55 protein-coding genes (1 of these 55 running past the window's edge) are annotated in these 56351 nt (G+C 68.7%); 36 read left to right on the forward strand and 19 right to left on the reverse strand.

All coding sequences use genetic code 11. From position 1 onward, the window contains the following. From T336_RS0112420 to T336_RS0112430, 3 genes are all read right to left on the reverse strand, one after another. Positions 1–359: transposase (locus T336_RS0112420; RefSeq protein WP_026432780.1), on the reverse strand; the 359-nt coding region annotated here is incomplete at its 3' end. 783 nt (positions 360–1142) lie between these two features. After that, positions 1143–1811: a GNAT family N-acetyltransferase gene (locus tag T336_RS0112425; RefSeq protein WP_019701794.1), complete on the reverse strand. Its 669-nt coding sequence runs from the start codon at positions 1809–1811 to the stop codon at positions 1143–1145. A 160-nt stretch (positions 1812–1971) separates the two neighbouring features. Beyond that, on the reverse strand, positions 1972–2454 hold the full coding sequence (locus tag T336_RS0112430; protein ID WP_013596422.1) for an Lrp/AsnC family transcriptional regulator: 483 nt from the start codon (positions 2452–2454) through the stop codon (positions 1972–1974). Positions 2455–2619: 165 nt separating this feature from the next. Here T336_RS0112430 and T336_RS0112435 point away from each other — a divergent pair, with 165 nt between their 5' ends. From T336_RS0112435 to T336_RS26660, 6 genes are all read left to right on the forward strand, one after another. Then, positions 2620–3576: an esterase/lipase family protein gene (locus T336_RS0112435; protein WP_026432781.1), complete on the forward strand. Its 957-nt coding sequence runs from the start codon at positions 2620–2622 to the stop codon at positions 3574–3576. A 3-nt stretch (positions 3577–3579) separates the two neighbouring features. Next, positions 3580–4578, forward strand: a complete 999-nt coding sequence (locus T336_RS0112440) for a lipase chaperone family protein (RefSeq protein ID WP_026432782.1) — start codon at positions 3580–3582, stop codon at positions 4576–4578. Between the two features lie 170 nt (positions 4579–4748). Further along, entirely contained in the window at positions 4749–5885 is a 1137-nt protein-coding gene (gene hppD / locus T336_RS0112445; RefSeq protein WP_026432783.1) for a 4-hydroxyphenylpyruvate dioxygenase, read from the forward strand. Positions 5886–5992: 107 nt separating this feature from the next. Continuing rightward, on the forward strand, positions 5993–6961 hold the full coding sequence (locus T336_RS0112450; protein ID WP_026432784.1) for a Bug family tripartite tricarboxylate transporter substrate binding protein: 969 nt from the start codon (positions 5993–5995) through the stop codon (positions 6959–6961). A gap of 58 nt (positions 6962–7019) precedes the next feature. Next, positions 7020–7859, forward strand: a complete 840-nt coding sequence (gene phhA, locus T336_RS0112455) for a phenylalanine 4-monooxygenase (RefSeq protein WP_026432785.1) — start codon at positions 7020–7022, stop codon at positions 7857–7859. Positions 7860–7999: 140 nt separating this feature from the next. After that, the gene (locus T336_RS26660) at positions 8000–8386 is read left to right on the forward strand and encodes a hypothetical protein (RefSeq protein ID WP_156957851.1); all 387 of its coding nucleotides are present in this window, start codon (positions 8000–8002) and stop codon (positions 8384–8386) included. Positions 8387–8414: 28 nt separating this feature from the next. On the opposite strand, the gene T336_RS0112465 is transcribed toward T336_RS26660, so the two are convergent. Then, positions 8415–9335, reverse strand: coding sequence for an esterase/lipase family protein (locus T336_RS0112465; protein ID WP_026432787.1), 921 nt, complete (start codon positions 9333–9335; stop codon positions 8415–8417). Positions 9336–9560: 225 nt separating this feature from the next. Between T336_RS0112465 and T336_RS0112470 the strand changes: the two genes are divergently transcribed. From T336_RS0112470 to rbsD, 7 genes are all read left to right on the forward strand, one after another. Next, positions 9561–11249, forward strand: a complete 1689-nt coding sequence (locus T336_RS0112470; RefSeq protein WP_026432788.1) for an AMP-binding protein — start codon at positions 9561–9563, stop codon at positions 11247–11249. Positions 11250–11499: 250 nt separating this feature from the next. Further along, positions 11500–12456 (forward strand): sugar ABC transporter substrate-binding protein, encoded by a 957-nt coding sequence (locus T336_RS0112475; RefSeq protein WP_026432789.1) that lies wholly within the window; start codon positions 11500–11502, stop codon positions 12454–12456. A 186-nt stretch (positions 12457–12642) separates the two neighbouring features. After that, entirely contained in the window at positions 12643–14208 is a 1566-nt protein-coding gene (locus tag T336_RS0112480; RefSeq protein ID WP_244883933.1) for a sugar ABC transporter ATP-binding protein, read from the forward strand. Further along, positions 14205–15194, forward strand: coding sequence for an ABC transporter permease (locus tag T336_RS0112485; protein WP_019701594.1), 990 nt, complete (start codon positions 14205–14207; stop codon positions 15192–15194). The genes T336_RS0112480 and T336_RS0112485 overlap by 4 nt, the downstream gene beginning before the upstream one ends. A gap of 17 nt (positions 15195–15211) precedes the next feature. Beyond that, positions 15212–16273 (forward strand): LacI family DNA-binding transcriptional regulator, encoded by a 1062-nt coding sequence (locus T336_RS0112490; RefSeq protein ID WP_026432791.1) that lies wholly within the window; start codon positions 15212–15214, stop codon positions 16271–16273. Continuing rightward, entirely contained in the window at positions 16270–17250 is a 981-nt protein-coding gene (rbsK, locus tag T336_RS0112495; protein WP_026432792.1) for a ribokinase, read from the forward strand. The genes T336_RS0112490 and rbsK overlap by 4 nt, the downstream gene beginning before the upstream one ends. After that, positions 17247–17639, forward strand: coding sequence for a D-ribose pyranase (rbsD, locus tag T336_RS0112500; RefSeq protein ID WP_026432793.1), 393 nt, complete (start codon positions 17247–17249; stop codon positions 17637–17639). The genes rbsK and rbsD overlap by 4 nt, the downstream gene beginning before the upstream one ends. A gap of 10 nt (positions 17640–17649) precedes the next feature. On the opposite strand, the gene T336_RS25125 is transcribed toward rbsD, so the two are convergent. Continuing rightward, positions 17650–18177: a DUF6622 family protein gene (locus T336_RS25125; protein ID WP_035225916.1), complete on the reverse strand. Its 528-nt coding sequence runs from the start codon at positions 18175–18177 to the stop codon at positions 17650–17652. Between the two features lie 166 nt (positions 18178–18343). On the opposite strand from T336_RS25125, the gene T336_RS0112510 reads away from it, so the two are divergent. Next, positions 18344–19297, forward strand: coding sequence for an MBL fold metallo-hydrolase (locus tag T336_RS0112510; protein ID WP_026432795.1), 954 nt, complete (start codon positions 18344–18346; stop codon positions 19295–19297). 61 nt (positions 19298–19358) lie between these two features. On the opposite strand, the gene T336_RS0112515 is transcribed toward T336_RS0112510, so the two are convergent. Next, positions 19359–21341, reverse strand: a complete 1983-nt coding sequence (locus tag T336_RS0112515) for a lytic transglycosylase domain-containing protein (RefSeq protein WP_026432796.1) — start codon at positions 21339–21341, stop codon at positions 19359–19361. A gap of 14 nt (positions 21342–21355) precedes the next feature. Here T336_RS0112515 and T336_RS0112520 point away from each other — a divergent pair, with 14 nt between their 5' ends. After that, positions 21356–21931, forward strand: a complete 576-nt coding sequence (locus tag T336_RS0112520; RefSeq protein WP_019701600.1) for a 5-formyltetrahydrofolate cyclo-ligase — start codon at positions 21356–21358, stop codon at positions 21929–21931. Between the two features lie 177 nt (positions 21932–22108). On the opposite strand, the gene T336_RS0112525 is transcribed toward T336_RS0112520, so the two are convergent. After that, the gene (locus T336_RS0112525; protein ID WP_244883928.1) at positions 22109–23893 is read right to left on the reverse strand and encodes a sensor domain-containing diguanylate cyclase; all 1785 of its coding nucleotides are present in this window, start codon (positions 23891–23893) and stop codon (positions 22109–22111) included. A 155-nt stretch (positions 23894–24048) separates the two neighbouring features. Here T336_RS0112525 and T336_RS0112530 point away from each other — a divergent pair, with 155 nt between their 5' ends. Then, entirely contained in the window at positions 24049–24735 is a 687-nt protein-coding gene (locus T336_RS0112530; protein WP_019701602.1) for a glutathione S-transferase family protein, read from the forward strand. A 42-nt stretch (positions 24736–24777) separates the two neighbouring features. Here the strand turns inward: T336_RS0112530 and T336_RS0112535 are convergent, their stop codons facing one another. Further along, positions 24778–25239, reverse strand: coding sequence for a hypothetical protein (locus T336_RS0112535; protein WP_026432798.1), 462 nt, complete (start codon positions 25237–25239; stop codon positions 24778–24780). A gap of 61 nt (positions 25240–25300) precedes the next feature. Between T336_RS0112535 and T336_RS0112540 the strand changes: the two genes are divergently transcribed. Next, entirely contained in the window at positions 25301–26560 is a 1260-nt protein-coding gene (locus T336_RS0112540; RefSeq protein ID WP_026432799.1) for a multifunctional CCA addition/repair protein, read from the forward strand. A 27-nt stretch (positions 26561–26587) separates the two neighbouring features. Here the strand turns inward: T336_RS0112540 and trxC are convergent, their stop codons facing one another. Then, positions 26588–27043, reverse strand: coding sequence for a thioredoxin TrxC (gene trxC / locus T336_RS0112545; protein ID WP_019701605.1), 456 nt, complete (start codon positions 27041–27043; stop codon positions 26588–26590). 123 nt (positions 27044–27166) lie between these two features. Between trxC and otsB the strand changes: the two genes are divergently transcribed. From otsB to T336_RS0112565, 4 genes are read left to right on the forward strand one after another with little or no spacing between them, the layout of a single operon-like run. Next, positions 27167–27904, forward strand: coding sequence for a trehalose-phosphatase (gene otsB, locus T336_RS0112550; protein ID WP_026432800.1), 738 nt, complete (start codon positions 27167–27169; stop codon positions 27902–27904). Further along, positions 27901–29841 carry a glycoside hydrolase family 15 protein gene (locus tag T336_RS0112555; protein WP_026432801.1) on the forward strand — a complete coding sequence of 647 codons (1941 nt, stop codon included), beginning with the start codon at positions 27901–27903 and terminating at the stop codon, positions 29839–29841. The genes otsB and T336_RS0112555 overlap by 4 nt, the downstream gene beginning before the upstream one ends. 36 nt (positions 29842–29877) lie before the next feature. After that, positions 29878–31257 (forward strand): alpha,alpha-trehalose-phosphate synthase (UDP-forming), encoded by a 1380-nt coding sequence (gene otsA, locus T336_RS0112560; protein ID WP_026432802.1) that lies wholly within the window; start codon positions 29878–29880, stop codon positions 31255–31257. Positions 31258–31281: 24 nt separating this feature from the next. After that, positions 31282–31542, forward strand: a complete 261-nt coding sequence (locus T336_RS0112565; RefSeq protein WP_026432803.1) for a helix-turn-helix domain-containing protein — start codon at positions 31282–31284, stop codon at positions 31540–31542. 8 nt (positions 31543–31550) lie between these two features. On the opposite strand, the gene T336_RS0112570 is transcribed toward T336_RS0112565, so the two are convergent. Continuing rightward, the gene (locus tag T336_RS0112570) at positions 31551–32486 is read right to left on the reverse strand and encodes an ROK family protein (RefSeq protein WP_026432804.1); all 936 of its coding nucleotides are present in this window, start codon (positions 32484–32486) and stop codon (positions 31551–31553) included. A gap of 934 nt (positions 32487–33420) precedes the next feature. Here T336_RS0112570 and T336_RS27380 point away from each other — a divergent pair. The 8 genes from T336_RS27380 (at position 33421) to T336_RS25765 (ending at position 41684) form a co-directional block, all read left to right on the forward strand. Next, on the forward strand, positions 33421–33660 hold the full coding sequence (locus T336_RS27380) for a cupin domain-containing protein (RefSeq protein ID WP_019701611.1): 240 nt from the start codon (positions 33421–33423) through the stop codon (positions 33658–33660). Positions 33661–33685: 25 nt separating this feature from the next. After that, a complete protein-coding gene (locus T336_RS0112580; protein WP_020424863.1) occupies positions 33686–34657 on the forward strand; it encodes a 3-oxoacyl-[acyl-carrier-protein] synthase III C-terminal domain-containing protein in 972 nt (323 codons plus the stop codon). Further along, positions 34654–36360, forward strand: coding sequence for a non-ribosomal peptide synthetase (locus T336_RS0112585; protein WP_026432806.1), 1707 nt, complete (start codon positions 34654–34656; stop codon positions 36358–36360). The genes T336_RS0112580 and T336_RS0112585 overlap by 4 nt, the downstream gene beginning before the upstream one ends. Then, complete coding sequence (locus T336_RS0112590; RefSeq protein ID WP_019701614.1) at positions 36357–36803, forward strand: VOC family protein; 447 nt, start codon at positions 36357–36359, stop codon at positions 36801–36803. Before T336_RS0112585 ends, T336_RS0112590 begins: the two co-directional genes overlap by 4 nt. Before the next feature lie 16 nt (positions 36804–36819). Beyond that, the gene (locus T336_RS0112595) at positions 36820–37278 is read left to right on the forward strand and encodes a GNAT family N-acetyltransferase (RefSeq protein ID WP_019701615.1); all 459 of its coding nucleotides are present in this window, start codon (positions 36820–36822) and stop codon (positions 37276–37278) included. 163 nt (positions 37279–37441) lie between these two features. Beyond that, a complete protein-coding gene (locus T336_RS0112600) occupies positions 37442–38815 on the forward strand; it encodes a lysine N(6)-hydroxylase/L-ornithine N(5)-oxygenase family protein (RefSeq protein ID WP_026432807.1) in 1374 nt (457 codons plus the stop codon). Next, the gene (locus T336_RS25760; RefSeq protein WP_051647178.1) at positions 38812–40221 is read left to right on the forward strand and encodes a diaminobutyrate--2-oxoglutarate transaminase family protein; all 1410 of its coding nucleotides are present in this window, start codon (positions 38812–38814) and stop codon (positions 40219–40221) included. Before T336_RS0112600 ends, T336_RS25760 begins: the two co-directional genes overlap by 4 nt. Continuing rightward, positions 40218–41684: a pyridoxal phosphate-dependent decarboxylase family protein gene (locus T336_RS25765; protein WP_084151421.1), complete on the forward strand. Its 1467-nt coding sequence runs from the start codon at positions 40218–40220 to the stop codon at positions 41682–41684. The genes T336_RS25760 and T336_RS25765 overlap by 4 nt, the downstream gene beginning before the upstream one ends. On the opposite strand, the gene T336_RS0112610 is transcribed toward T336_RS25765, so the two are convergent. The 6 genes from T336_RS0112610 to T336_RS0112635 form a co-directional block, all read right to left on the reverse strand. After that, positions 41672–42583 (reverse strand): amino acid ABC transporter substrate-binding protein, encoded by a 912-nt coding sequence (locus T336_RS0112610; protein ID WP_026432808.1) that lies wholly within the window; start codon positions 42581–42583, stop codon positions 41672–41674. The genes T336_RS25765 and T336_RS0112610 overlap by 13 nt on opposite strands. Positions 42584–42701: 118 nt before the next feature. Next, entirely contained in the window at positions 42702–42896 is a 195-nt protein-coding gene (locus tag T336_RS0112615; protein ID WP_013596459.1) for a DUF2905 domain-containing protein, read from the reverse strand. 539 nt (positions 42897–43435) lie between these two features. After that, a complete protein-coding gene (locus T336_RS0112620) occupies positions 43436–44359 on the reverse strand; it encodes an ABC transporter permease (RefSeq protein ID WP_209435963.1) in 924 nt (307 codons plus the stop codon). Next, positions 44356–45369 (reverse strand): ABC transporter ATP-binding protein, encoded by a 1014-nt coding sequence (locus tag T336_RS0112625; RefSeq protein ID WP_202799526.1) that lies wholly within the window; start codon positions 45367–45369, stop codon positions 44356–44358. Before T336_RS0112625 ends, T336_RS0112620 begins: the two co-directional genes overlap by 4 nt. An 80-nt stretch (positions 45370–45449) precedes the next feature. Then, the gene (locus T336_RS0112630; RefSeq protein WP_051647182.1) at positions 45450–46505 is read right to left on the reverse strand and encodes an ABC transporter substrate-binding protein; all 1056 of its coding nucleotides are present in this window, start codon (positions 46503–46505) and stop codon (positions 45450–45452) included. 63 nt (positions 46506–46568) lie between these two features. Next, the gene (locus T336_RS0112635; protein WP_026432812.1) at positions 46569–47489 is read right to left on the reverse strand and encodes a TauD/TfdA dioxygenase family protein; all 921 of its coding nucleotides are present in this window, start codon (positions 47487–47489) and stop codon (positions 46569–46571) included. A gap of 282 nt (positions 47490–47771) precedes the next feature. On the opposite strand from T336_RS0112635, the gene T336_RS0112640 reads away from it, so the two are divergent. The 5 genes from T336_RS0112640 to T336_RS0112660 are packed head-to-tail and all read left to right on the forward strand — an operon-like array spanning position 47772 to position 53080. Continuing rightward, positions 47772–48728, forward strand: coding sequence for a TauD/TfdA dioxygenase family protein (locus T336_RS0112640; RefSeq protein ID WP_026432813.1), 957 nt, complete (start codon positions 47772–47774; stop codon positions 48726–48728). Positions 48729–48786: 58 nt separating this feature from the next. Next, positions 48787–50121 carry an ABC transporter substrate-binding protein gene (locus T336_RS0112645; RefSeq protein ID WP_026432814.1) on the forward strand — a complete coding sequence of 445 codons (1335 nt, stop codon included), beginning with the start codon at positions 48787–48789 and terminating at the stop codon, positions 50119–50121. 7 nt (positions 50122–50128) lie between these two features. Next, a complete protein-coding gene (locus T336_RS0112650; protein ID WP_026432815.1) occupies positions 50129–51106 on the forward strand; it encodes a carbohydrate ABC transporter permease in 978 nt (325 codons plus the stop codon). After that, a complete protein-coding gene (locus tag T336_RS0112655) occupies positions 51093–51971 on the forward strand; it encodes a carbohydrate ABC transporter permease (RefSeq protein WP_026432816.1) in 879 nt (292 codons plus the stop codon). Before T336_RS0112650 ends, T336_RS0112655 begins: the two co-directional genes overlap by 14 nt. A gap of 20 nt (positions 51972–51991) precedes the next feature. After that, positions 51992–53080 carry an ABC transporter ATP-binding protein gene (locus T336_RS0112660; RefSeq protein WP_026432817.1) on the forward strand — a complete coding sequence of 363 codons (1089 nt, stop codon included), beginning with the start codon at positions 51992–51994 and terminating at the stop codon, positions 53078–53080. 15 nt (positions 53081–53095) lie between these two features. Here the strand turns inward: T336_RS0112660 and T336_RS0112665 are convergent, their stop codons facing one another. Beyond that, positions 53096–54244 (reverse strand): class I SAM-dependent methyltransferase, encoded by a 1149-nt coding sequence (locus T336_RS0112665; RefSeq protein ID WP_035225924.1) that lies wholly within the window; start codon positions 54242–54244, stop codon positions 53096–53098. Between T336_RS0112665 and T336_RS0112670 the strand changes: the two genes are divergently transcribed. Further along, positions 54243–55028 carry an SDR family oxidoreductase gene (locus T336_RS0112670; RefSeq protein ID WP_026432819.1) on the forward strand — a complete coding sequence of 262 codons (786 nt, stop codon included), beginning with the start codon at positions 54243–54245 and terminating at the stop codon, positions 55026–55028. The two genes, T336_RS0112665 and T336_RS0112670, sit on opposite strands and share 2 nt — an antisense overlap. A 70-nt stretch (positions 55029–55098) precedes the next feature. Continuing rightward, positions 55099–55470 carry a dihydroneopterin aldolase gene (locus T336_RS0112675; protein WP_013596471.1) on the forward strand — a complete coding sequence of 124 codons (372 nt, stop codon included), beginning with the start codon at positions 55099–55101 and terminating at the stop codon, positions 55468–55470. Between the two features lie 17 nt (positions 55471–55487). On the opposite strand, the gene T336_RS0112680 is transcribed toward T336_RS0112675, so the two are convergent. Next, positions 55488–55685, reverse strand: coding sequence for a YbdD/YjiX family protein (locus T336_RS0112680; protein ID WP_026432820.1), 198 nt, complete (start codon positions 55683–55685; stop codon positions 55488–55490). 77 nt (positions 55686–55762) lie between these two features. Continuing rightward, positions 55763–56351: the 3' end of a carbon starvation CstA family protein gene (locus T336_RS0112685; protein WP_026432821.1), read on the reverse strand. Its footprint extends 1475 nt past the window's final position; only the last 589 of its 2064 coding nucleotides appear in the window; the start codon falls outside the window, past its right edge; the stop codon is at positions 55763–55765.

Raw genomic sequence — 56351 nt, forward strand, 5'->3', positions numbered from 1 at the left:
GCACGCGGTCCGCTCTCGCAGCTCGACTGCAATGTCCGCCCATCCATCACCATGGCACTGGGTTGTCCCTGGCGCCCTTGCGCCACGCGGATGATGGAGCGCAGGTCCGACACCATCGCCTCGAAGCAGCCCGCTTCCAGCCAGCGTCGGGTTTGCTGGTAGACCGCCTCCCAAGGAGGTAGATCGTTGGGCAGCATCCGCCAAGGCGCGCCCGCGCGCACCAGCCAGCGCAGCGCGTTGAAGACTTCGCGCAGATCGTGCTCGCGCTGGGGCGCGCGCTGGTCCATCAGGCTCAAGTAGGGCGCAGCGAAGCTCCATTCTTCATCGCTGACATCCGTCGGGTAGGGTTTGCGAGGCATCCGCAGACTCTACTTTGACTTCCACTCCGAGGAGCAAAGTTCATAACACGCTCTAGGCAAACATAACATTATGCAACAAAATAATAAATTTCGATACAGTTGACATTTACAACGATTCAGCCAATTGGGCTGATTTACAAAGCAAATATAAAGCAGCAATTTTTCTGCATCAAAAATCAGATCAATTCCAACTTGATGACGAGGAAACATTCTTGCTCAAAAATGGAGTGACCCTTCACTATAAAAATGAAAAAATCAGTCCGCATTGAATAAGTTGTGTGGTCCATGGGGCTCTTATGATGAGGTGAGGCGTGCCATCTTGCAAATCCACAAGACATCAACCAATAATTGCAGATGATCGAATTAATTGCAGAAGATTTGGAATTCCAAATCAACACCACCGGTGTTGAAATCACCTATTCCGAGCAGGAAGGTCTTTCCATCCAGCTCACTGTCATCAAGGACAACAGACCGGCCATTGCGACGATCCTATTCCCCATCGTCGCGGAGTTCGAATGCGTAGGAATGAACTTTTATGAGTCGAAGCACGAGGATATCAAGATATTCCCATCTTCCACCGCGCAATTTGACTCGGCCTTATACAAGAATGCAGACAAGGAATCCTACGCAGGCAAATTAAAATCTACGACCCGAAAGAAAGGCTCGGGCTCGAGGAATACTACATCCCCGGCAACGACTCATTCATCAGGGTCATTGCATCGCAATACCACGTGCAAGTCGACGAAAGTCAGCGCCATCCAGCCTCTTGAGGGCCGAACCACGTCACGCCCCCGGCGGCGTCCCGCTCCGCGCAGCCTGCATGCCCGCAAGAAATGCCCGGAACTGGCGGGCCTGGCGCTTGAGCTGGTAGTCCATCTCGGCCAGGCGGTGCACCACCTTCTGCGCCATGCGCGATTGCAGGCCGGCCGGGGCAATCTCGAGGTAGGCTTCCGATTCGGAACCGTCCCGGCGCACGACGGCGCCGGCCTTGCGGGCGATGCGCAGCATCGCAGTGTTTTCGCTCAGCGCGTGGATGAACACCATGCGCACGTCCCGGTTGCGCGCATGCATCACGGCGCGCTCGAAGAGCCGGGCGCCGAAGCCGCGGCCCCGGGCCTGGGCGAGCACGGAGACGCCGAACTCGGCACAGCTGCGGTGCTCGGCCGCGTCGCCGTAGGCGAGGTGGGCGACGGCAATGAGTTCAAGCCGGCGGTTGTAGATGCCGAATACCTCGTCCCGCACGAAGTCGAGTTGCTGCACGTAGCGCAGCACCTGTTCGTCCGATGCGGCGTAGCCGAAGCGCAGGTAGCGGTCGCCGGGTTCCAGGCGGAGCAGGTGGACGGCGATGCGTCCGCGGTGCTCTGGGCCCAGCGAGCGGATGGGGACCACGACCGGCGCACCGCGCCGCACGGGCGGACGCGGGGGATGGGTGTCGGTGGCAGGCGCGGACATGCACGAATTTTAGGGTTTTCCCCTAGCACAAGACGTGCCGTGGCCTGGAAACCACGCAAACGCCAGCCTTTCGAATGTCCAGACACGGGGTAGCTCCACATGACCGGCCCTCGGCCCTCGGTTGCTACTTATTTGATAGCAAACACCTGTCGCCAATGTGTCAGACGGGTACCGCGGTGGTGCTCTTCACGCGGTCGAGCACGAAGCTGGTCTTGCAGTCCTGCACGCTGGGGTGCTTGAGCAGGGTGTCCATGATGAAGCGGCTGTAGTGGGCCATGTCGGCCACGACCACGCGCAGCAGGTAGTCCATTTCGCCGGTGAGCGCGGAGCATTCCACCACCTCGGGCCAGGTCTGCACGCTGGCGCGGAACAGGTCCATGGGGTTGCGCTTGTGGCTTTCGGTGTGCTTTTCCAGCCGGACGTTCAGGTACGCGGTCAGGCCCAGGCCCACGGCTTCCGGCCGCACCAGGGCGACGTAGCGGTCGATCACGCCGGCATCCTCCAGGCGCTTGGCGCGGCGCAGCACCGCGCTGGGCGACAGGCCCACCTGCTCGCCGATGACGTCATAGGTTTCGCGGCCGTTGTCCTGAAGGCAGCGCAGGATCGCCCGATCAAGCCGGTCCAGTGCGTGGGAAGCGCTCATGGCACAGGATTCTACGAAGCCCAGCGCGTGCAGGCACGGCCTGCCGGCACCTTCCCCGGGTTTGTCCCGGTGGAACGCGGCCATGGGCGGCGAATAATGGAATTCACAAAAAAGAACGGTCGTTCTTTTTTGTGGACATCACTACAACGACGGAGACAAGCAACCATGAACGGAACCCTTCGCGGCCTCGGCCGCTTCAGGGCGCTGGCGGCGCGCGCCGCCCTCGCCTTATCCCTGGGCTGCGCATTCACTGCGCCGGCCGTCCATGCGCAGAGCGGCTACACGCAGACGCGCTACCCCATCGTGCTGGTGCACGGCCTGTTCGGGTTCGATTCGGCCCTGGGCGTGGACTATTTCTACGGCATTCCCGACGCGCTGCGCCGGGACGGAGCGCAGGTGTTCGTGGCCCAGGTGTCGGCCACCAACAGCACCGAAGTGCGCGGCGAGCAGTTGCTCGCCCAGGTCAAGCAGGTGCTGGCGGTCACGGGCGCGGCGAAGGTGAACCTGGTCGGGCATTCCCACGGCGGCCCGACCATCCGCTACGTGGCGGGCGTGGCGCCGCAGCTCGTGGCATCGGTCACGTCGATCGGCGGGGTGAACAAGGGCTCCCGCGTGGCGGATGTGGTGCGCGGCGTGGCCCCGCCGGGCTCGGTGTCCGAAGCGGTGGCGAGCGCCGCAGCCGGGGCGCTCGCGCAGGTGATCAGCGCGGCCTCGGGCGGCTCCAGCCTGCCGCAGAAGCCGACGGCAGCGCTCGATTCGCTCACCACGGCCGGCGCGGCGGACTTCAACCGCCGCTTTCCGCAGGGGCTGGCCAGCGGATGCGGCAGCGGCGCCGACGTGGTGAACGGCGTGCGCTACTACTCCTGGACGGGCACGCAGCCGGTCACGAACGTGCTCGACCCGAGCGATGCGGGTCTGGCCCTGCTGGCGCCGGTGCACGGCGAGGCGAACGACGGGCTGGTGTCCGCCTGCTCTTCGCGGCTGGGCCGGCACCTGGGGGATTACCGCCAGAACCACCTCGATGAAATCAACCAGCTGGTGGGGCTGCGGGACCTGTTCTCTCCCGACCCGGTGACGCTCTACCGCCAGCATGCCAACCGGCTGAAGCTGCAGGGGCTCTGACCGATGGCGGCGGCACGCGGGCGGATGGCTGCGGCGCTGCTGGCCGCCGCGGCGCTGGGCTTGGCCGGATGGTGGGCGCAGCGCTCCACGGCGGACGGCGCCGACGAGGCCGGGGCGCGCCCTGCATCCGGCTTGGCGCCGGACGCCTCCGCATCCGCGCACCGGCCGTCCGGCGGGCCCGATCCGCGGTTCCTGGCGCCGCGCTCCGCGGCCGAGCTGGAGGTGCTCCAGACCGACCCGCTGCTGGGCGCGGGCCTGCGCGACACGCTGGAAACCTTGCTGCAGGAAGCCCTGGACGCCGGACCGACCACCGATGCGGCCACGCTCAAGCGCCGGCTGGAGGGCCTGGTGGACCGCCATTTCCCGGCAGCGGTGCGCGAGCGTGCCCTGGCGCTGGCCGGCCGCTACGTAGACTACCGCGCGGCGCTCGGCACGGTGGCGCCGCCCGCCGACCTGTCCGATCCGAAGGCGCTGCGTGCCTCGATGGAGGAGCGCGACCGGCTGCGCGAGCGTTTCTTCGAGCCCGGCGAAGCCACCGCACTGTTCGGGGGCGAAGCAGCGCTGGATCGCCACACGCTCGCGCGGCTGGAGATCCTGCAGGACGCCAGCCGCTCTCCGCAGGAGAAGGCCCGGGCGCTCCAGGCCGCAGAGGACGCGCTGCCTGCCGAACTGCGCGCCGCGCGGCAGGCCTATGCCACGCCGCAGGCGGTGGCGGAGCAGACGGCCGCGCTGGATGCCCGCCAGGCCGACGACGCGACGCGCCACGCGGAGCGCAGCGCCCGCTACGGTGCGGCGGCTGCCGACGCCCTGGCGCGCCTGGACGGCGAGGAGCGGCAGTGGCAGCAGCGGCTGGACCAGTACCAGCAGGCCCGGGCCACGCAGGGCGACGGCCCGGCCCTGCAGAAGCTGCGCGAGCAGCTGTTCACGCCCGAAGAGCGGCTGCGCGTGGAAGGGGCCCTGGCGCTGCGGTCCACGCGCCCCGGCGCGCCAGGCGGGGGCTGAGCGCCGGCTCTGGCGACCGTCCGGCCGGGCGCAGGCTGCGTACCGCGCCGCCATGGCGCAGTTTTCCTGCACGAAGCTGGAGCCGCCGCGATGTTTACGCCAGAAACATGAGCCTGCGTGCGCCTACAGTGGCATGACGCAGATCAACGCGCCAACCCCGGAGACAACGCATGAACAACCCACTGCCCCACCCCGCCGTCCAGGACACCGCCGCCTGGGAGAACCCGATGGGTACCGACGGCTTCGAATTCATCGAATATGCCGCTCCCGATCCGCAGGCCATGGGCCGGGTGTTCGAGGGCATGGGCTTCAAGCCCGTGGCGCGCCACCGCCACAAGAACGTGACGCTCTACCGCCAGGGCGAAATCAACTTCATCATCAATGCCGAGCCCGACAGCTTCGCGCAGCGCTTCGCGCGGCTGCACGGGCCCAGCGTCTGCGCCATCGCCTTCCGCGTGCACGATGCCAAGGCCGCCTACGAACGCGCGCTCAACCTCGGCGCCTGGGGCTACGCCGGCCAGGCCGGCCCGGGCGAGCTGAACATCCCCGCCATCAAGGGCATCGGCGACAGCCTGATCTATCTGGTGGACCGCTGGCGCGGCAAGAACGGGGCGCAGCCGGGCGACATCGGCAACATCGGCTTCTTCGATGTCGATTTCGAGCCGCTGCCCGGCGTGACGGCCGAGGAAGCCCTCAACCCCAAGGGCCACGGCCTGACCTATATCGACCACCTGACGCACAACGTGCACCGCGGCCGGATGGTCGAATGGGCGAACTTCTACGAGCGCCTGTTCAACTTCCGCGAGATCCGCTACTTCGACATCGAAGGCCAGGTGACCGGCGTGAAGAGCAAGGCCATGACCAGCCCCTGCGGCAAGATCCGCATCCCGATCAACGAAGAGGGCAAGGAAAAGGCCGGCCAGATCCAGGAATACCTGGACATGTACAACGGCGAGGGCATCCAGCACATCGCCATGGGCTCGGACGACCTCTACGCCACGGTGGACGCGTTGCGCGGCTCCGGCGTGCGCCTGCTGGACACGATCGACACCTACTACGAGCTGGTGGACAAGCGCATTCCCGGCCACGGCGAGAGCGTGGAGGAACTGCACAAGCGCAAGATCCTGATCGACGGCAAGAAGGACGCGATCCTGCTGCAGATCTTCAGCGAGAACCAGCTCGGCCCGATCTTCTTCGAGTTCATCCAGCGCAAGGGCGACGACGGCTTCGGCAACGGCAACTTCAAGGCGCTGTTCGAGAGCATCGAACTCGACCAGATGCGCCGCGGGGTGCTGCAGGGCGCCTGAAAGAACGCCTAAAACCTTCTGCAAGCCGATTGACGTAACCAACTGCATCGGCATGGCACCCGTCTCTATACTGCGCCCTCCCAATGAGCACGGAGAGAGAGACACCCATGTTGCGTCGCAGTTACCTTTTGGCCGTCCTGCTGGCGGGAGGGGCCTGGAGCGTCCAGGCCCAGAACGCCTCGGCACCGCTGACCATCGTTGTTCCGTACCCGGCCGGCGGGCCCGTGGACGCGTCCGCCCGCATCGTGGCGGAAGGCGTGCGCGGCACGCTGGGCCCGGTGGAGGTGCAGAACAAGCCGGGGGCTGGCGGCACGACGGGCGTGGCACTGGTGGCCAAGGCCCCGAAGGACGCCAATTGGCTGGTGATGGGCGCGGTGGCGACTCACGCGGTGAATCCGTGGCTGCAGAAGGCTTTCCCGTACGACCCGCTGAAGGACTTCAAGCCGATCGCGCTGGTGGCGCGCACGCCCAACGTGCTCGTCATGGACGCGGAGCATGCCAAGTCGCTGGGCATCCGCACGACCGGGGAACTGGTGCAGTACCTCAAGAAGAACCCCGACCAAGTGCGCTACGGATCGGGCGGCAACGGCAGCATCGGCCACATCGCGGCCGAGATGTTCAAGTCGCTCACCAACACGCGCGTGGCGCACGTGCCCTTCCAGGGGTCGGCGCCCGCGCTCAAGGCCCTGCAGTCGGGAGAGGTCGCGTTCGTGTTCGACAACCTCGCCTCGTCGCTGCCGCTGATCAAGGCCGGCAAGCTCAAGGCCCTGGGCGTGACCAGCCTGGGCCGGGACGACGAGCTGCCGGACGTGCGCAGCATCAACGACGAGGTGCCGGGATTCAACGTGGTGACCTGGTTCGGGCTGTTCGCCCCCACCTCCCTGCCCGATGCGGATGCCCGCCGCTATGCGGCGGCCATCACGGCGGCGATGAAGGTGCCAGCCAGCGAGCAGAAGCTCAAGAAGATGGGCATCGACGCCGAGGACCTGACGCTGGAGCCCTTCGGCCAGTTCGTGCGCGCGGAGCACGCGAAGTACGGCTTCCTCATCAAGGCCGCGAAGATCAAGATGGACTGACAGCGCGGGGCGCCCTGGCATGGGCACTCCCGTGCATTGCATAACCAGGAGACATGCCATGGGACAAGCCCCCGTCGTTTACGGCCAATCCGACCGCCCCCCGCGCGGCGACTACGCCCGCGCCGGCAGCGATTACACCTGCGCGCAGGACTATGCGGCCTACACGCCGCAGGACCACGACACCTACCGGCGCCTGTACGCCCGCCAGTCGGCGCTGCTGCCGGGCCGCGCGAGCGAGGCCTTCATCGCCGCCCTGCCCTCGCTGGGCGCGAGCGACCGCATTCCCCGCTTCGACGAGATCAACGAGCGGCTGCAGCGCGCCACGGGCTGGGAGATCGTGGGCGTTCCGGGCCTGATTCCCGAAGTGCCCTTCTTCACGCTGCTGGCGAACCGCAAGTTCCCGGTGACGGACTGGATCCGCACACCCGAGGAGTTCGACTACATCGTGGAGCCGGACATCTTCCACGACCTGTTCGGGCACGTGCCGCTGCTGTTCAACCCGGTGTTCGCGGACTACGTGCAGCGCTACGGCCAGGGAGGCCTGAAGGCGCACGGGCTGGGTGCCTGCGAGATGCTGTCGCGCCTGTACTGGTACACGATCGAGTTCGGCCTGATCCGCGAGCGCGGCGCGCTGCGCGCCTATGGGGCCGGCATCCTCAGTTCTTCCGGCGAGCTGGAATATTCGGTGAACAGCCCCGAGCCGCAACGTCTGCCGCTGCAGTTGGAGCGAACCATGCGCACGCGCTACAAGATCGACACGTACCAGCAGACATATTTCGTGATCGACAGCTTCGAGCAGCTCTTCGCGATGACGGAGCCGGATTTCGGGCCGGTGTACGAACGCCTGTGCGGGCAGCCCGAGTTCGCCGCGGACGAGCGCGAGGCCGTGGCTGCCTGAGGGCCACCGGCACCCGCCGCGCAGGGCCGGTACACGGGCCGGCTTGCGTGGCATGGCCATGCTGGATGCCCTTCGCGCGCCAGCAAGAGGTTTCGGGTGGTGCGGGGGACGCGCCCCGCGGCACGGCGAGGATGACTGCCATGACCCGTGTCTCCGGCATCACATCCAACCTGTTGCGTTCATCTCCAGGTCTTTCATCGGCGTCCCTGGAAGGCCGCATCGCACCCGTCGCGCCGCTCGTCCGGCGCTTTCCTTCACCCGCGCCAGAGCCCACCGTACCGGGCGTGGCGCGCCGCACGTCGTCGGCCGCCTCGATGGCACCTCGTGCCGCGGCCGGCCTGCTGGCGGGGCCGGAGGGGTTCGCCCGGCATGGCCGGCTGCCGCCGCAATTCAGCGCGGGGGGGCAGGCCCGGGCCTCGCGGCAGGCCACCCATGGCACGCCGCTCTGGAGCCCGCGCCCGGCGGCGGAGGCGCTGCTGGCGGCCCGCTCCGGCACGCTGCTGCACCGGCAGCCACTCGCGGCCTGAAACGCACCGCTGCGGAAACATCCGCCCGTCAGGGCTGCCCGGCAATCTCCAGGCAGGCACGCACCACATCCGGATGGAATGCCATGTGCACGTGCCCCGCGCCCGACACGAAGCGGTTGTCCGCCCCGGCCAGCGTGGCCGTGCTGGCGGGATAGACCACGTTGTCGCAGTCCGAATGGAAGCAGGTGAAGCGAGCGCGCACGGAGGGCGGCTCGGACGCATCCAGGGCCTGCAGCCATGGGTGCCCGGGCACCATCTGACGGCCGTTGTCGGACCGGCTGAGCCGGGCCGCCTCCGTGCCGCCATGCGGCGTGCCGAGCGTGATCACGCGGTGCACCCGGCCGATGCCTGATTCGCCGCAGGCGCGCAGCCAGGCCCGGACCGCGAGGCCGCCCATGCTGTGGCCGATCACGAGCGGGGGCCGTCCCGTGCCTTCGGCCACCCGCCGCACGGCCGCGTCGATGGCGGCGGCGTAGCCGTCGATCGCGCCGAAGGGCGGCTCCAGCGTCACGGCCACGAACGCATGGCCGCGTCGCCGCAGCAGCGCGAACCAGGGCATCCAGAAGCCGCGGTTGCACAGGAAGCCATGCACCAGCACGACTCCGCGCGGCGCCGCGGTGGTGCCGCCAGCCGCGGGCGGAGGAAGCCAGTCCGGCACGGCCGCATGGCGAAAGGGCTGCCACCAGCCGAACACCCAGCTCGCCCACCGGGTTTCCGCCCACCAGGCACGCAGCACGCGCCCCGCAGGAGGGGCCGGCACCGGATCGCCCCGGTTGGCATGCAGCATGACCAGGAACTGCAACCCCAGCCAGAGACGGGGCCCCACCAGCCAGAGGGCGGCGCCGGCCAGCGCCCCCGCGGGTGACCGGGGCCAGAACCAGGCCAGCCAGCCCGCGGCCAGCGCGACCTGCGCCACCACCATCCATCGCTGCCACCTTGCATTCGTCACGTCGTTCCTTTCCGGTACCGGGGTCGATCGTGCACCCGCCCAGCCCGCATCCTGTCACACAGGAGACGCACGGCCGTACGCGGGGCCCAGGCCCCGGGACTGTCCCGATGGACAGGCGCGCAGGGGTTTCCACAATCGCCTGCGGCTCCCGCCAATCGGCCCTTGCACCCCCGCAATGCCGCATCAACCGCCCGCCGCCTGGCGGAGCGAAAGGAAGACGAATCCATGGACCGGATCTGGCTGAAGAACTATCCCCCTGGCGTGCCGCATGCAGTGGATCCCGAAAGCTACCGCTCGGTGGCGCACCTGCTGGAGGAATCGCTGCGCCGCCATGCGGACCATCCCTTTTCGGTGTGCATGGAGCAATGGATGGGCTATGCCGAGCTGGACCGCCTGAGCACGCGGCTGGGCGCATGGCTGCAGGCCCAGGGACTGGCGCAGGGCGCGCGCGTGGCGATCATGCTGCCCAACGTGCCGCAGTTCGCCGTGGCCATGGCCGCGGTGCTGCGCGCCGGCTACACCTGCGTGAACGTGAACCCGCTCTACACGCCGCGCGAGCTGGAGCACCAGCTGCGCGACTCCGGCGCGGAGGCGATCGTCATCCTAGAGAATTTCGCGCGCACGCTCTCCGAGGTGGTGGAGCGCACGGCCGTGAAGCACGTGGTGCTCACCGCGCTCGGCGACCTGCTCGGACCCGTGCGCGGGCGCTGGATCAGCTTCGCGGTGCGGCACCTGGCGAGGATGGTGCCGGCCTTCGACCTGCCCCTGTCGGACGGCCGCCGCGTGACGACGCTGCCCGCGGCCCTGGCCGAGGGCGCGCGGCACACGCTCGCGCCGAGCACCGCGACGCTCGATTCCGCCGCGTTCCTGCAATACACGGGCGTCACGACGGGGCTGTCGAAGGGCGCGGTGCTCACGCACCGCAACATCGTGGCGGCCACGCTGCAGGCGGAGGCCTGGTTCACGCCGGCGCTCTCCCGCATCGGCGACGTGCGCCAGGCCAACAGCATCGCGGCTCTGCCGCTCTATCACATCTTCGCGCTCACGCTGTGCCTGCTGGCCATCCGCCAGGGCTCGCGCCTCACGCTGATCCCGAACCCGCGGGACATCCCCAAGTTCGTGGCGGTACTGAAGAAAAGGCCCTTCCACATGATGCCCGCGGTGAACACGCTCTTCAACGCGCTGCTGCAGAACACGGAGTTCCGCGCACTCGATTTCTCGCACCTGTGCGTCTCGCAGGCGGGCGGCATGGCCGCCTCGGAGAGCACCGCGCGGCAATGGCAGAAGGTGACGGGCAACACCATGATCGAAGGCTGGGGGATGAGCGAGACCTGCGCCATCGGCACCAACAATCCCGTGGACAACACGGAGTTCACCGGCACCATCGGCCTGCCGCTGCCCGGCATCGACATCGCCATCAAGGACGACGCGGGCCAGAGCCTGCCCGTGGGCCAGTCCGGCGAGATCTGCATCCGCGGCCCGAACGTGATGGCGGGCTACTACCAGCAGCCTGAGGAGAACGCCCGCGCCTTCACGGCCGACGGCTTCCTGCGTACAGGCGACATCGGCGTGATGGATGAACAGGGCTATACGCGCATCATCGATCGCAAGAAGGACATGATCCTGGTTTCCGGCTTCAACGTGTTCCCCAACGAACTGGAACAGGTCATCGCCCTGTGCCCGGGCGTGCTGGAATGTGCAGCCATCGGGGTGCCGGACGAGAAGCAGGGCGAGGCGATCAAGGTCTTCGTGGTGCGCAGCGACCCGGCGCTCACCGAGGACGCCGTGGCGCGGTACTGCCACGAACACCTGACGGGGTACAAGTGCCCGCGCCACATCGAGTTCCGGGATGCGCTGCCCAAGACCAACGTGGGCAAGATCCTGCGGCGGGAGTTGCGAGCGCCGGCCCCCTGAGGCCGGCCCGCGCCGGACGCCCCCCGTCGGAAGCCCGGCCACGGCCGGGTTTTTTGCATCCAGATGTAAACAATTCCGAGCCTGCCCCCAAGAGAAGCTTATGCAGCACCCCTCCTGAATGGATGAGCGCAAACGTTTGCGCAAACGTTTTCTTTCGCTACCATAGCACCCCCCGCAGGTCCCTCTTGCCGCGAACGGCGGAAGGCCTGGGCCCGACTATTCTCTTTCCGCCCACAACCAGGAGACTTCCATGCCCTTGAACCGCCGCACCCTCCAGACCGCCGCCGTGCTGGCCCTCGCCGGTGGCCTGTTCGCGCAGCCTGCCTTCGCGCAGGACAAGCCCAAGGTCGCGCTGGTGATGAAGTCGCTCGCCAACGAGTTCTTCCGCACCATGGAGGACGGCGCCAAGGCGCACCAGAAGGCGCATGCCTCGGAATACACGCTGGTGGCCAACGGCATCAAGAACGAGACCGACACCGCCGCGCAGATCAAGATGATCGAGCAGGCCGTGGCACAGAAGGTGAACGCCATCGTGCTCGCGCCCGCCGATTCCAAGGCCCTGGTGCCGGCCGTGAAGACCGCGGTGGACAAGGGCATCCTCGTGGTCAACATCGACAACCGCCTGGATGCCGACGCGCTCAAGGAAAAGAGCCTGAACGTGCCCTTCGTCGGCCCGGACAACCGTGCCGGCGCCAAGCTGGTGGGCGACTACCTGGCCAAGCAGCTGAAGGCCGGCGACAAGGTCGGCATCATCGAGGGCGTCTCGACCACGTTCAACGCGCAGCAGCGCACGCTGGGCTTCCAGGACGCGATGAAGGCCGCCAACATCAACGTGGTGGGCGTGCAGTCCGGCCAGTGGGAAATCGAGAAGGGCAACACCGTGGCAGCCGGCATGCTGCGGGAGCATCCGGACCTGGTGGCGCTGCTGGCCGGCAACGACAGCATGGCGCTGGGCGCCGTGGCCGCGGTGAAGGCCGCCGGCAAGGCCGGCAAGGTGCAGGTGGTGGGCTACGACAACATCAACGCCATCAAGCCCATGCTGGCCGACGGCCGCGTGCTGGCCACGGCCGACCAGTACGCCGCCAAGCAGGCGGTGTTCGGCATCGAGATGGCACTGAAGGCGCTGGCCGCCAAGACGCCGCAGGCCCAGCTGCCCGCCGAGGTCAAGACCGAAGTGGTGCTGGTGACCAAGGGCACCGGCAAGTAACGCAGCGGCGACGCGCGCGAGCCACGCGGCGCCGCAGGGCGCCGCGCCCGCCTTCCGCGCACCGCAGGGCCGACGCCGCGCGCCACCCGCGCGGCATTCCTCTTTTTTTCGGGTTCGCACACCGTGGCCGACCATTCCTCCTCCATCGCCGCCGCGCCGGCGCCCGCCTCCGTGCCCCTGCTGGAAATGCTGGGCGTGGGCAAGGACTACAGCGCCACCACCGTGCTGCACGGTGTCACGCTGTCGCTGCATGCCGGCGAAGTGCTCGCGCTGACCGGCGAGAACGGCGCGGGCAAGAGCACGCTGTCCAAGATCCTCTGCGGGCTGGAGCCCGCCACGCGCGGCAGCCTGCGCCTGGCGGGGCAGCCCTATGCGCCGTCCTCACGGCGCGACGCGGAGCACCAGGGCGTGCGCATGGTCATGCAGGAGCTGGGCCTCGTGCCGACCCTCACCGTGGCCGAGAACCTGCTGATGGGCCGGCTTCCGCACCGCATGGGCTGGCTGCGCCGGCGCGCGCTGCACGATGCCGCGCGCGCGCAGCTCGCCAAGATCGGCCTCACGGGCATCGATCCGGCCACGCCGGTGTCCCGCCTGGGCATCGGCCAGCAGCAGATGGTGGAGATCGCCCGCAACCTGCAGGACGACACGCGCATCCTGGTGCTCGACGAGCCGACGGCGATGCTGACGCCGCGCGAGACCAATTACCTGTTCGAGCAGATCGCCCGGCTCACGGCCCGCGGCGTGGCCATCATCTACGTCTCCCACCGGCTGGAGGAGCTGCGGCGCATCGCCGACCGCGTGGCCGTGCTGCGCGACGGCGCGCTGGTGGATGCCCGCCCGATGGCAGGGCTGTCCGAGGCCGACCTCGTGCAGCGCATGGTGGGACGCGCGGTGAACGACCTGGAGCACCGCCCCCGCCGCACGGCCGGGCCCGTGGTGATGCGGGTGGACGGCATCGGCCGGGGCACCGCCGTGCAGGACGTGAGCCTGGCGCTGCGGGCCGGCGAGGTGTTCGGCATCGCGGGACTCGTGGGCTCGGGCCGCACCGAACTGCTGCGCCTGCTGTTCGGCGCGGACCGCGCCGACCGCGGCAGCGTGACGCTGGCTGCAGGGAGCACGGCTTCCGGCGACGCCGCGGAGCGCACCCACGCGCGCGGGTTCCGTTCGCCGCTGGCGGCGATCGCCGCGGGCATCGGGCTCGTGAGCGAAGACCGCAAGTCGCAGGGCCTGCTGCTCAGCCAGCCGATCCGGGTGAACGCCACGTTGTCGGACCTGTCCGCCGTGTCGCGCGCGGGCTGGCTGCGCCGCGCGCACGAGAGCGCGGTGGTGCAGGGATTCATCCGCACGCTGCGGGTGCGCTGCCGCGGGCCGGAGCAGCCCGTGGGGCAGCTGTCGGGCGGCAACCAGCAGAAGGTGGTGTTCGCGCGGTGGCTGCACCGCGACGGCCGCGTGCTGCTGCTGGACGAACCCACGCGCGGCGTGGACGTAGGCGCGCGCGCCGACCTGTACGCCGAGCTCGACCGCATGGCCGCGGAAGGCCGGGCGCTGCTCATGGTGTCGTCCGACCTGCGCGAGCTGATGGCCATGGCCGACCGCATCGGCGTGATGAGCGGCGGCCGCCTGGTCGCCGTTTTCGAGCGCGGCGAGTGGACCGAGCAGTCGCTGCTGGCCGCCGCCTTCTCCGAGGCCGAAGACCGTCCGCGCGCCGAAGGCGCCGGTTCCGCATCCCCCTTTTCTCCCGCTTCCGCATGACCGCCACCACGTCCCCCTCCCCCGCTTCCGCCGCGCCGTCGGTGCCGCTCTGGCGCACGCAGCTGGGCACCTACCTGGGCCTGGCCGCCGTGCTGGTCGGCATGGTCGCGCTGTTTTCCTGGCTGTCCGATTTCTTCTGGAGCGCCGAGACCTTCGTCACCATCGCCAACGAGATTCCCGCGCTGGCCGTGATGGCGGTGGGCATGACGTTCGTGCTGATCATCGCGGGCATCGACCTGTCGGTCGGCTCGGTGATGGCGCTGTCCGCGGCGACGTCGGCCGCGGCCATCCTGCAATGGGGCTGGAGCGTGCCGGCCGCGGCGGCCCTGGCGCTGGCCACCGGCCTGGTGTGCGGCACCATCACCGGCGCCGTGTCGGTCGCCTGGCGGCTGCCGTCGTTCATCGTGTCGCTCGGCATGCTGGAGGCGGTGCGCGGTAGCGCCTACCTGGTGACGGATTCGCGCACGCAGTACGTGGGCGACGCGATTTCCTGGCTCGCCGCGCCCGTGGCGGCCGGCGTCTCGGTGGCTTTCGGCATCGCGCTGCTCATCGTGGTGGTGGCCCAGCTCGTGCTGTCGCGCACGGTGTTCGGCCGCTGCATGGTGGGCATCGGCACCAATGAGGAAGCCATGCGGCTGGCCGGCGTTGATCCGCGGCCCATCCGCATCGCCGTGTTCGCGCTCACCGGCCTGCTGGCCGGGCTGGCGGGCCTGATGCAGTCGGCACGCCTGGAGGCGGCCGACCCGAATGCCGGCGCCGGCATGGAATTGCAGGTGATCGCGGCCGTGGTGATCGGCGGCACCAGCCTGATGGGCGGGCGCGGATCGGTGGTGACCACGGCCTTCGGCGTGCTCATCATCGCGGTACTGGAGGCGGGCCTCGCACAGATCGGCGCGAGCGAGCCGAGCAAGCGCATCATCACCGGCTGCGTGATCGTGGCGGCCGTCATCATCGATACGCTGCGGCAGCGCCGCGCCGCGGTCTGAGGCCGGCGCGCGAAGACATGGCAACCATCAAGGACGTCGCGCGCGAGGCCGGGGTGTCGGTAACCACCGTCTCGCACGTGCTCAACGGTACGCGGCATGTGAGCAACGACGGGCGTGCCCGCGTGGAGACCGCCATCCGCCAGCTGGGCTACGTGCCCAGCGCTATCGCGCGCAGCCTCAAGAGCAACCACACGCGCACGCTGGGGATGCTGATCCCCAACAGCTCCAACCCCTACTTCGCCGAAGTCGTGCACAGCGTGGAGAACCGCTGCTTCGGCGCGGGCTACAACCTCATCCTGTGCAATACGCACGACGAGGCCCAGCGGCAGCGCTCGTACCTGCAGGTGCTGGCCGAACGGCGCATCGACGGGCTGATCGTTGTCTCCACCGGGCAGGACGCGGCACTCGCGTGCCAGCTCGAGGGGCTGGGCGTGCCCACCGTGCTGGTGGACCGCGAGATCGAGGTCCACCGGCAGCCCTGCGACCTGGTGGAGACCGCGCACCGCGAAGGCGGCCGGATGGCCACGCGACACCTGCTCTGGCTGGGCCACCGCCGCATCGCCTGCATCGGCGGCCCCCAGGACCTGGCCCCCAGCACGCAGCGCGTCGAGGGCTGGCGCGACGCGCTGGCCGAGGCGGGCGTGGACGACGGCGGCCTGCTGTGGCACGGCGATTTCACCAGCCAGAGCGGCTACGAGGCCATGCAGTCGGTGCTGGCCTCGCCGCGCCCGCCCACGGCGGTGTTCGTGGGCAACGACCTGATGGCCATCGGCGCGCTCTGTGCAGTCCACGAGCGCGGGCTGCGCGTGCCCGAGGCCATGTCCATCGTGGGCTTCGACGATATCGCGCTCGCGGCCTTCACGAGCCCGCCCCTCACCACCGTGGCCCAACCCAAGCGGCAGATCGGCGTGGCGGCCGTGGACATGCTGCTGGAGCGCATCGATGGCGCGCGGCGCGAACCACGCCAGTTGCTGCTGCAGCCGGAGCTGCGGCTGCGCGCCTCGACCGCGGCCCTGCCCCCGGGCACCGCTTCCACTGCCGCTCCGCACGGCCGTTTTCCTTCCCGCGACCCCGAATGACCGCCTCTTCCCACCCCGCCCCGGAAACCCCTTCCCGTTCCGCCCCGCCGCGCATCGCCGTGGTGGGCAGCCTCAACATGGACATCGTCCTGCGCGTGCCCCGGGCCCCCGGCGCAGGCGAGACCGTGATGGCCGATTCACTGCACCACATTCCCGGAGGCAAGGGTGGCAACCAGGCGGTGGCCTGCGCGCGCCAGGGCGCGCATGTGCACCTGCTGGGCCGCGTCGGGCACGATGCGCATGGCGCGGCGCTGCGTGCGGCGCTGGACGCCGACGCCATCGACCACGCCGGCGTGCAGACCGATCCGGAGGCCCCCACGGGCATCGCCTGCATCACGGTGGAATCCACCGCGCAGAACCGGATCGTCTTCGTCGGCGGGGCGAACGCCCGCTTCGGGATCGACGCGCAGGCCCTGGACGCGGCGCTGCAGGGAGCGAGCAGCCTGCTCCTGCAGTTCGAGGTGCCGATGCCGCAGGTGATGGCCGCCGCCCGGCAGGCGCACCAGCGGGGCTGCCCCGTGGTGCTCAACCCTTCGCCCATGCAGCCGATCCCCGATGCTTTATGGCCGCTGGTGGACACCCTCGTGGCCAACGAGGTGGAGGCCGCGCTGTTCGCCGACTGCGACGTGGAAACGCCCGAAGATGCCGCCCATGCCGCGCGCCTGTTGCGCGCCCGGGGCCCGCGGCAGGTGGTGGTGACGCTGGGTGCGGCGGGCGCCGTGGCCTGCGACGGCAGCGGCTGCCGGCACCACCTGGGCCTGCGCGTGGAGGCCGTGGACACCACGGCCGCGGGTGACACCTTCCTGGGCGCCCTGACCGTCGCCCTGGCACGCGGCGAATCGCTCGACCTGGCGGTGCAGACCGGCGTCCGCGCCGCGGCGCTGTGCGTGACTCGCCCGGGCGCACAGCCATCGATCCCCACGCGCGCCGAAGTGGCCGCATCCCCCATGCCCCCCGAATGGAGCCGCATCGCATGAAACGCACCGCACTGCTGCACGCCGACCTGTCCCGCGCCATCGCCGCCCTGGGCCATGGCGACATGATCGTCATCGGCGATGCCGGCCTGCCGATTCCGCCCAGCCCCCTGCGCATCGACCTGGCCGTGACCCAGGGGTTGCCCTCGGTGGCCGACGTGCTGGCTGCCGTGCTCTCCGAAATGCAGGTGGAGCGCGCGCTGATCGCCACCGAGGCGGTGGAGCGCGCGGGCGGGGCCCTGCCCGGCTGGGCCGGCGCGCTGCCCGTGGCACCGCAGACCCTGTCGCACGAGGAATTCAAGCGCCTCACGCGCGATGCGCGCGCCGTGGTGCGGACAGGGGAATGCACGCCCTACGCGAACGTCATCCTCTGCGCGGGCGTGACGTTCTGACCGACCTGCGTCAGGTGCGGCCCAGCGGCGGCATCGCCCCCCGCGCGGCCCACCACAGGCCCAGCAGGCGCAGCGCCCGCCCCGCGCTGGCGCCGGCGAAAATGCCGTAGAGCAGGCTGACCGCACCGGCGAACAGCGGATCGCCCGACATCGCCGGATGCAGGGCGAGCGCCACGGCCACGGTGTACTTGGTGCAGAAGATGCCGAGCATCAGCAGGAGCGGGCGGATGCTGCCGGGCAGGTGGAAGACCGCGTCCACGGGGTCGAAGCGCGTGCCCGCCGGTACCGGCCGCGACGCCACGAAGGCCGCCGCGGCCATTGCCGCCACCCCCCATGCGGCCCAGGCGGCCGGCTGCCCGTGATGCGCAGCCACCATCCCGTACAGCGAGAAAGCCGCCATGGCGGCCGGCAGCAGCAGGGCCCGCCCCAGGGTCCTGCGGGATGGCCGCATCTGGCGCACGCCCAGCGCGGACAGGGCGGCCAGCAGCGCGAAAACCCAGGCGGGCGTCGCCTGGAGCATGTGGACAATGAAGGTCATGGGGGATTCCTCGGCAGCGGTGCAGTGATGGCTGAGCGACTGTCGGGCCGCCAGGCAGCCCGGGCCAGCGCGGTGCGACAGCCTGCGCCGGGGCGGCGCGAAGGGTTGCGCCGGATGGATGAACGGCGGGGCCGGTGCCATACTTTTTCCCGCAGAAGCTCTTTCCATGCACATCCCCATGCCCCAGGCCCCCATCGACGGCACCGCGCCGCTCCTGCCGCCAGGCACCACGGTGCTCGAACGCGGATGGCTTTCGGCCAACAACATCGTCTGCGTGGGCGAAGACGCGGCGGCGGTCGTGGACACGGGCTACTGCGCGCATGCGGCCCAGACGGTGGCGCTGGCGGCAGCGGCCCTGGAGGGCCGGCCCCTGGCGCTCATCGCCAACACCCACCTGCACAGCGACCACTGCGGGGGCAACGCGGCGCTGCAGCAGGCCTGGCCCGGGGCGCGCACCCTGGTGCCGCCCGGGCAGGCCGCGCATGTGCGCGACTGGGATCCGCAGGCCCTGAGCTACACGCCCACCGGGCAGGATTGCCCGCGGTTCCGCCTGGACGGGCTGCTGCAGCCCGGATGCACCGTGCGCCTGGGTGACCATGACTGGGAGATCCATGCCGCACCGGGGCACGACACCCATTCGGTGGTGCTGTTCGAGCCCCGCTATCGGGTGCTGCTCTCGGCCGACGCACTCTGGCAGAACGGTTTCGGCGTGGTCTTCCCCGAGCTGGACGGCGAGCATGCCTTCGCGGACGTCGCAGCCACGCTGGACCTGATCGCCGGGCTGGCTCCGCGCACCGTCGTGCCGGGGCACGGCTCCGTGTTCACGGAAGTGGCGGCCGCGCTCGATGCGGCCCGGCGCCGGCTCGACGGGTTCGTGCGTGCCCCGGAGCGGCACGCGCTTTACGCCGCCAAGGTGCTGCTCAAGTACAAGCTGCTCGAATGGCAGAGCGTGCCGCTCGCCCGGCTGCACGCCTGGGCCGATGCGACCCCGTATTTCGGCACGCTGCACGCAGGCCATTTCGCGGACCAGCCCCGCACGGCGTGGCAGGACGCCCTGGTGCACGAGCTGGTGCGCAGCGGGGCCGCCCGGCTGGACGGGGAGACGCTGCACAACGCCTGAAGGGAGCGGCAGGGGCCGGACCGGTGCTGCCGCAGGACGCAGCGCCCGCGTCCGTGCCCAGTCAGGGCAGTTCGCGGCTCGGGTCCGGCGTGGCGGCGTCGCGCGGGCCCACGTTGCCGAGCCGGCCCTTGAGCGACTGCGGCTGGCCCGTCAGGATCGCGGCATACATCGTGGTGTTGGAGAGCACCTTCTTCACGTAGTCGCGCGTTTCCGAGAAGGGAATGTTCTCGGCCCAGATCGCGGCCTCGAGCACCGGCCCGTTGCGCCAGTTGCGCGGCCGGCCGGGACCGGCGTTGTAGGCGGCCGCAGCCATGGGCATGGAGCCGTCGAAGTCGTCGAGCGCGAGCTTGAGGTAGGCCGTGCCGATGGCGATGTTGGTGTCGCGGTCGTTGATCTGGTCGGGCGTGAAATCCGCCATGCCGATCTTGCGGGCCGTCCAGCGCGCGGTGGCGGGCATGACCTGCATCAGGCCCGACGCGCCGACCCCCGAGCGCGCGTCCATGATGAAGCGGCTTTCCTGGCGGATGAGGCCATAGACGTAGGCCGGATCCAGCCCGATGGACTGCGCTCGCGCCACGACGTTGTTGCGGAACGGCATCGGGAAGCGCTGTCCGACGTCCGTGAAGGACTTGGTGCGCTCGCTGGTATTGATGCAGCGGTCCCAGATCTCGCGCTGGCAGGCGAGGTCGGCGGCGGCCAGCAGCTCGCGGTCGCCCATGCCGCCCGGCGAGTGCAGGTTGGTGGTGTAGTTCCACTCGCGCACGCCCTCGTGCCGCAGCCCCAGGCCGATGGCGTAGAGGCTGCGCACGAAGCCCGGGTTCGCGCGCGCGGCGGCCTTTTCCTCGGGCGTGGGTGGCAGCGGCGGCGCGGGCGGGACCACCCGCTGGCCGAGCTCTTCCAGCGCCAGCTGCTCATAGAAGCCGCCGGGGCCCGCGATGCGCTCGAGCAGTTCGCGCGCCTTCGCCCGGTCTTCGTCGCCGGGGCGGTTGGACAGCCAGGCCCGCGCGCGCCAGTAGGTCCAGGCAGGATCCTGCCGCCCTGCCGGGCTCATCGCGTCGATGGCGCGGGCCACCTGCTTCCACTGGCCTGCGCGCAGGGCGGCGCGCACCTTCCAGCCGAGCATGTCGTCGGTCAGGTCGGCATCCCTGGAGACGTTCCCGAAATAGCCCAGCGAATCCGGCGACAGCGCCACGGCGGACTGCTTGCCGATCACGCCCCAGACCCAGTTGCGCTCCTCCGGGGTGAGCAGCGGGCCCCATTTGGAGTCCAGCAGCCGGGCCGCAGTGCCGGTATCGGACATCGCCATCTTGATGAGCGACAGCACCACCAGTTCCTGCCGCATGCGGCCCGGTGCCGTGGCACGGCTCGCGAGGAACTTGGCGGGGGCATCGAACACCTCGCGCAGCATCGGCAGTGCTTCGGGCGCGACGATCTCGACCGCGTTGCGCGTGGCGCGCGCCCGGTTGGCCTCGGCCGCCAGCCGGGCCTTGCGCCACACGTCCAGGGCCGCGATGCGCTTGTCGGAGTAGAACTCGGCCGCCGCGTGCGTGCAGCCGTCGTCGGCCTCGCGCAGCGCATACCAGTTGCGCAGCACCTCGTCGGCCGCGCCAGAGGCCGCGGAGCCCTTGATCTGGTCCACCAGCAGCGCGTAGCAGCGCACCTCGCGGTCGTCGTTCATGCGGTAGAGGGCGTGCAGTTCGCTGAACTGCGCCCAGTCGCGCCGCTGGCCGACGAGCAGCAGCCAGTCGTTGCGCAGCCGGTCCTCCTGGTAGGTGCCGGCAAAGCGCTGCAGGAAGCCAGCCACCTCCTGAGGCGTCGCCTGGTCGAGGCGGGCGCGCAGTTCCCAGTACGCTCCCCACGGTTCCAGCACGTGCCCGCGCAGGTCCGGCAGCAGCTGCGTGAGCCGCGCGCGGTCGCCCTTGCGGTAGGCCTGCTGCATTTGTAACAGCGCGTCGTCGCCCCGGTTTTGGGCCTGGACAGGCACCGCGGCGGTGGCAAAAGCCGCGGCGGCCAGGAGCGGTGTCAGAATCGTGAGCAATTGCATTGGGGAATTATGTGATGGACAAAGCAGCCCTGCGACGCGCATTGATCGAGGAACGCCTGAACCTGCCGGACCGCCTACAGCGCGCGGACCTTTTGCAGCGCGTGATGCGCATCTGGCTGGTGGACCGCCCGGACACCGTGATCGGCGCCTACTGGCCCATCAAGGGCGAGTTCGATCCCCTGCCCGCGCTGCACCGCTGGAAGGAGGACGGCGAACTGCTGGACGAGCCGCAGCGCCGCCGCATCGGCCTGCCGGTGGTGAACAAGGAACACAAGACGCTCACCTTCCACGCATGGTATCCCGGCTGCCCGATGGAAGAGGATGCCTACGGCATCCCGAAACCCAAGGACACCGAGATCATCGTGCCCACCCTCCTGTTCGTGCCCTGCGTGGGCTACGGCCCCGGCGGCTACCGCCTGGGATATGGCGGCGGCTTCTACGACCGGACCCTGGCCACGCTGTACCCGGTGCCCACCACCGTGGGCCTGGGGTTCACCCACGGGTTCCTCGAAGACTTCGAGCCGGAGCCGCACGACCTGCCGCTCGACGCCATCCTCAATGACAACGGAGTCGTCTGGCCACTGAAATAGGATCCCCCCTGAGTCGCCTTCGGCGCCTTCCCCCCAGGGGGACGACGCCAGCGGCCCGGCGGAGCCGGTTCCGCGGCGTCCGCTGGCGTGGCCTGCTCCGCGGCCTTCTGATGGTTGAGGCCGTGCAGGTCCCGGAGCCATCCCCATGCCAACGCACTGAAGGTCAGGCAGTGACTGTCATGTCACCGTAGCCAGGTCGCTCGCGAAGGCGAAGCATTCCGCGCCGCCGTTTCGGCCGCGGCGCTTGCTGGCGTACATGGCGGCGTCGGCGGCGCGCAGCAGGGATTCCAGGGTCCGGCCGTCGCCGGGATGGCTGGCAATGCCCACGCTGAGGCCCACGGACAGGTTCCGGCCTTCGAAGCCGAGGGGGACTGCCACGGTGCTGGCCATGGCGCGGGCCTTGTCCGCGAGGGCCGTGCAGGGCGGCGCTCCTGCCAGGAGCACGGCGAATTCGTCGCCGCCCAGGCGTGCGACCAGGTCTCCTTCGCGCAGCAGGGCGCGCAGGCGCGGCACCAGGGCCACCAGCACGGCATCGCCCGCCGCGTGGCCGTGGGTGTCGTTCACGGCCTTGAAGCCATCCAGGTCCAGCAGCATGAGCGTGAACGGTTCGCCAGCCTCCAGCGCCGCTTCGGCCCGGCGCGCCAGCCCGGCGCGGTTGGCCGCTCCCGTGAGGGCGTCCGTGCCCAGCACCTCCACCAGCTCGCGGGTGCGCCGGCCGAGCGCCTGTTCGGACATGCGAAGCAGGCGCAGGCGCGATGCCATGGCGGCGGCGAAGATGACGGCTTCCGCCACGAGTGCGGCCTGGGTCAGGTCCATCTGGCCCGGCGTCCAGGCCACCCAGCCCCAGCTCGCGACGATGATGGCGCAGATGCCCAGCAACAGCAGCAGGACGCCGGCGCTGTAGAGCACGGCGGGCCAGTAGCGCCGGCGCACCGCGATCAGCGCCCCGGCGGCCAGCACCACGGTGGACACCATCACCGACGCCTGCACGGCCCGGAACAGCCAGAGCGGATGGGGACCGAAAAGCCCGTACACGGTGGCCGCGCCCAGCAGCGCGACCAGGGCGAGCACCAGGCGGTCGATGCGCGGCGCGTAGCGCGAGAGGCGCAGCAGGCTGCGCCCGAACAGCAGCTTGGACATGGCCCAGAGCGGGGGCGCGAGGGTGTAGAGCAGCCCCGCCGCCGCCGGCCAGTGGGCGAACGGGTAGCGCAGCGCATGCCCGTTCAGGCTGGCCAGCGCCAGCAGGGCGCAGGCGCACGACAGCGAATACCAGGCATAGATGCCCTCGCGGAACACCAGCAGCATCGCGAGGCTGAAGGCCAGCAGGCCCAGCAGCAGGCCATAGCAGGCGCCGTCGAACATGCGCTTGTCCTGCGTGGCCTGCAGGTAGTCGGCCAGGTCCCAGGCCGTGACCGCGTAGAAGCGCGCGAAGGTCGATTCCACCCGGAAATACGCCGTGTAGGCCTGCGCATCCGGCAGCCGGAAGCGCCAGGCCATCTGCTCCGATCCCGCAGGCCGGGTGGCCCACGGATGGCGCATGCCCGTCACCACCGGCGGCGCCAGCGCGCGGCCATCCGGGCCATAGGGCCCGTAGAAGCGCAGCTCGTGGGTGGACACCGTGGGCACGACCAGCAGCCATTCGCGCTGCGCGTCCGCCGGGTCGGCCAGGCGCAGCTGCACGCGGAACCAGAGCACCCGGTCGGCCTCGGCGCCCCGCAGGGGATCGTCGGGATGGACGAAACGCGCCGCGTTCCCGGGTGCGATGATGTCTTTGATGCCGAGGCGGCGCCCCGGGTCTTCCAGCACCTCCATGTGGGGCACGAGCGAGACTCCGCCCTCGCGCGCAGCGAGGACTGCCGGCTCGACAGTACCCGCACGCGCGGCTGGATGCACCAGCGCCAGGCAGAGCCAGGCCAGGGCGGCACGCAAGAGCAGCAGGCAGGAAAACGGGAAGACCGGCACGGATCGCGAAAAAAGCTGGGGGCGGATTGTGCCGCAGGCCGCCCGGCGCCGCATTGATGCTCGGCACGTATCAATGGGCGGGACATACGGCATTGGCAGGCGCGGCGCCTGGCCCTAGCATGGACCTTTCCTTTCCACCCCTGCGAGTGCGGTCCATGCTCCAGCTCTACATCGGCAACAAAAACTACTCCTCCTGGTCCATGCGCCCCTGGGTGCTGCTGCGCGAGGCCGGCATTCCCTTCGAGGAAGTGGCCGTGCGCTTCGACAGCTTCGAGCCCGGCTCGCGCTTCAAGCAGGCCCTGCAGGACGTGAGCCCCACCGGCAAGGTACCCGTGCTCGTCGATGGCGACATCACCGTCTGGGACACGCTGGCCATCGCCGAATACCTCGCGGAACGCCATCCCGACAAGCAACTGTGGCCGCAGGACGCAGCGGCCCGTGCGCAGGCGCGCAGCGTGGCCGCCGAGATGCACAGCGGCTTCGGCGCGCTGCGCAGCGCCTGCCCCATGAACATCGAGGCCCACCTGACGGAGACGGGCGCCCTGCTCTGGCGCGACCGCCCCGGCGTGCGCGCCGACGTGCAGCGCCTCGTGGAGATGTGGGGCGCCCTGCTGCGCGAGCACGGCGGCCCGCTGCTCTTCGGAGACCGGTTCACCATCGCGGATGCCTTCTTCGCACCCGTCTGCATGCGCCTGCGCACCTATGCCCTGCCCGTGCCGGAGCCGATCGCCGCGTATGTGGAGCACGTGGCCTCACGGCCGGGCGTAAAGGCGTGGATCGACGCGGCGCTGGCCGAGCAGGACTTCCTGGACTTCGAGGAACCCTACCGGCTCGGGCGCTGAACGCCCCCGGGCCGTCGCGGTCCCGGCCGCTCCCGCCCGGAGTCAGCCCTGGCGGAACTGCTTGCGCAGGAAGGCCCGGTGCCGCGCGATGTGCGCCATCTGCGCCGGCGCGATGGAGCCGCCCAGGTCCTCGTCCTCGGTGTTGAGCACCCGGTTCGCGCAGGCCAGCGCCCGGGCCACCACCTCTTCCTCGGGCACGCCCTGCTGCGCGGCAAGCTCCATCGCCACGCTGCGCATCGCGCGCTGCGACAGCACCCACATCGCGGCGAAGGCATCCCAGGCCGCAGCCGTTTCCTTGAACCGGTCGCGCTCGGCCAGGATCTCGCTGAGCGGCTTGTCCAGCACTTCCTGCAGCGACTCCAGCCGCTGCTTCAGGGCATCGGCCTCTTCCTCGCGCCGCAGCGCCTCCACGGCCGCGTTGGCGGCCGCATCCGGCGATTCGGGCACGGGCACGCTGCCGTCGGGGTTCAGCTGGGCGATGGTGAGAGACGAAGACAGGGACATGGCAGACGGGCAGAAAGGATCGCCGCCGAATATACCGAGACCGGCCCCTTACACTGCCCGCATGCAGATCTACATGGTGGGCGGCGCCGTGCGCGACCGGCTTCTGGGCCGCCCGGTGAACGACCGCGACTGGGTGGTGGTGGGCGCCACGCCCGGTGACCTGGCCGCGCGCGGCTTCCTGCCCGTCGGGCGGGATTTTCCCGTCTTCCTCCACCCCGAGACGCGCGAGGAATACGCGCTGGCACGCACCGAGCGCAAGAGCGGGCGCGGCTACCGCGGCTTCGTGGTGGACACGGCCCCGGACGTGACGCTGGAGCAGGATCTTTCCCGCCGCGACCTGACCATCAACGCCATGGCGGTGCGCGGCGACGACCCCTCGAACTGGGAGCTGGTCGACCCCTACGGCGGCGCGCGCGACCTGCAGGCCCGCCTGCTGCGCCACGTGACCGACGCCTTCCGCGAAGACCCGGTGCGCATCCTGCGCGTGGCGCGCTTTGCCGCGCGCTTCACCGATTTCTCCGTCGCCCCCGAGACGATGGCACTCATGCGGGAGATGGTGGAAGCCGGCGAGGCCGCCGATCTCGTTCCCGAGCGTGTCTGGCAGGAGATCGCGCGCGGCCTGATGGAAGCCGCACCGTCGCGCATGTTCGAGGTGCTGCGCGGCTGCGGCGCCCTGGCGGTGCTGCTGCCGGAGCTGGACCGGCTCTGGGGCGTGCCGCAGCGCGCCGAATACCACCCCGAGGTGGACACCGGCGTACACGTGATGATGGTGCTGGACATGGCCGCGCGGCTGCAGGCGCCGCTGCCGGTGCGCTTCGCCTGCCTCGTCCACGACCTGGGCAAGGGCACGACGCCGGCCGACGTGCTGCCGCGCCATATCGGGCACGAGCAGCGCAGCGCCACCCTGCTCGCCGATGTGTGCGAGCGCCTGCGGGTGCCCGTGGAATGCCGCGAGACCGCGGACGTGGTCGCGCGCGAGCACGGCAACATCCACCGCAGCGCCGAACTGGGCGCGGCGGCGCTGGTGCGGCTGCTGGAGCGCTGCGATGCGCTGCGCAAGCCCGCCCGGTTCGCCGATGTGCTGCTGGCCTGCGAATGCGATGCGCGCGGCCGGCTGGGGTTCGAGGAAACGGCCTATCCGCAGCGCGAACGCCTGCTGGGCGCACTGCAAGCGGCACGCTCCGTCGATACCGCCGCCGTGGCCGCGCGCGCCCAGGCGCGCGGCGCCGCCGGCCCGCAGGTGGGCGAATGGATCCGCCGGGCGCGCGGCGATGCGGTGCAGGAGTGGATGGCGGCGCAGCCGCCGGCTGCCGGAGCCTGACAGGCCCCGTCCACCGCCCCTGCGGCCTCAGCCCCCGCCGGCCGTCCGCACCCAGCGCGCGATGTCGTTGGCGCCCAGTGCGCCGGAGATGCGCGCGACCTCCCGCCCCTGGCGGAACATCACCATTGTCGGGATGCTGCGGATGCCCAGGCGCGCACCGATGGCGGGATGCGCCTCGGTATCGAGCTTCGCGAGCCGCACGCCCGGCCCGAGCGTCCGCGCCGCCTGCGCGAAGGCCGGGGCCATGGTGCGGCAGGGTCCGCACCAGGGCGCCCAGAAATCCACCACCACCGGAATGTGGCTGCGTTCGGTATGGCGCCCGAAGGAGGCATCGTCGAGCACCACGGGCTCGCCCGTGAAAAGGGGCTGGTGGCATTGCCCGCAGTCCGCCTCGACCGTGCCGGGCGGCGCGGACAGGCGCTCGGCCGCGATGCGGTTGGTGGTGTGGCAGTGCGGGCAGACGATGTGCAGGGATTCGGGCATGGCGGCAGATGCGCGGCGACACCCGTGTTTTCAAGCCGCGCCCGCAGCGGCTGCGGCACGCCTACAGGGCGCCTGCCTGGCCGCCTACAGGCTCGGCAGTGCCATCTGGTAAGGTATGCGCCAATGCAAAAGCCACCGTTGCTGACCGCGCGCCATGCGCTGTTTCTCGACTTCGACGGCACGCTTGCCGACATTGCACCGCACCCCGATGCGGTGCAGGTCCATCCTGGCGTGGTGCCGGCCCTGCGGGCCCTGCACGAACGCCTGGATGGCGCCCTGGCCATCGCCACGGGCCGCACGCAGGCCGATATCGACCACTTCCTCAGCCCCCTGCAGCTGCCGCTGGCCTGCGAACACGGAGCCCAGTACCGGATGGGCAACGGCGTCATCGGCGGCGTGCCGGCGCCCGACCTCGCCCCCGTGGTGCGCGCCGTGCAGCCGCTGCTGGACCGCTATCCCGCGCTGGTGCTGGAGCGCAAGAGCGCGGGCATGGCCCTGCACTACCGCCAGGCGGTGGAGCTGGAGCCGCTGTGCCGCGCGGCGCTCGAGCATGCGCTGGCGCAGGCGCCCGGCCTGGAAATCATGCAGGGCAAGTGCGTGCTGGAGATCAAGCCCTCCGGGCCGAACAAGGGCCGGGCGATCGCCGACTTCATGCGCCAGGCGCCCTTCGCGGGCCGCATCCCCGTGTTCGCGGGCGACGACGTGACCGATGAATACGGCTTCGATGCCGCACAGGCGCTCGGCGGCATCGGCATCAAGATCGGAGCCGGCGACACCCGTGCGCTGGCGCGCTGCGACGACACCACGGAGCTGCGCGAATGGTTGTTCCAGATGGCATCGCCGGAAGGGTTTCCCGCATGACTTCTCCCACCTCCGCCTCTCCTGCGCCGCCGCCCCCGGCATCCGCCGCCGCCGGCGCCGCCGCGGCCGCCGCGGCCAGCGCACCGCCCTTCGCCGACGGCAACCTCGGGCTATCGCACGACCCGCTGCCGCGCCCGCCGGGCTTCGCCGCGCCCGGGGAGGCCTCGCTGTCGCTCGGCATGGTGGGCAATTGCTCGGTCAGCGCGCTGGTGGATGCCAACGCCCACATCGTGTGGTGCTGCCTGCCGCGCTTCGACGGCGATCCTGTGTTCAACGCCCTCATTCAGCCCGGCGAACAGGGCAGCCGCTTCGCGATCGAACTGGAAGCCCAGGTCGAGAGCCGCCAGTGGTACGAGCCCAATACCGCGGTCCTGCGCACGCGCCTGACGGACCGGTCCGGCAACAGCATCGAAGTGACCGATTTCGCGCCGCGCTTCCACGCGCGTTCGCGCTTCTTCCGCCCGATGCTGCTGGTGCGGCGCATACGCCCGGTGCAGGGCTCGCCGCGCATCCGCGTGACGGCGAACGTGCGCTTCGGCTGGGGCAGCGAGAAACCCGGCATCACGCGCGGCAGCAACCACGTGCGCTTCGTGGGCGCGGACCAGACGCTGCGGCTGAACACCGACGCCCCGCTCTCGCATGTGCTCTCGGGCCAGCCGTTCGTTCTTTCGCGCGAATACAACTTCCTGCTGGGGGCGGACGAATCGCTGCCCTACGGCATCGCGGACACGGCCCGCTCCTACGAGCAGGAAACCGTCGCCTACTGGCGCCAGTGGACACAGCGCCTGGCGGTGCCGCTGGAATGGCAGGACGCCGTGATCCGCGCGGCGATCACGCTCAAGCTCTCGCTCTACGAGGACACGGGCGCGATCGTCGCGGCCATGACCACGAGCATCCCCGAGTCCGCCCACAGCGGCCGCAACTGGGACTACCGCTACTGCTGGCTGCGCGACGCATTCTTCGTGGTGCGCGCGCTCAACAGCCTGTCCGAGACGGCCACGATGGAGGACTACCTGCGCTGGCTGAGCAACGTGGTGGTGGAGACCAGCAGCGGCCACATCCAGCCGCTCTACGGCATCGGGCTGGAGCGCGAGCTGCCCGAGTATTTCGTGCCGCAGCTGGCCGGCTACCGCGGCATGGGCCCGGTGCGCGTGGGCAACCAGGCGGCGGAGCATTTCCAGCACGACGTTTACGGCAACATCGTGCTGGGTGCCGCCCAGGCCTTCCACGACCGGCGCCTGCTGCATCCCGCCGGGCCGGCCGAGTTCGCGCGCATGGAGCACATCGGCGAGCTGGCGGTGAAGGTGTACGGCACGCCGGACGCCGGCATGTGGGAGCTGCGCACGCGCGCGCGGGTGCATACCTCTTCCGCGCTCATGAGCTGGGCCGCGTGCGACCGCCTGGCCAAGATCGCCGACTCGCTGCAGCTGACCGACCGCGCCGGCTACTGGCACGGCCACGCACGGCGCATGAAGGACGAGATCCTGGAGAAGTCCTGGAGCGACAAGCGCCAGGCCTTCGCGGAAAGCTTCGGCGGCAGCGAGCTGGATGCCAGCGTGCTGCTCATGGCCGAGGTGGGCCTGATCGACCCGCGCGACCCGCGCTTCGTGAGCACGGTGGACGCCATGGAGCAGACGCTTTGCGACGGCCCCTACATGCGCCGCTACGAGGCCGCCGACGACTTCGGCAAGCCCGACACGGCCTTCAACATCTGCACGTTCTGGCGCATCGACGCCCTGGCGCGCATCGGCCGGCGCAGCCAGGCCCGCGAGATCTTCGAGGCCATGCTCGCCGCCCGCAACCCGCTGGGCCTGCTGTCGGAAGACACGCATGCGCAGACGGGCGAGATGTGGGGCAACTTCCCGCAGACCTATTCCATGGTGGGCATCATCAATGCCGCGATGCGCCTGTCGGCGCCCTGGGACAGCGTGATCTGACGGGCGGCCCCCTGGATTGAACAACAAGGAATTCCCATGAGCCGACTCGTCGTCATTTCCAACCGCATCGCCGATCCCCGCAAACCCGCCGCGGGGGGACTCGCCGTGGCCCTGGGCGAGACGCTGAGCCGCACGGGCGGCATGTGGTTCGGCTGGAGCGGCACCATCACCGAGGACGGCGTGCCCGGCGAGGGCAAGCTGCAGACGCGCCAGGCGGGAGGCGTGACGCTGGCCACGGTGGACCTGTGCCAGGAGGACCACGACAGCTACTACGCGGGCTACAGCAACAGCGTGCTGTGGCCGGTGTTCCACTACCGGCTGGACCTGGCCGATTTCAATGCGGGCTACATCGCGGGCTACCGGCGCGTGAACCAGATGTTCGCGCGCAAGCTGCTGCCGCTGCTGAAGGACGACGACATCCTCTGGGTGCACGACTACCACCTGATCCCGCTGGCGGCCGAACTGCGCGCGCTCGGATGCAGGCAGCGCATCGGCTTCTTCCTCCACATCCCGGTGCCGCCGCCGCTCATCATGGCCGCGATCCCGCAGCACGAATGGCTGATGCGCTCGCTGTTCGCCTACGACCTCGTGGGCCTGCAGAGCGAGGCGGACGTGTCCCACTTCACGCAGTACCTGAGGACCGAAGGCGGCGCCGAAAGCGTGGGCCCGCAGCGGCTGCGCGCCTTCGGCGGCACGGTGCAGGTGGGGGCCTTCCCGATCGGCATCGATGTGGACGAGTTCTCGCGCCTCACCGCCGCACCGGACGCCGTGCAGACCTACGAGGCGATGAAGAACGAGTATTCGCGGCGGCGCCTGCTGATGGGCATCGACCGGCTGGATTACTCCAAGGGCATTCCGCAGCGGGTGCGGGCGTTCCGCGAACTGCTGGCGCGCTATCCCGAGAACCAGCACAGCGCCACGCTCATCATGATCGCGTCCCCGACGCGCGACAGCGTGAACGCCTATGCCGACCTGCGGCACGAACTCGAGGGCCTGTGCGGGGCCATCAACGGCGACCACGGCGACCTGGACTGGATGCCCGTGCGCTACATCCACCGCACCGTGGCCCGCAAGCGCGTGCCCGGGCTGTGCCGGGCCTCGGCCGTGGGGCTGGTCACGCCGCTGCGCGACGGCATGAACCTCGTGGCCAAGGAATACGTGGCGGCACAGGATCCGGAAGACCCGGGCGTGCTCGTGCTCTCGCGTTTCGCGGGCGCGGCGGAGCAGATGAAGGAAGCGCTGCTGGTGAACCCCTACGACACCCAGGGCATGGCCGACTGCATCCAGACCGCGCTGCGCATGCCACTCGCGGAGCGCCAGCAGCGCCACCGGGCCCTGATGGAGCGCATCCGCCGGCACGACATCCACTGGTGGCGGCGCACCTTCCTGGACGCCCTGGAAAAGGCGCAGGACTGAGCCGCCACGCGGCACAATGCGCGCATGGCCCAAGGCAAACGCATCTCCGTGGACATCTCCGAGGACGCCCTGCAGGCGATCCGCGCCCTCGGCGCGGCGGCGAAGCAGGCGCGACTGGCGGCAGGTGACGGCCAGGCCGCGGCCGCCGCGCGGCTCGGGGTGCATGTGCAGACGATCGGCCGGATCGAATCCGGCGAACCCGGTGTCGCCATCGGGCACGTCATGGGCCTGCTGGCGCTCTACGGGGTCGCCGTCGCCGCAAGCACTCCGGCCGCCGGGCCCTGAGCCTGCGCTCAGCCGGCCATGGCGAGCGCCGCGTAATCCCCGATCTGGAGCCCCAGGCCGGCCGGCACCACCTGCACGCCGCCGGTGAGCGCGGGCAGGTGGCCCGACACTTCCGCCTGCAGGCGGGGCAGCAGGAAATCCTGGTGGTGCAGGAACACGCTCCCGCCGACGCTGATGCGCTGCAGGTCCAGGATGGCGACAAGGTTGTAGAGCATGCGGCCGAGCACGCGGCACATCTGTGCCACGGCCTCGGCGGCGGCGGCGTCGCCCTCGCGCGCGGCACCGATCAGGCCGCCGGCATCGCGGCCCCAGCGGCGCGGGATGGCATTGCCCGCCACCAGCGACTCCACGTCGCCCACGTTGCCGCAGCCGCAGGTGGCCTCCGGCGGACCGTCGCTGGAAAAGCTGTGGCCCGCATGCCCCGCGTTGCCGTTCTTGCCGCGCAGTACGCTGCCGTCCACGCACAGGCCCACGCCGACGCCGGTGCTCCAGGTGACGTAGGCGCAGTGGTCCTGCCCCTGCAGCGCACCCCAGCGGCGTTCGGCCACCAGGGCCGCCACGGCGTCGTTCTGCACGTTCACGCGGCCCAGCACCTCGGCCAGCGGGGCCTGCAGCGGGATGCGCGTCCAGTCGTTGGGCAGCAGGCTGCGGTCGGCCCCGGGCAGTCCTCCGCAGATGTTGGGGGTGGAGACCTCGACCATGCCGTCCTGCAGGACGAAGGGCCCGCAACTCGCCACGCCGGTGGACTGCAGTTGCGCACGCGATATGCCGGCCTCGGAACAGGCCTCGTCCACCATGCGCAGGCACTGGCGCGCGAGCGCGTCGGGCGGCCCTTCCTTCACGGTCGGCTCGCTGCGCCGCGCCACGAGCGCGGCCCGGTCCGTTCCCGCGGGCGCCAGCGCCACCGCGACCTTCGTTCCCCCTATGTCGATACAAGCTCTCATCGCCACCTCGGTCGATCGGAAAAGGCGCCGCGCCATGCCGGCGCGCGCCGCGAAACATCGAGCCGGCAGTATGGATGCAACCGGCGTGTCTGCAGTGTAGGCCGGGGGCGCCGGAGGCCCGGAATGCCACCCCCATCGAAGCGCAAGGACCGGAGATCACGCGGACTGCCAGCCACAGGCTGATCCTCCCCCGGTTTCCTGCGAGTCCCCTGCGCAATCAGGCGGTGCTTGCTTTATGACTCCTGGACTGCGTGCATGCCGCGCCAAATATTTACTTCCAAATTATTTTTATATTAAATCAATATTATTATTATTGTCACCAAGACGACAGTCCCATTTTTCCGTTGTATTCTCAGGCTGCAAGAGATGACAGCGGATCCACACCGACCACTCCGATATTTTCGATTCGCCGCGATAGGCACCTACGTGCTTCCAACAACTAATTCTGCTTCCTGATTCAACAGGCGCTCCAGCCATGAATACTGCCGTCGCCCATCCTGAACCGGCAATTCACTGACCCACCCGATACCCGACATCAAAAGCTTTGGCGGTTATTTTCCGAATTTCCCCCATTGCCCGGTGATTTCTGGAATCCTGATCCGGAAATCTCCCAAACCTCCCGCACATGTACTCAATTCAATCCCGCCTTGGCACGGTGACGCACCTGTTTCTTGTTTGTTCATCCCTGGCGGGATCGCCCGCGGCCATGGCCGCGAATTCCGGGATACCGGTCCGCTTGGCCGTAGGAACCAAGGCAGCGCCCCCCTCCTCCCCGGCAGCGGCACCGGATTCACGCCCGGTTGTACTGGTTTCGAAGTCCGTACCCGCCACGGCCCGTACCGTCAAGGCTTCAGACAGGGACCCGCACTACATCACACGGCACGGCACGCACTTCACATACAGGTGCCATGTTCCCTACACCCTTCCCGGCCAGGTGGCAGCCATCGAGGTCTGCGAAATCGAGCCGGTGGATCTGGAAATCCTGTCGTGGCCGGAAACCGAGGTGATCCACATCATTCAGGGCATGGTGACCGTCACCGGAACGGATGGCTTGGGCAAGACCTATTCGGCAGGAGACATCTTCGTGCTGCCCCAAGGATTCAAGGGTACGTGGAGCCAGACCCGGAAGCTCCTCAAGGTCGCGGTACGGCAGCCACTGTATTGGAAGGAATGAAGGTGCCCTACCAGGAAGCAGCAACATGACGGCGGTTCGTTCACACGACGCTGTCGCACGCACGCCCGTCCATATCGGAGCGGCCTGCTATGCGGCGGGACCTCTGGTGCCCCTCGAAGAAGCGATCAGCGACGAGGCCATGCGGGCAAGGCTGCGCAATCCGAACCACGGTTCAGATACGTTCCCCCAATGGGACCACGACATCGCTGATCTGGCGGAATCTGCCATCACTCAGTGCATGGCATCGGCCGGCAGGCAGGCATCGCAGATCGATGCCGTCTTCCTCACATCCAACGGGCTGGACGCCCGGAACAACCTGGACGGTAGCTGGCTGGGCGTGCTGGATGCCCGGCTGGGCCTTTGCCATGCTCCGCACTACCAGTTGGGCATGGCTGGATGCGCAGGCTTCCACTGGGCGGCGAAGCTCGCAACGGGCCTGATCGAATCGGGACAGTGCGATCACATCCTTGTCGCCAGTTTCGACAAGGCACAGGACGGATTGCAGCGCCTGTATGCGGAGAACCCGGACTTCCCCTATCTCACCGGCGATGCGGCCGCGGCATGCATCTTCAGCAGCTCTCCGGCATCACTGGATTACCGGCTGGTCGGGCGCGTCATCAACAAGTGGGATGGACGGCAAGCCATCCGGACGTCCCTCGAAGAAGAAGTCCGCTGCATCGCCCGCCTTATCGACGAGGCCCTCGAAAGCGCGGCGATGCGCGCCGAAGAGATAGACCTGCTCATCTCCAACAATTATTCGCTCGACATCAGCCGCCTCTACTGCCAGATCGCCGGGCTGGACTATGCGAAGGCATTCACGCGCACCATCGCCAGCCACGCGCATTGTTTCGGCTCGGACAACCTCATCAACCTCCACCACGCCGGTCGCCTGGCAGGGGTCGGCGCAGGCCAGAAAACCATGCTTTTCAGTGCCGGACCGTTCCAGTGGGGCGCCTGCCTGCTCGAAAGAACCAGTGTTTTCGGGGAGGGTGCATGACCAGTGTGATGCACCGGCTCTCGGAAATCGTGCGCCGGCAGCCGCAAGCTGCGGCGCTCATCTCCGATGCACAAACGCTCAGCTACCAGGACCTGGGCCTGCGCATCGCGCAAATCGCCCGGTCGATCGACGCCTGGTTCCAGACGCACCTCGGCCGCGAAGCGGGCAGCGGCGACGCCATCGGCATCTGCATGGGAAAGAGCACCGATCTCTATGCGTCGATCCTGGCCATCCTCGCCACGGGCGCGAGCTATGTTCCTGTCGATCCCTCGCTCCCTGCGCAATTGCAGGCGCACATCCTGGAAACCTGCAACTGCAGGCTGGTTCTGGCGGCGCCCGGCACCCGGCTCCCGGTCTCCGGGGTATGCGTTGCTCCGCCCGGCGAGGCCGCCGGCAGCCATCCATCGCAGTCCGCAGCGTGGGCATTCCCATGCCGAGCAACGGGGCGGGACCGCTGCTACACCATCTTCACGTCCGGATCCACCGGACGCCCGAAAGGCGTGCAGATCCGGCACGACGGCGTACTGCACCTCGTCGACTGGGTGCTCCGCGAGATAGCGCCGAAGGCATGCCACCGGGTACTGCAGTACTCCACGATCAACTTCGACGCCTCGGTGCTGGACATTTTCCCCGCGCTCCTGGCAGGTGCCACCCTCTGCATTCCCCGCGATGACCAGCGGCTGTCCGCCACCGCGCTTGCGGAGTTCTGCGCGCGCCACGGGATCCATCAGGCGTTCCTGCCGCCAGCCATGCTCTCCGTGCTCGACCCGCAGCAGTTCCCGGCACTGGAGACCCTGCTCACGGGCGGAGAAGCCTGCAGTCCTGCGGTAATCCAGGCGTGGGCGGCGGAGCGTCGGTTCTACAACCTCTACGGCCCCACGGAGTGCACTGTCCTCGTGGCGTTCAAGCGCATGGAGGCATGCCAGGCGCGGACCAACATCGGGCAGGCTATCGACGGCGCACGGTTGCATGTCCTGGATGAACAGATGCAGCCGGCAGTTCGGGGAGAACTGCACGTCGCCGGCCCGATGGTGTCACCGGGGTACATGGGTGACTCTCTGGCGACCGCGCGGAAGTTCGTCCTTTGCCCCGAAGTGGATGAAGGCCGCCTCTACAAGACCGGAGACATCGTCGAACGGGATGCCCACGGCGACCTTCATTTCCTGGGCCGTCTGGATCGGCAGGTGAAGGTCCGCGGATTTCGCGTGGAGCTCGAGGAAATCGAAGGCGCCCTGGTGCAGTCGGGGTGTCTGCAGGCGGCGGTCAGGCTATCGCCGCAGGGGCAGCTGGTCGCCTATGTCGCACTGCCCCCGCAGACAGGGCTGGACGCACTGCGCCAGCAGCTTGCTCAGCATTTGAGCGACTACAAGATACCGCAGTGCTTCATCCCGATGCAGCAGCTTCCCCTCAAGGTCAACGGCAAAGTGGATTTCGATGCCCTGCCAGCCACCGCGCCACGGGATGCGGCAGTGGCTTCCAGCCGGCCCTGCGAGCCCATTCTCTCCCTTTGGGAGGAAATCCTGGATCTCCCGCAGGGCTCGCTGGATGCCCATTCCGACTTCCAGGAGGTCGGCGGGACCTCCATCAAGGCGATCCGCCTGCTGAGCGCCATCGAGGAACGCTTCGGAACGCGCATCCGGTTCTCGGAGTTCCTCGAGAACCCCACGCCCCATTTTCTGTACAACGCGATACCTCATCCATGACGACGCCCCTGCTTCCCCAGTTGAACCACATTGGCCTGACAGTCCACAGCATCGCGGACACGATTGCCTTCTATCGACAGATCACGACGGTCGAAATCTACGAGGAGCCGGTCCACATCAGCGGCGACGGGGTGGGGCAGATCATCCGGGTCGAGAAGCCGGACTACCACTCGTGCATGGCCCGTATCGGCCAGCGCAACTTCGAACTCATCGAACACCACACCTCCAAGGGGCGGCATCTCCTGGCATCCCACAGCGACGTCTGCGGTATCCATCTCGCGTTCATGGTCGAGGACATCGAAGGCGTTTTCCAACGGGTGAAGGCGCTGGGCATCGATCCCACCACGCCGGAGCCCTACACGGCCCACGAACTGGGAGGCTACAAGGCATTTTTCTTCCGGGACCTCAATGGTGTGCAGGTCGAAATCGGACAAGTCCACTAACCCCCACGGAATCAACATGCAAGTCATCCAATGCACCCTGGAACAACTCGATGTTCTGGCAGGCCTGTTCAACGACTACCGGATCTTCTACGAACAGGAAGACGACCTCGCGGCCTCCCGCGCCTTCATCCAGGCCAACCTCGAGAAAGAACGCTCGAAGATCTTCCTGCTGCTCGACGGGGACCGCAAGCCCGTCGGCTTCTCGCAGCTCTACCCGGCCACCTGCTCTCTGGCCATGCGGCCCTATTACTACCTCTCGGATCTCTACGTCGCCAAGGCCGCGCGGCAGAAAGGGTACGCGCGATACCTGATGAACTACATCACCGACCACTTCGCGCGCGAAGGCGCCCAGCGGTTGACGCTGGACACCGCCACGACCAACCAGATCGCCCAGCGCCTGTACGAATCCCTGGGATATGAGCGGGAGGAGGTCTATATCACCTATCACCAGATGCTCAAGCGCCCGGCCGCGTAAGCATCCCGCACCCGCAAGGGGCGCTGGTTGCCTCCCGTGCTCCAGCAGGTAAAGCCAGGTGAGAAGACGGCGAGGATTCGCCGGCCCTTCAGCCAGCGGCCAGTGCAGGTTATTGCGCGGGCTGCGGCAATCAAACACGAATTGCAGATGCACAGGAAGTGCCATGAATACGAGCGATGGGCAAGAAGCCGAAGACATACTCGACCTCATCGGGATCGGCATAGGTCCGTTCAATCTGGGTCTGGCAGCACTGCTGCACCCCATCGATGCCGTGAAGGCGAGATTTTTTGACACCAGGGACACCTTCGTCTGGCATGAAGGACTGCTGCTGGATAACTGCTACCTCCAGGTTCCTTTCATGGCAGACCTGGTGACCATGGTCGATCCCACCAGCCCCTTCAGCTTCCTCAACTACCTGAAGGAGCACGGGCGCCTCTACCCGTTCTACTTCTACGAGAGATTCCACATCGCCCGCACGGAGTACAGCAGGTACTGCCGCTGGGTTGCCGAACAGCTCTGCAGCCTGCGGTTCTCGATGGAAGTCGTGGACATCGAGGCACGGGATTCGCTGTTTCGCGTGACGGTAAGGAACACGGCGACCCGGGCACTCTCGAGGCATCTCGCGAAGAACATCGTCCTGGGCGTGGGAACGGTACCTTCGACGCCGGACGCACTGTCGACCCTGCTGAACGGTACGGACTTCATCCACTCGTCGCAGTACGCCTTCGCCAGGCCCCATCTGCATGCGAAGCGGAGCATCACGGTCATAGGGGGCGGGCAAAGCGCCGCGGAATGCTTCCTGGACCTGCTGGAAGGCCAGAAGCAGTTCGGATACGAACTGAACTGGCTCACCCGTGGCAGCGGCTTTCTCCCGATGGAGTACTCGAAGCTGGGACTGGAGCATTTCTCGCCGGACTACATCGAGCATTTTTTCGGCCTGCAGGAGGCGAAGCGCAAGGAAATACTCTCGAAGCAGGGCCACTGGTACAAGGGCATCTCGTTCAGCACCATCGCGGCCATCTACGACCGCATGTACGAGCGATCGGCGGACGGCGCGGAAACGGGCGTCGTCCTGCAGGCCCGAAGCGAGCTCCTGACAGCATCCGGCACCCGCCAGGGCTGGAAGCTTTCATTCCGGCACCTCGATCTGCAGGAAAATTTCGACCTCCATACCGAGGCCGTGGTGCTGGGGTCGGGCTACCGGTATGTGTTCCCCCCCTGCATGGACAGCCTCAGGCCCTTGCTCGCCCTTGACGGGCAAGGTCGCCCGGTCGTGCGGCGCGACTACACGCTGGAGGCCAGGTGGACCGGTCCCGGCCGGATCTTCGTTCAGAACGCTGAAATGCACACCCACGGTATCGCCGCTCCGGACCTCGGACTCGGCGCCCATCGCAATGCCGCCATCGTCAACGGCCTGCTGGGGTTCGCGCGCTACCCCACATCCCACAAAACCGCATTCCAGACCTTCGGCATCGATGATCGATGGAAGAACGAAGCCGCCAGCCGGCAGGCCACCATGGCAGGCACAGCATCATGAACAGACCTCTCGATTTCACCCTCCCTGCGCCGCAGGACATCGGAGGCCCCCTTGACCCCACTCCTCAGCGCCGGTTCCCGCAGGGATTGGAACTGAGGAACCAGGAGCGCCTGGAATCGGAGGTGCGGTCCTACCCGCGGCGCTTTCCCATGGCAATCCGCAGGGCCCAGGGAGCCATCGTCGAGGACACGCTGGGCCAGCGCTATCTGGATTGCCTGGCTGGAGCCGGAGCGCTGGCACTCGGGCACAACCACCCCGAGGTAACGGGAGCGGTGGTGGCGGCGATCCAGTCGGGCATTCCCCAGCAGGCCCTTGACGTGGCGACACCGTCCAAGGACGCGCTCATGCAGGAGATCATGGGATTTCTTCCTGCCAGCTTCGCCCGGGACTCCTGCATCCAGTTCTGCGGTCCTTCGGGATCGGACGCCGTGGAGGCTGCCATCAAGCTGGCGAAGCAATACACGGGACGCCACAACATCGCCGCGTTCCATGGCGCCTACCACGGCATGACGAACGGTGCGCAGGCCCTGATGGGCAACCTGGGCGCGAAGCAGCGGCGTACCGGGCTGATGCCCGATGTGCATTTCTTCCCATTTCCCTACGGCCTGCGCTGCAAGTTCGGCCTCGGCGGAGAGGCCGGTGAACGGGCATCGATCAGATACATCGAATCCGTGCTGCACGACCAGGAAAGCGGAATGGTCAAACCCGCCGCCATGATCCTGGAACCCATTCAGGGCGAAGGAGGGGTTCTACCGGCCTCGGACTATTGGTTGCGGGAGATCCGACGCATCACATCCGAACTGGGTATCGTCCTCATCTTCGACGAAATCCAGTGCGGAGTCGCTCGCTCCGGACGCCACTTCGCTTTCGAACACGCAGGCGTGGAACCGGACATCCTCGTGCTGTCGAAGGCTGTCGGTGGCGGGCTCCCCCTTTCGTGCCTGGTGTTCAAGAAGCGGTTCGACAACTGGACCCCGGGGGAGCACGCGGGCACCTTCCGGGGCACCCAGTGGGCCATGGTTGCCGGCACCAGAACATTGCAGATCATCCAGCGCGATGGCTTGGCCCTGAATGCGGACCGCATGGGAGCCAGCCTGGGCGCCAGGCTGGCAGCGCTACGGCAGGACCATCCGTGTATTGCGGAAGTCCGCGGCAAGGGTTTGATGCTGGGCCTTGAAATCGTCGACCCGAAACGCGTGGATGCGCTGGGTCAGCCGCTTGCCGACGGGCAGCGCGCGGCCCGGATTCAGGCCGCAGCCTTGCGGCATGGCCTGATGATAGAGAAGGGTGGACGGCATGGCGCGGTCTTGCGCTTTCTCCCCCCCCTGAACATCACGGATGATCAGATCGATTTCGCGGCCCGGGCCTTCACACACGCCATGCAGGCCACGGAGCAGGCACGGTGACGGAATCGTGGAAAGAGCACTTCATCCGGACGGGCTGCGGGGGTGCTGATCGTTATCGTGCCGTGATGGCGACCTGCGTGGAGGAACTGTCGAGTCTTTTCGAGTCGGCGACGCGCCCCTATTCGGGCAGGGAGCCGTCCGATCTGCGCGGGCAGGTCTTCCGGCGTGACCTCGGAGTGCAAGCGGTAGCACCGCTGGAGCAGGTGATCCGGGAAGTGCGCCAGGACATCGCTGCGCATGCAATCATCGTCCAGCATCCGCATTGCATCGCCCACCTGCACACGCCACCACTCCTGAGCGGCATCGCTGCGGAAAGCTTCATCGCGGCACAGAACCTTTCGATGGATTCCTGGGACCAATCGGGCTCTGCCACTTTTGTCGAGCAGCGGGTCGTGGAACACCTCTGCACACTGTTCGGATATCCCCCCGGGGCGGACGGTGTGTTTACCAGCGGAGGCACCCAGGGCAACATCATGGCCCTGCTCACGGCGCGGGACTGGTTCCTGTGGACGCACCACGGGCATCAGGCCAGGCGTGACGGCATGCCCGATTTTTTCCCCAGGCTGAGGATCATCGCCTCGGCCAAGAGCCACTTCACGGTGGACAAGGCAGCTTTCATCATGGGGCTGGGACAGCGCGGCGTGGTGAAGGTGCGAACCGGAAACGATGGCGCCATCGACATGGACGAGTTGGCATCAACGGTCGAGTCGCTGCGGCAGGAGGGCCTGCTCCCCTTCGCCGTGGTGGGAACGGCGGGCACCACGGACCATGGCGCCATCGACGATCTGCAGCGCATCGGCGAAATCTCCCGGGCGCACGGCTTATGGTTCCATGTGGATGGCGCCTACGGCTCTGCCCTGGTGCTGGGCCGCCACAGGCACCGGCTTGCCGGTATCGAGCAGGCCGATTCGATGGTGGCCGACTTCCACAAGCTGTGGTTTCAGCCCGTGAGTTGCGGGGCCCTGCTGTTCCGCGAAGGGGAACGCTTCAGGCACCTGCTCTACCAGGCCGAATACCTCAACCGCGAGACCGATGATCTTCCCAACCTCGTGGACAAGACGATCTCCACGACGAGACGCTTCGACGCCTTGAAGGTCTACATGATGCTCCGGGCGGTCGGCACCGAAGTGCTGGGAGAGATGATCGACCACCTGCTTGGACAGGCGCGCGAGGTCGCCGAGGCCATACGGCGCCGCAGCATGTTCGAGCTTCTGGCCGAGCCGAGCCTGACAACGATTCTTTTCAGGTACACCGGCCCCGTGCCCGGTACTGATATCGACGCTTTCAACCGCAGGCTTCGCGCCGGACTTCTCAAGCACGGCATAGCCGTACTGGGGGAGACGACTGTCCAGCAGCGCGCTGCGCTGAAGCTGACCCTGCTGAACCCCTGCCTTGCCGCGGAGGACTTCGACAGCCTCCTGGACAACATTGCCGCCTTCGCAGCCCGCGACTACAGCGAGTAGCCGAGCATCATCGCCACACCCGCCTCCTTGTTGGGGCGGCTGAAACCCTCGCGCGTCAGGCGGCCCACCGGGATGGAGATCTGGTCGTTCAGGAACCACTTCTTGTAGATGGGATCGATCTCGCGGCTGGTGTAGAGCTTGCCGAGCGTGCGGTCCACCACGGCCATGAGCGCGGTGTCGCTCTTGCGCACCATGATGGCGTAGGGCTCCACGGACAGCACGAAGTTGCTGAGTGCCAGGGCATCCTGCGCCTTGTTGCGGGCCACCAGGCCGAGCAGCAGCGAATCATCCTGGGCGAACGCCTTCACCGTGCCGGCGCGCAGGGCCTTGAACGCCTCGTCGTTGTTGTCGAAGACCTTGACCGTGGCCTTCACCTCGTTCGCCGTGAGCTGGGTGAGCAGCTTCTCGGAGGTGGAGCCCTTGCTCACGGCCACCGTCATGCCGGCGAGGTCCTGCACCGTGTCGGCCTTGGTGCCCTTGGGCACGAGCACGCGGATGCCCGCCACGAACATGGTGGGGCCGAACGCCACCCGCTCCTGCCGCGCCTTGGTGTTGGTGGTGGAGCCGCATTCCAGGTCGATCTCCCCCGCTTCCAGCTTCGGGATGCGCTCGGCGGCGCTCACCGTGCGGTACTTGACCTCCAGGTCCTTGAGCTTGAGCGTGTTCTTGATGTCCTCGACCACCGCCTGGCACAGGTCCACCGAATAGCCGGCCGCCTTGCCGCCGTTCTGGGCGTCCACGAACGAGAAGGGCCAGGCCGATTCGCGCACCCCCAGGGTGATGGTGCGGGTCTGCTGGATGCGGGCCATCGTGTCGGCAGGCGCCTGGGCCAGGACGGGAGCGGAAAGGATGGAGAAGGCCGCGGCGAGCGCCAGCAGCCGGAAAGAGCGGCGGATCATGGGAAAGGACCGGATCGAGGAGGAGGAGGAGAAAGGGAAGGGAAAGGGACGGTGGCAAAAAGCGAGGCAATCACTGTGCCAGGGGAAAACGCCGTGCATGTGACGCCCTCGCCCGTGCTCAGATCCACCGGGCGATCAGGCTGGCCACCGCGCTGAGCAGCAGGGTGCTGGCCAGGGGCAGGTGCCACTCGCGCCCGAACAGGCGGAAATGGAAATCCCCCGGCAGGCGCCCCACGCCGAGCCGCTGCAGGAACGGCGCCAGCCCCTGGAGCAGCACCAGGGCGAGGAAGACGACGATCAGCCAGCGCAACATCCCGCGAGTGTAGGTGCAGAGCCGGTTCGCCGCATCCCCCGGTGCGCCAGGACAACGGATGGGTGGGAGAGGCTTTCCGCGTGAGGGAATGCGTGTCCGGCAAGGTGGCGGCCCCTCACCAATACTTGCAAGTCTCGTTATTTCTATGACTATTTTTCGGCGGACAAATGGCCTCTACCCTGACACATTCCTTTTGGAGGCAGAGGACGCCGTCTTCCCGGTTCACGAGAACCTCAAACCGTCCGACTTCAAGTAAACCACGGCCTTTTCGATCCTTGCCTGTGCTCCAGGACTCACCGAAGAAGGCGCAACGACAGGCTTGTCTGCACGCCACCCAGGAAGAAAGCTGCCCCCGAAGAAGCAGGCAACCAGCACAAGGAAACACCGGCCCTTCGAGTACGCCATCAACGCTCGGGATTCATTTTGCAAATACAGCGAGGGTCCAGTTTGCGCACCCCGGATATCCGAGGCAGATATCGCGGTTTCTCCAGGCTCTTCCTGCGTTTCCCTCCATCATGCGGCGCACAGGCCGTTTCTCTCTACCGCTGCACGCCCCAGCGCCGCACCGTCAGCCGCTCCAGCGTCTGGAAGCCCAGTCCTTCCACCAGCAGGCCGATCAGGATCACGAGCACGAGGCCCGCGAACACCTTGTCGGTGTAGAGCTCGTTGCGGTTCTGGAAGATGTACCAGCCCAGGCCGCCCTGGCCCGACGAGGCGCCGAACACCAGCTCGGCCGCGATCAGCGTGCGCCAGGCGAAAGCCCAGCCGATCTTCAGCCCCGAGAGGATGGCCGGCAGCGCGGCCGGCACGAGGATCTGCAGCACGTAGCGGATGCCGGTAAGGCCGTAGTTGCGGCCGGCCATGCGCAGCGTCTCGGGCACGGCCTGGAAACCCGCATAGGTGTTGAGGGCCAGCGGCCACAGCACCGAGTGCACCAGCACGAAGACGAGGCTGCCCTGCCCCAGCCCGAACCACAGCAGCGCCAGCGGTAGCAGTGCGATGGCCGGCAGCGGGTTGAACATGGAGGTGAGCGTGCCCAGCAGGTCGCGACCGAACTGCGTGGAGACGGCCAGCGTGGTCAGCACGAAGGCGCCCGCGATGCCGGCGAGGTAGCCCTTGAGCAGCACCGACAGCGAGATGGCCGTCTTCGCCACCAGCTCGCCCGACGCGAGGCCTTCGCCCAGCGCCCGCGCGGTCTGCAGGAAGGTGGGCAGCAGCAGGTCGTTGTCCTGCCAGCGCGCGGCCAACTCCCACAGCACGGCCAGCGCCGCCAGGATGGCGAGGCGGCGCACGGTACCCTGCTGCCACACGCGGGCGGCCCAGGGCAGCGGTTGCTCTGGGGCGATGCCGTCCAGCGGCGGCAGCACATGTTCGACGTCCGGCCGGAAGGGCAGCTCGCGGCGGCCCACTGTGGCGGCCACGGCATGGGCCGCCGCGGGAGGGAGAGGGGTCGGCTGGGTCATGTGGCGATCCGGAAGGGCAGCAGGTTGCCGGCGGGCTGTCGTCGCGCAGGCGCAGCGGCATGGGCGCCCGCGAATCCGGACGCGGCCACATCGCCCTCTTCTGGCGCGGGCTCGTCGAACAGCAGGCGGTGGATGCGCTGCGCCGTGGCCTGGAATTCCGCACCGCCCAGGCTGTGGAGCCCGAACTGGTGGCTGTTGATCTCGGCACGCAGCCGGCCCGGGTGGGGCGAGAGGATGGCGACGCGGCTGCCCACCACCAGGGCCTCTTCGATGGAGTGGGTGACGAAGATCAGCGTGAAGCGGAACTCTTCCCACAGCGCCAGCAGCTCTTCCTGCATGCGGCGGCGCGTGAGCGCGTCCAGCGCGGCGAAGGGCTCGTCCATCAGCAGCACGCGCGGCTGCATGGCGAGGGCGCGGGCGATGGCCACGCGCTGCTTCATGCCGCCCGAGAGCTGGTGCGGATGCACGTCGGCGAACTTCGACAGGCCCACCTTGTCCAGGTAGAGCGCCGCGCGCTCGGCGGCCTCGGCGCGGCCCGTGCGGCGCGCGGCGAGCAGCGGGAACATCACGTTCTCGCGCACCGTCTTCCAGGGCGGCAGCTGGTCGAACTCCTGGAAGACGACCACGCGATCCGGGCCGGGCTTCGTCACCGCCCGGCCGTCCAGCAGGATGCGCCCTTCGCTGGGCGGGATGAAGCCCGCGATGGACTTGAGCAGCGTGGACTTGCCGCAGCCCGAGGCGCCGAGCAGCACCAGCCGCTCGCCCTCGTGCACGTCGAAACCCACGCGGTGCGTGGCGCGCACGGCGCGCTGCGGCGTGCGGTAGTCGATGCTCACGCCCTCCACGCGCAGCAAGGGCGACGGGGAAGCAGGAAGCGGGCGCACGGCGCCGGACACGGAAGCGGGCACCGACGCGAGCGCACGTGCGGGCGCAGGTGGCGGTGCGGCGGTGCGTGCGGCCGGCGCATCCTCCATGGCGCCAGGCTCCGCCCAGAGGCCTTCGCCGCCCATCTCGTCCCGCACCCGCGCGAGCAGCGCCGAAGAAAAGCTTCCCATGCGTTTCATGCTGCGTTCCCTGAAATCGCCGCCGGTCAGCTGCCGCGTGCGGTCAGCGCGTCGTCGAAGAAGTAGTCCTTGAGCGCTTCGGGCTTATGCTTGATCGCGCCCACGCGGTGCAGGAACTGGCCCAGGCCGAGCGTGTTCTCGGGCTGCACCTTGAACTGCACCTCGGGGTTCTGGATGATCTTGAGCAGCAGCGCACGGTCGGTCTTGGCGCCCGTCACTTTCAGATAGATGTCGGCAGCCTTCTCGGGGTTGGCGGCGACGAACTGCGCTGCCTCGTTCAGCCCGGCGAGGAAGGCCTGGTAGGTCTTGGGGCTCTCCTTGCGGAACTTCTCGGTGGCGTAGAGCACCGTGGCGGACGCGGGACCGCCAAGCACATCGTAGGAGTTGAGCACGATGCGGGCGTTCGGGTTGCCGGCCAGTTCCTGCTCCTGGAACGGAGGGTTGCCGAAATGCCCGGTGATTTCGGTGCCGCCCTTGATGATGGCCGCGGCGGCATCGGGGTGCGGCACGGCGACCTGGATCCTGTCGAGGCGGTTGAATTCCTTGTCGCCCCAGAGCTTGGCGGAGGCGAACTGCAGCACGCGCGACTGCACCGACACGCCCACGGCCGGCAGCGCGATGCGGTCCTTGTCCGTGAAATCGGCGATGGTCTTCACGGCCGGGTTGTTGCTGACGAGGTAGTACGGGAAGTTGCCGAGCGACGCCACGCCCTTGACGTTCTGGCGCCCGCGGGTGCGGTCCCACAGCGTGAAGAGCGGGCCCACGCCGGCCCCGGCGATGTCGATGCTGCCCGAGAGCAGCGCGTCGTTCACCGCGGAGCCGCCCGAGAGCTGGAGGAATTCCACCTGGATATCCACCCCGGCCGCCTTGCCGTGCTTCTCGATCAGTTTCTGGTCCTGCGCCACGTTGAGCAGCAGGTACACGATGCCGAACTGCTGGGCGATGCGCAGCCTGCCTTCCCCGGCCTGGGCGATGCCGGGGGCCGCCAGGCCCGCGACCATCAGGCCGGCCGCCGTGGTGAGGGTGGCGGCCTTGCGCACGAAGGCGCGGCGCAGGAGGGAGACAGCGGTGGGACGTGGCATGGATCGAGCTTTCCAGTGGTTTTCAACATGAAGGCGCGCAGCGCCTCAGGGGGTGTTCCCTCTCTACAGCGGAAGATCCCCCTCCACCGTGGTGCGGTAGAGCTTGCGGCGTTCGCTGTCCGGCGTTCCCGCGGCCAGGTGCTGCACGGAACGGTTGTCCCAGAACACCAGGTCGTGCGGCTGCCACACGTGGCGGTAGATGAACTCTGGCTTGATGGCCGCGGCGAACAGCTCGGCCAGCAGCGCCCGGCTCTCATCCTCGGGCAGGCCGACGATGCGGGTGGTGAAGTGCTCGTTCACGAACAGCGCGCGGCGCCCCGTCTCCGGGTGCGTGCGCACCACCGGATGGATGGCGGGCGCCACCTCGGCGATCTGCGCGGGCGTGAGCGCGGGGCGCCAGGGACTGCGCGCGCGCAGCTCCTCGTACTTGGCCAGGTAGCTGTGCTCCGCGCGCAGCGGGCCGATCACACGCCGCAGGGCCGCGGGCAGCGCGTCATAGGCGGCGTGCTGGTCGGCGAACAGCGTGTCGCCGCCCTCGCCGGGCAATTCCTGCGCGTGCAGCAGCGAGCCCAGGCTGGGCCGCTCCTTGTACGACAGGTCCGAATGCCAGTAGTGGCCGGCATCGCCCAGGCCGATGGGCTGGCCATTGGCGTCCTTGATGTTGGAGACGATGAGGATTTCCGGATGGTCCGCCAGCTGGAAGTTCTTCAGCACGTGGATCTGCAGCGGCCCGAAGCGGCGGCTGAAGTCGATGTGCTGGCGCGGTGTGATGCGCTGGTCGCGGAACACCACCACGTGGTGGTCGAGGTGCGCCTGGTGCAGGCGGGCGAAGTCCGCATCGCCGAGCGGGCGAGACAGGTCCAGCCCCAGCACCTCGGCGCCCAGCGGGGCGCCGGGCAGCGGGCGGATTTCGAAGCCTTGCGCCGGCGCATCGTCCGGCGGGGGTACATCAACTTCGGCGGCACGGGACAGGACTGCGGACATGGCGTGGAATCTCCAGGTGGCACCGCGCCGGGAACACACAGGGGCGGGCCGGCGGCGGGTGGTTTATGCACACTCTATGCAGGAGCGTTCATGCCTGGAACGAATGATTTTTCAGTTGTTTACTACCAAAACAGCTAAGCATCCCCCGATCCAGCCGCTTCAGACGGTGGCCGCATGAGCTTGTGCCCCCAAGTTCCGCGCGCAACCTTGCTCGGAAAACGCGCTTCGCGCCGCGCGCACCGGCTTCCAGAATCCGCCCACCCCTCTTTTCTGGAGCCCTCCGTGAGCCTTGTTTCCGACGAATCGATCGATACCTCCTTCGGCGACCTGCGCATCCGCCGCGTGGCGGGGGCCCTGGGCGGCGAGGTGCTGGACCTGGAGCTGTCCGCCGGCCTGGACGACGCCACCATCGGCCACCTCACGGCCGCGCTCGTGCGCCACAAGGTGCTGTTCTTCCGCGGCCAGCACCACCTGGACGACGCCAGCCACCAGGCATTCGGCGAACGCCTGGGCAAGACGGTGGCGCACCCCACGGTGCCGGCCCGCGAGGGCACGCGCATCTTCGAGCTGGACGCCTCCAAAGGCGGCGGCCGCGCCGACTCCTGGCACACCGACGTGACTTTCCTCGATGCCTTCCCCAAGTACGGCATCCTGCGCGCCGTCACGGTGCCGGCCTATGGCGGCGACACGGTCTGGGCCAATACCGCGGCGGCCTACCAGCGCCTGCCCGAAGACCTCAAGCGCCTGGCCGACAGCCTCTGGGCCGTGCACAGCAACAACTACGACTACGGCGCCGACCGCTTGGTGGTGGACGAAACGCGCCTGCGCCACCACCGCGACGTGTTCGCCTCGGAGGTCTATGAGGCCGAGCATCCGCTGGTGCACGTGCATCCGGTCTCGGGCGAGCGGGCGCTGCTGCTGGGCCACTTCATCCAGCGCATCCAGGGTTTTTCCTCCACCGAATCGGCGCGGCTCTTCGAGCTGCTGCAGAACCGCGTGACGCGGCTGGAGAACACCGTGCGCTGGAGCTGGCAGCAGAACGACGTGGCCATCTGGGACAACCGCGCCACGCAGCACATCGCCGTCAACGACTACGGCGGGCAGCCGCGCGTGGTGCGCCGCGTGACCGTGCACGGCGACCCCGCCGTGGCGGTGGACGGCCGCCGCAGCCGCACGCGCCGCCGCCCGGAGGCGACGAACGACGCGCGCATCGACACGCTGATCGCGACCACCGCCTGAACGCCCGAGCGCCTTCGCGCCACCCTGCCCGCTCCACGACCACGACCGCACCGCATCCATGACGCAACGCCGCCACCTCCTGCAAGCCGCCACCGGCATCGGGGCCTCCCTTCTGCTGCCGGGCCTCGCCCATGCCCAGCCCGGGGGCGCGCGCCGCTTCCAGGGCACGACGCTGAACGTCTCCACCTTCAGCGCCGCCTACCCCCGGCTGCTGCAGCAGTGGCTGCCGGAGTTCGAGGCGCTCACGGGCGCGAAGGTGAATTTCGATGCGCCCTCGTTCCCGGTCTACAACCAGCGCGCCGATCTGGAGCTGTCCACCAAGGGCTCGGCCTACGACGTGGTGAACGTGACCTTCATCTACTCCAGCCGCTGGATCGATTCCGGCTGGCTCACGCCGCTGGACGAATTCATCGCCAACCCGCAGCACACCCCGGCCGACTGGGACGTGAACGACTTCCTGAGCGGCGCACGCGCGCCCGAGACGGGCCGCGACGGCAAGCTCTACGGCATTCCCTGGACGGCCGAGGCGCTGCTGTCAGTCTCGTCGCGATTCGATCTCGTGCAGCAGGCGGGCCTGGCGTTCCCCGAGACCACCGACGAGCTCGTGAAGGTGCTGCGCGCCGTGAACAAGAAGGAGCGCGTGGCCGGCTTCGTCTCCGACAGCCACTACGGCTGGACCTTCGTGCCCTACCTGCACGCCTTCGGCGGCGACGTGTTCCGCAAGGCGCCCGACGATCTCTTTCCCACGCTGGACACGCCCGAGGCCGTGGCCGCCGCCGACTACTACGCGAACCTGATCCGCGAATTCGGCCCCGACGGCGCGATCACCTACCAGCCGGACCAGGTCACGCAAGCGCTCAAGCTCGGCCGCGTCAATTTCTCCGATGCGGGCCAGCTGCACCTGGCGCAGCTGGGCGACGCGGCCACCAGCAAGACGCTCAAGACGCTGAAGTTCGGCCTCGTGCCCAAGGGCCCGGCCGGGCGCTTTCCCGGCACAGCCGTGCATGGCCTGGGCATCCCGGCGGGCTCGCGCAACAAGGAGGCCGCGTGGGCCTTCATCCAGTGGGCCTTGTCGAAGCAGACCACGCGGCGCGCCGTGGCGGCCGGCTATGGCTCGCCCGCGCGGCGCTCCGACATCGATTCGGCCGAGTTCCGCAGCCGCCAGCGCATCAACGGCAGCGACCTCGCCCAGCTGTCGCTCGACTCGATCAGCCAGGCCGAGCGCACTGGCCACATGAAGTACCGCACCGTGTCGGTCTATCCGCAGGTGGACCAGCAGCTCAACAAGGCGATCGCGCTCATCGCCTCGGGCCAGGCGAATGCGCGGCAGGCGATGCAGCAGGCACAGGCGCAGTCCATCGCCGAGCTGCGCCGCGCGGGCCAGAAGATCTGAAGACGCCATGGAAGCCGCCTCCACGCTCGCTACGCCCGCCAAGCCCGGGGCATCCGGGGCGGCCCGGGCGCCCGGCACCAACGCATCGCCGGCCTTCCAGGGCTGGCAGGCCGCCCGCCGGCGCGCCTTCGCGTTCGGGCTGGCACCGGCGCTCATCGTGCTGCTGGCCATCACCCTGGTGCCGGCCGCGGCGCTGGTGGTGGCCAGCCTCACGCCGCTGAGCCTCACCGACCCGGCGGGCAGCTTCCACTTCCGCGACCCGCTGGGCAACTACCGGCATCTGCTGGAGGACGCGCGCTTCCTCGGCTCCATCGCCACGCAGCTGAAACTGTCGGCCGCCAGCGTCCTGCTGCAGCTGGCCGTGGGGCTGGGGCTGGCGCTGCTGCTGAACCGCCCGTCGCGCTTGCTGGGCACCGTGCGCGGGGCTTTCCTCATTCCCATGGTGCTGCCGCCCATCGTGGTCGCGCTGATCTGGAAGATCCTCTTCACGCCCGACGTGAGCCCGCTGCACCGCGCGCTGGAGGCCGTGGGCTGGCCCGTGCGCTCGCTCATCGCCAACCCGGACACCGCGCTCTGGGCCATCGCCTTCGCCGACACCTGGCAATGGTTCCCCTTCACCATGCTGATGGTGCTGGCGGCGCTGCAGATGATGCCGGCCGACCCGATCGAAGCCGCGAGCCTGGACGGCGCCAACCGCTGGCAGCTGCTGCGCTACATCGTGTTCCCGCACATCCGCCCGGTGCTGGTGGTGTGCGGACTGTTCCGGCTCATCGACAGCTTCAAGGCGTTCCCGCTGATCTTCGTGCTGACCGAAGGCGGCCCCGGCAACGTGACCGAGGTGACCAACTACTACGGCTTCATACAGGCCTTCAACTTCTACTACTGGGGCTATGCCAGCGCCATCGCCACCGTGATCCTGGCGGGCGTGTTCGGCCTGAGTTGGCTGGTGGGACGGCTCGGGTGGAACGACCATGGCACGCACTGACGCAGCCCTTGCAATCCCGGCTCGGGACGACGCGCACGCCGACCACCGCACGCGCACCGGCTGGCTGCGCCGCCACGGCCGCGCCGCCGCTGCGCTGGCGCTGCTGGCGTTGACGCTGTCCCCCTTCCTCTGGCTGGTTCACCTGGCCTTCAAGCCGGCCGCCGACCTGTTCGAGGACAGCCTGCTCTACATCCCCACGCTGGACGGCTTCCGCGCGCTGCTGCAGGGCAGCTTCCCGCGGTCGTTCCTCAACAGCCTGGCGGTGAGCACGCTTTCCACCGCGATGTCGCTGGCCATCGGCGTGCCTGCGGCCTATGCGCTCACGCGCTGGAAGTTTCCGGGCCGCCGGCACGTGGCGCTGTGGATCCTGGTGACACGCATGGCGCCGCCCATCGCCTTCACCATTCCGTTCTTCCTCGCCTACCGCTGGCTGGGCCTGCAGGACACGATCTTCGGCCTGGCGCTGGTGTACCTCACCTTCAACCTCGCCATCGTCATCTGGCTCATGCAGACCTTCTTCGAGGCCGTACCCACCGCGCTCGAAGAGGCCGCCTACATCGACGGCTGCGGCGTCTGGCAGGCGTTCTGGCGCATCACCCTGCCGCTGGCCGCGCCGGGCGTGGCGGCCACCGCAGTGCTGTGCTTCATCTTCGCGTGGAACGACTTCTTCTACGCCCTCATCCTCACCCGCACGCAGGCGGTGACGGCGCCCGTGGCCATCGTCAACCTCCTGCAGTACGAAGGCTGGGAGTGGTCCAAGATCGCCGCGGGCGGCACGCTGGTCATGCTGCCCGTGGTGGCCTTCACCGTGCTGGTGCGCAAGTACCTGGTGCACGGCCTCACGGCGGGCGGCGTCAAGGACTGAACCCCTCTGCAAGGAATTCCATGGCTGCGCTCACCCTCCACCAGATCACCAAGCACTACGGCGACACGCCGGTCATCCACGGCGTGGACATCGGCATCCGCGACGGCGAATTCGTCGCGCTGGTCGGCCCCTCGGGCTGCGGAAAGTCCACGCTGCTGCGCATGATCGCGGGGCTCGAATCCGTGACCGGCGGCGAAATCCGTCTGGGCGGGCGCTTGGTCAACGACACACCGCCGCGCGACCGCAACATCGCGATGGTGTTCCAGAACTACGCGCTTTACCCGCACATGACGGTGGCCGAGAACCTCGGCTTCGCGCTCAAGCTACAGGGACAGCCGCGCGATGCCATCCAGCGCCGCGTGGGCGAGGTGGCCGCCATCCTGGGGCTGGAGGCCCTGCTCGGCCGCACCCCGCGGCAACTTTCGGGCGGCCAGCGCCAGCGCGTGGCCATGGGCCGCGCCATCGTGCGCCAGCCCGACGCCTTCCTGTTCGACGAACCGCTCTCCAACCTGGATGCGCAATTGCGCGTGCAGATGCGCACCGAGATCAAGGCGCTGCACCAGCGCCTGGGCACCACCACGGTCTACGTGACGCACGACCAGGTCGAGGCGATGACGCTGGCCGACCGCATCGTGGTGCTGAAGGACGGCCGCGTGGAGCAGGCCGGCGCGCCGCTGGAGCTCTACGACCGGCCGGCCAACGCCTTCGTCGCGCGGTTCATCGGATCGCCGTCGATGAACTTCATCCCCGGCCGGCTGGAGCTGGACGGCAGCCCCCGCGTGGTGACCGACGACGGTTTGCAACTGCCGCTGCCCCGCGCGCCGCGCGCGCGCCAGGGCGACCGTGTGCTGTACGGCGCGCGGCCCGAGCACTTCGCGCTGGCGAGCGGCGAGGAGGGCGAGGACGGCGCCCTGCCCGCCCGCGTGGTCGTGGTGGAACCCACGGGTGCCGAGACGCAGGTGGCGCTGTCCGTGGGCCACGGCGGCCACGACGTGCTCGCCGCGTTCCGCGACCGCATCACCGTGCGGCCCGGCGAGCCGCTCTGGCTGCGGCCCCAGGCGGCGCAGGCGCATGTGTTCGATGCCGCCAGCGGCGCGCGGCTGAACTGAAGCGAGGCGGGCCGCCTACAGCCGGTGCGTGCGGTCCCCGCGCGCGAAGCCCATCGGCGTCCATGCCGGCACGCCCGCGCCCACGGCCAGCACCTTGAAGAGCTCGCCCATCTCGTGCTCCATCATGAGCTTGGCGGCCTGCGCCCGCTGCGCCTGCGGCAGCGGCTCCAGCAGGGAGAGCAGGCCGCAGTTGATGAGGAAGTGCGCCTGCGTGGTGTAGCCCAGCACGTCCAGCCCCGCCTCCTGCGCGGCCACCGCCATGGCGGTGAAATTGACGTGCGCAGTGATGTCCTTCGCCCCCACGTCGATGAGCGGATCGGAATCGACCTGGTGGGCCCGGTGGCACACCAGCGTGCCCATGTGGCGCTGGGGGTGGTAGTACTCGGCCTCGGGAAATCCGTAATCGATCAGGAAGGCCGCGCCGCGCGCCAGGCGCAGCCCCAGCATGCGCAGGAAGCCCTCGCCCTGCGCGTGGATCTCGGTCAGGTAGTCCTGCGGGCCCTCGGGCTCGACGGGCGGGCGCAGGGCCGTGGGGCGGTCTTCCCAGGCGAAGCGGGGGACGCCGCTGTCAGCGCCTTCGACGACCACGCCGCGCTCGTGCCACGTGCCACCTTCCGCCCCGCCGTGGCGGGCCAGCAGTTGGACCGGCATGGCGTCGAGCACTTCGTTGCCTACCACCACGCCCTCGATGCGCTCCGGCAGGGCCTGTGCCCACTGCACGCGGTCGCCCCAGGGCAGGAGCCGCTCGCGCTGGCGCTCGCGCAGGCTGCCCGACAGGTCCACGATGGTGTAGCGCCGCACGCGGCCGCCCAGCGACTCCAGCAGTTGCGCGGCGAGCGCGCCGGAGCCGGCGCCGAACTCCCAAACGTCGTGCGTGCCCGTGGTGTCCAGTGCCTCGCGCACCTGCCGCGCCAGGGCCTGGCCGAACACGGGGGACATTTCCGGCGCGGTCACGAAATCGCTGCCGGACTGCGGCAGGGCGCCGAACTTCGGCAGCGCGTTGGCGTAATAGCCCAGGCCGGGCGTGTAGAGGGCCCATTCCATGAACCGGTCGAAACCGGTCCAGCCGCCGGCCCCGGCGATACCATCGGCGATGCGCCGGGCCAGGGCGCTCGATAAACTGGGGTGCTGTTCTGTCGTCGTCACGGCCCGATTGTCCCCCATGCCCTCTTCCGCTTCCCCCCATACCGTGCTGGTCACCGGCGCCGCCCGGCGCCTCGGCCGGGAGATCGCCCTGGCGCTCGCCGCCGCGGGCTGGCGCGTGGCCGTGCATTACCGCGGCTCGCGCGAGGACGCCCTGCGCACGGCCGCCGACTGCGCCGCGCTGACGCCGGGCGCCACCGCCTTCGATGCGAACTTCCACGACGAGGCCGCGGTTCGCGCCCTGCTGCCGCGCGTGGCCGCGGAACTTGGCACCGTCGATGCCGTGGTCAACAGCGCCTCGCTCTTCGAGCACGACGACGTGGCGAGCTTCGGTTTCGCGGCCCTCGAGAAACACCTGCGCAGCAACACCGCCGCGCCCATCCTGCTGGCACAGTCGCTGCATGCGCATCTCGCCGCGCGCGACGGCGCACCAGCCGGCCACCCGCAGGGAGTGGTCGTGAACCTGCTCGACCAGAAGCTCTGGAACCCGAACCCCGACTTCCTGAGCTACACGCTCTCCAAGGCCGCGCTCGAATCGGCCACCACCCTGCTGGCGCAGGCCCTGGCCCCGCGCGTGCGCGTGGTGGGCGTGGCGCCCGGGCTCACGCTCACCAGCCACATGCTATCCGACGAGAAATTCCGCGAGCTGCACCGGCAGAGCCCCCTGGGCCGCTCCTCCACGCCCGGGGACGTGGCCGCGGCCGTGCGCTTCGCGCTGGAGAACCGCTCCATCACCGGCACCACGCTGCTGGTGGATGGTGGGCAGCACCTGATGCGGTTCGAGCGCGACTTCTCGCTCATGTGACGCCGGCCCACGCCTTCCGTCCCCGCTCCGCCCTTTCCCTACCCTTTTTTCTCCCAAAGCCATCATGCCCATGCACCACGACGGCGGCCTGCAGATCCTCACGCTCACCGGACTGCGCTTCGATGCCAACCTGGGCATCCTCGACCACGAGAAGACCGCGCCCCAGCCCATCCAGGTGGACGCGGAACTCAACCAGGGCAGGCAGCCGCTGCTGCCGCACGACGACGACATCGGCCACGTGCTGGACTACCGCAAGGTGCGCCAGATCATCATCGACGAATGCACGGCCGAGCACGTGAACCTGCTGGAGAGCCTGATCGGCAAGCTCACGCGCCGCCTGATGCAGCTGCCCGGCGTGATCGGCGTGCGCGTGAAGATCGCCAAGCTCGAAATCTTCGACGACTGCGAGGTGGCGATACGGATGGAATGCGGGGAGTGGTGACCCCGGCAGGCTGACCTTCAGCAGCAGCGCCCGATGCGCCCCTTGCCCCCGTAGCGCGCATCCTGCCGGTCGCGGAAGAATTCCGCATAGCTCATCACCGGCTCGCCGGGATGGGTTCGCTCCTGGTGGCTCAGGTAGGCATCGTAGTCGGGCAGGCCCACCATGAGGCGCAGCGACTGCGCGAGGTAGCGCCCGCCCGTGGCGACGGCCTGCACGGCCTCGCGCGCGGCCTGCAGCGGCCGGCCCGTGGCGCTGCCGCCGCCGGCATTGCCGCTGCCGTCGGCCGCCGGCTTCACCGCGCGCCCTCCGGCAGGGCCTCGAAGGGCGTCTCCTGCGCCGTGGGGCGGTGGGCGGCGCGGGCCTGCAGGCAGGCGCGCACGCTGTAGAGCAGCACGCTCAGCACCACGAAGATGAACAGCGCGCACAGCCCGGCGTTGATGCGGTCGTTGAGCACGATGCGCGACATGGCCTCGGCCGTCTTGGCAGGCGCGATCACGGTGCCCTGGGCGATGCCCTCGGCGTACTTCGCGGCGTGCGACAGGAAGCCGATCTTCGGGTCGGCCGAGAAGATCTTCTGCCAGCCGGCCGTGAGCGTGCACGCCAGCAGCCAGGCGGCCGGCGCGATGGTGACCCAGGCGAAGCGCTCGCGCTTCATGCGGAACAGCACCACGGTGCCCAGCATCAGCGCCACGGCGGCCAGCATCTGGTTGGAGATGCCGAACAGCGGCCACAGCGTGTTGATGCCGCCCAGCGGATCGACCACGCCCTGGTAGAGGAAGTAGCCCCACGCTCCCACGCACAGCGCGGTGGCGACCAGGTTGGCCGGCAGCGAATCGGTGCGCTTCAAGGCCGGCACGAAGCTGCCCAGCAGGTCCTGCAGC

Source organism: Paracidovorax oryzae ATCC 19882, from assembly GCF_000687165.1.
Lineage (GTDB): Bacteria > Pseudomonadota > Gammaproteobacteria > Burkholderiales > Burkholderiaceae_C > Paracidovorax > Paracidovorax oryzae.

Bases quoted from the DNA above. Each gene is read 5' to 3' on its own strand.
- T336_RS0112615 (WP_013596459.1), bottom strand. From the start codon at position 42,896: ATGTTGCGCTGGCTGATCGTCGTCTTCCTCGCCCTGGTGCTGCTCCAG.
- T336_RS0112565 (WP_026432803.1), top strand. From the start codon at position 31,282: ATGGCCCAAGGCAAACGCATCTCCGTGGACATCTCCGAGGACGCCCTG.
- T336_RS0112520 (WP_019701600.1), top strand. From the start codon at position 21,356: ATGGACAAAGCAGCCCTGCGACGCGCATTGATCGAGGAACGCCTGAAC.
- T336_RS0112555 (WP_026432801.1), top strand. From the start codon at position 27,901: ATGACTTCTCCCACCTCCGCCTCTCCTGCGCCGCCGCCCCCGGCATCC.
- T336_RS0112625 (WP_202799526.1), bottom strand. From the start codon at position 45,369: ATGGGCGGCGAAGGCCTCTGGGCGGAGCCTGGCGCCATGGAGGATGCG.
- hppD (WP_026432783.1), top strand. From the start codon at position 4,749: ATGAACAACCCACTGCCCCACCCCGCCGTCCAGGACACCGCCGCCTGG.
- T336_RS0112600 (WP_026432807.1), top strand. From the start codon at position 37,442: ATGAATACGAGCGATGGGCAAGAAGCCGAAGACATACTCGACCTCATC.
- T336_RS0112470 (WP_026432788.1), top strand. From the start codon at position 9,561: ATGGACCGGATCTGGCTGAAGAACTATCCCCCTGGCGTGCCGCATGCA.
- T336_RS0112515 (WP_026432796.1), bottom strand. From the start codon at position 21,341: ATGCAATTGCTCACGATTCTGACACCGCTCCTGGCCGCCGCGGCTTTT.
- T336_RS0112590 (WP_019701614.1), top strand. From the start codon at position 36,357: ATGACGACGCCCCTGCTTCCCCAGTTGAACCACATTGGCCTGACAGTC.
- trxC (WP_019701605.1), bottom strand. From the start codon at position 27,043: ATGCCCGAATCCCTGCACATCGTCTGCCCGCACTGCCACACCACCAAC.
- T336_RS0112620 (WP_209435963.1), bottom strand. From the start codon at position 44,359: ATGACCCAGCCGACCCCTCTCCCTCCCGCGGCGGCCCATGCCGTGGCC.
- T336_RS0112665 (WP_035225924.1), bottom strand. From the start codon at position 54,244: ATGGGGGACAATCGGGCCGTGACGACGACAGAACAGCACCCCAGTTTA.
- rbsK (WP_026432792.1), top strand. From the start codon at position 16,270: ATGACCGCCTCTTCCCACCCCGCCCCGGAAACCCCTTCCCGTTCCGCC.
- T336_RS0112435 (WP_026432781.1), top strand. From the start codon at position 2,620: ATGAACGGAACCCTTCGCGGCCTCGGCCGCTTCAGGGCGCTGGCGGCG.
- T336_RS0112440 (WP_026432782.1), top strand. From the start codon at position 3,580: ATGGCGGCGGCACGCGGGCGGATGGCTGCGGCGCTGCTGGCCGCCGCG.
- T336_RS0112530 (WP_019701602.1), top strand. From the start codon at position 24,049: ATGCTCCAGCTCTACATCGGCAACAAAAACTACTCCTCCTGGTCCATG.
- T336_RS0112585 (WP_026432806.1), top strand. From the start codon at position 34,654: ATGACCAGTGTGATGCACCGGCTCTCGGAAATCGTGCGCCGGCAGCCG.
- T336_RS0112610 (WP_026432808.1), bottom strand. From the start codon at position 42,583: ATGATCCGCCGCTCTTTCCGGCTGCTGGCGCTCGCCGCGGCCTTCTCC.
- rbsD (WP_026432793.1), top strand. From the start codon at position 17,247: ATGAAACGCACCGCACTGCTGCACGCCGACCTGTCCCGCGCCATCGCC.
- T336_RS0112480 (WP_244883933.1), top strand. From the start codon at position 12,643: ATGCTGGGCGTGGGCAAGGACTACAGCGCCACCACCGTGCTGCACGGT.
- T336_RS0112655 (WP_026432816.1), top strand. From the start codon at position 51,093: ATGGCACGCACTGACGCAGCCCTTGCAATCCCGGCTCGGGACGACGCG.
- T336_RS0112450 (WP_026432784.1), top strand. From the start codon at position 5,993: ATGTTGCGTCGCAGTTACCTTTTGGCCGTCCTGCTGGCGGGAGGGGCC.
- T336_RS0112630 (WP_051647182.1), bottom strand. From the start codon at position 46,505: ATGCCACGTCCCACCGCTGTCTCCCTCCTGCGCCGCGCCTTCGTGCGC.
- otsA (WP_026432802.1), top strand. From the start codon at position 29,878: ATGAGCCGACTCGTCGTCATTTCCAACCGCATCGCCGATCCCCGCAAA.
- T336_RS0112595 (WP_019701615.1), top strand. From the start codon at position 36,820: ATGCAAGTCATCCAATGCACCCTGGAACAACTCGATGTTCTGGCAGGC.
- T336_RS0112485 (WP_019701594.1), top strand. From the start codon at position 14,205: ATGACCGCCACCACGTCCCCCTCCCCCGCTTCCGCCGCGCCGTCGGTG.
- T336_RS0112650 (WP_026432815.1), top strand. From the start codon at position 50,129: ATGGAAGCCGCCTCCACGCTCGCTACGCCCGCCAAGCCCGGGGCATCC.
- T336_RS25760 (WP_051647178.1), top strand. From the start codon at position 38,812: ATGAACAGACCTCTCGATTTCACCCTCCCTGCGCCGCAGGACATCGGA.
- T336_RS0112425 (WP_019701794.1), bottom strand. From the start codon at position 1,811: ATGTCCGCGCCTGCCACCGACACCCATCCCCCGCGTCCGCCCGTGCGG.
- T336_RS0112675 (WP_013596471.1), top strand. From the start codon at position 55,099: ATGCACCACGACGGCGGCCTGCAGATCCTCACGCTCACCGGACTGCGC.
- otsB (WP_026432800.1), top strand. From the start codon at position 27,167: ATGCAAAAGCCACCGTTGCTGACCGCGCGCCATGCGCTGTTTCTCGAC.
- T336_RS0112645 (WP_026432814.1), top strand. From the start codon at position 48,787: ATGACGCAACGCCGCCACCTCCTGCAAGCCGCCACCGGCATCGGGGCC.
- T336_RS0112535 (WP_026432798.1), bottom strand. From the start codon at position 25,239: ATGTCCCTGTCTTCGTCTCTCACCATCGCCCAGCTGAACCCCGACGGC.
- T336_RS0112580 (WP_020424863.1), top strand. From the start codon at position 33,686: ATGACGGCGGTTCGTTCACACGACGCTGTCGCACGCACGCCCGTCCAT.
- T336_RS0112660 (WP_026432817.1), top strand. From the start codon at position 51,992: ATGGCTGCGCTCACCCTCCACCAGATCACCAAGCACTACGGCGACACG.
- T336_RS0112670 (WP_026432819.1), top strand. From the start codon at position 54,243: ATGCCCTCTTCCGCTTCCCCCCATACCGTGCTGGTCACCGGCGCCGCC.
- T336_RS0112510 (WP_026432795.1), top strand. From the start codon at position 18,344: ATGCACATCCCCATGCCCCAGGCCCCCATCGACGGCACCGCGCCGCTC.
- T336_RS0112540 (WP_026432799.1), top strand. From the start codon at position 25,301: ATGCAGATCTACATGGTGGGCGGCGCCGTGCGCGACCGGCTTCTGGGC.
- T336_RS26660 (WP_156957851.1), top strand. From the start codon at position 8,000: ATGACCCGTGTCTCCGGCATCACATCCAACCTGTTGCGTTCATCTCCA.
- phhA (WP_026432785.1), top strand. From the start codon at position 7,020: ATGGGACAAGCCCCCGTCGTTTACGGCCAATCCGACCGCCCCCCGCGC.
- T336_RS0112490 (WP_026432791.1), top strand. From the start codon at position 15,212: ATGGCAACCATCAAGGACGTCGCGCGCGAGGCCGGGGTGTCGGTAACC.
- T336_RS0112475 (WP_026432789.1), top strand. From the start codon at position 11,500: ATGCCCTTGAACCGCCGCACCCTCCAGACCGCCGCCGTGCTGGCCCTC.
- T336_RS0112570 (WP_026432804.1), bottom strand. From the start codon at position 32,486: ATGAGAGCTTGTATCGACATAGGGGGAACGAAGGTCGCGGTGGCGCTG.
- T336_RS0112430 (WP_013596422.1), bottom strand. From the start codon at position 2,454: ATGAGCGCTTCCCACGCACTGGACCGGCTTGATCGGGCGATCCTGCGC.
- T336_RS25125 (WP_035225916.1), bottom strand. From the start codon at position 18,177: ATGACCTTCATTGTCCACATGCTCCAGGCGACGCCCGCCTGGGTTTTC.
- T336_RS0112635 (WP_026432812.1), bottom strand. From the start codon at position 47,489: ATGTCCGCAGTCCTGTCCCGTGCCGCCGAAGTTGATGTACCCCCGCCG.